A 45,928-nucleotide genomic window follows, 5' to 3' on the forward strand; every position below is an offset into this window, starting at 1 on the left:
CCCCCACAATACGCCCCGTTACCGCCCCCACCGCGGGGGGGGCCCCGCCGCCCCCCCCCCGGCGCCACTGTGTCACTGACGAGAAGCCTCCTTCTCGCGTGCTCTCATTTAGTTGCTCTCTTTGCGGCGAGTTGCGGCAATCACTGCACCTGCAGCAACCAAAACCACCGCCATGCCACCAAGGGCAGCAACCGACGAACCAGTGACGGGGAGTGCCTTCTTCGATGATGACGCCTTCGGATCCTGCTGAACCGCGCCAAGAACCGTTACCGGAACTTTCTTGACCACAGACGTACCGTTCGGGAAGGTGATCTTCACCTCGACGTCGTACTTGCCAGGTTTGACATCTTTACTCGGGGAAAGAGTCAGCGAACCATCTGGATTTACCTTGGCCCAGCCTGGAGTATTCGGGGTGCGATCGTACTTGGTGCCTTCAGGAAGGGACTTGCCGTCCTTCTCCTTCGGAGCCGGAACCGTGATGGTCTTGCCCTGCTCGACCTTGCTACCACCTGGGTATGTGACATTCGGGATCGGTGTCAGTGGCATTGCCGGGAAGACGTTCGGATCGGTCACCTTGTCGGTAGCCTTCGGATCAGAGATTGTCTTACCCGTCTTGGTATCGACGATGGTGTTGAGTTCCTCGCCATCCTTTTGACCGTCACCATCCGAGTCCGGATTACGCGGATCGGTGTTACCCGGTTCACCCTTCGGATCAGACTTGTTTTCCTTGAACGGGTTCTTCGCGCCGGAGACTTCATCACCGTCATTAACCCCATCCTTATCGGTATCAGGCGACTTCGGGTCGGTACCAAGCTTCTTTTCGGTCACGTCATCAAGACCATCACCATCGGAGTCAACCCAGTATCCAAAGTTGTTGGCGTCGGAGTGCTGACCTTCCTTAAGGGTGACAGCAATCTTTCCGTCTGCATTTTTGTCCGAGTCGTTGGTAACGACAGCGGCATTCGGTAGGCCGGAATCGACAGACACGGTGTACTCGCCAGCCTTGAGCTTGTCGAAAGTGTATGGCGAGTGGGTTGTTGTCCTTGCACCTGTCGGCGCGAGCTTCAGCGTCACTCCGGAGATGTCCTGCTCACCTTCATCAAGAACACCATTCTTATTCGAGTCATAGAAAACGTGACCCGAAATTTTCGCAGTGGTCTTGATACCTGGTGTGAGAGGTGTAGCCGGGATCGACTTGTCGTTCTTCGAATCTGAACCGGCCGCGTTCTCATCCTCATCGGTGTAGCCATCATTGTCATCATCTGTATCAGTGACGTCCGGTTCTCCATCACGATCAGTATCACGCTGAACAGTAATCACGAACGCCGTCTTCGACTTCGACCCATCAGAGTTAGAAGCAGTCACCGTCACAGTAAAGTCACGCGACTCCTCATCTTTCTCCCAGTCAGACACAACCGGAGTACCCGAAATCACGCCTTCTTTAAGCTCAACACCCTTGGGCTGACCAGAAATCGTAACCTTCGCGTCTTTGTCCGCAGCCTTCACAGCCACGTCCTTAATCGGCTTACCCTCTACAACGGTCTGATTATCGATAGCGCCAACACCCGGAATCGGGACAAGTTTCATCCAGGGCATGTCCGCAACCGTCACAGTAACGACCGCCTCATCAGAAGTACCATCCGGATAGGCGACCTTCACTTTCACGGGGAACTTACCGGACTTGCTGCCATCCGGCAACGTCTGACCAGCAACGATCTCCTTCTTCAGCTGCTTAGCCGCATCCTCTGGGAAGTGAGGAACGGTTACTGCATCTAGGACTTCCTTTTCCTCAGTCTTCTCACCAAATCGCTTGTTGATCGGAGTAGCCTTCGGCTCATACTTTGCGTTGTCCAGTGGCGTTACCTTGAACTTAGCAATCGAAGGCTTGTCCTGCTCGGTCACATGCGGAGCCTTCTTAGAGCCGTCAGCGTAGATAACGACGATGGGTACGTCAATTTCCCTAGCTTCCTTCTCGTCAACCGGAGCTGTAAGTGTCACAACACCCGAGGTCTTATCAACCTCAACCGTGTAGCCTTCGGAAACCTTCCAATCATCCTTGAGCTTGAACTCAGTCCCAATCGGAACTTTGTTTTTCTCGTGCTCAGAGGTCGCCGGATCATCGAAAGTTGGGGCTGAGGTTACCTTTTCACCACCCTTTAGCGATGTTTCGGGGTACTCTGCACGGTTCTTCTGAGAAACGGAGCAACCGTTTTCATCAACCGTTGCACCTTCTGGCGTATCAGCACACTTATCGGAAACGTTCGGTACACCGTCACCATCGGCATCGCTGAGAAACTCAACAAAGAAGTTCGGAGTGTTTCCAGTAATTTTTACTTTCGCACCATCACTGAGCTGGGAGTTCGCCTTGAGAACAAGCTTGTCCTTGTTAGCATCCTCTTCACCGTCCACAGTGACTGTGTAGGTACCGGGCTTGAAATCGGCAAGACCGAAGTTCATCACCACTGGGAAGCCCTTCGCTCCACGCCAGGTTGAACCACCATCAGTGGACTTGTACTGCGTACCATCCTGCGCTGTCAACGTGACAACGAGATCCTTGAGCGATGCCGGAAGATTCTTATCGAACGCGCCTACTCCGCCCGAAAGCACAGCCTTGTCATCAATTTTGACGCCAAAAGTCACACGCTGTGAAACACCAGTCGGCGCATTCGGGTTGTCCGCCACGCCATCATTGTTCTTATCCGGATCGTTACCAACGCCGTCGCCGTCATCATCCGAAAGAACCTTCACGGTAATGGTGGTCGTATCAGTTGATTTATCTGGATAGGTAACACTGACAGGCACATCCTTGTATTCGCCCGGTTGAGTATCAGCCGGAATCTTCACGAGAGCGCTCCCAGCTTCGTTGATTGTGAATTCGAATGCTGGAGCACCATGAGCCGGTGTTGCCTTGCCAGTTGAACCAGCCGGAATTTTAACATTAGCGAAATCTACCGGAACTTGACTGCCAGGAAAACCCTGTGCATTACCCTTGCCGAGATCGATCTGATCTGCAGTGTTCGAGGTCTTAGTGATCTTAGCTTCAATCACTTCGGAAGAACCATCTGGATACTTAACAGTAACCGGGATGGTAGTTTCTTCGTTGAGCTTCAGGCCATTCTTAGGCTCGATCGAAATCCTTCCATTCTCGTTCACCTTCACGCCTTCTGGAAGCTTGCTCCCATCCTGAGGGGAGAACTTCGTATTCGGCGGGAGGTTCTTTCCGGATTTATCGGCCGGCGCGTGGACTGTCACAGCCGTGCCGTTCGGGAAGCTAGCTGGAGTGTACTCAGGAGCGTACATGTCAGCTTCTTGAACCTTTGGCTTAACATTGACAACGACGTTGACCGTGTCGGTTGTCTTATCCGGATAGGTCACCGTAACAGGGTAGGTGTACTTACCCTCAGTCGCATCAGCAGGAACTGTAATCTTCCCGGTAGCGGTATTAATGGTCGCTTTGGCATCCGGCTTCTCAGGAAGAGCGAATGTTGTCTTTGAGAGTGGTCCACCTTCAGTCTCAGTGCTGATCTCTTCCTTATCGTCCGTTGTGACATCATCAAACGTGATCGGATCAGTGGTAACACTAGTGCCCACTGTCGTGGTAGCTTCCTTGACTGGATTCGGCTTGAAGCGCTGAGCATCAGTAGGCTGCGGGTCAATCTGCGCATTTGCAGTCGCGAGAACTTTCTGATTCTTGTCCTTTACGACCACTAGCACAGTAAAGGCATCAGAGTCATCTGCTTTTGCGCCAGCCTTAGGCTGGACAGTCAGCTCACCGGTCTCAGGATCCACAAAGATCGTTCCAGGCGCATTGACCTTTTCCTTCGATTCAACGAGTGTGTAACCTTCGGGAAGGTTGGCATTCTCCCCTGAGAACGTTGCCCCTTCAGGTTTCTCTCCGTTCCCGTCGAGCCTGCCGTTGTAATCAGCCTTTGGAAGAGTCGAAGTTGGCTTTCCCTCTGGAGCCTTCACCGGTTCATATTTAACGACAGTTGGAGTAGCAATAAAGGTGTCATAACCGAGATCGGTAGTTTTTCCACTCTTATCAACCATTTGCAGAATAGCCTGGTAGGAAGTCTTCGTATCAGGGTCTACCGTGATCGGCGCATCGCTAATCGAACCGTCATTGCCAATGGTAATCGGCATGATACCGCCGTTGCCAACTTCATCTGCAGGCACAGTATTACCGATGCTTCTACCAAAGTCATCGATCGGTGTCTTAACCCACTTCACTTGATACTTATAATCCGGACCGAGTGGAACAATTCCGTAGGTTTGCGTGTGAGCTACGTCCTTCGGAGCAGCAGGATTTGCACCACTGTCATACGGGGTCACATTGAAGAAAAGCTTTTGCGGAATCATGCCGAAGTTAAGATTTGCAATCTTCTGATTTGCAGAAAGCCACTGGTAGGTGCCGTCCGGAAGGGTTGACGCAGGTCCAAAGTTGTTGCCAACAAGGTCACGATCACCCGACCAGCGGTCACCCCAAAATGGATCCGTGTAACCAGCGCCCAAAGCCGGATCAACAACTGGCGCAGCATACATCCAGTTCCAGTTCACATGCTTGGGGAAGTTGTCACCCCGAGTAGTAATGTCCGACTTCCACGAACCAAGATCAGCCGATGGAGAAACAGTTCCGAATAGATCGTATGCCTTGACTTGCTTGCCGTTCGGCAACTTATACATCGTGCCGTTATCTCGCGAAAGGTTCGAGTAAACAGCAACACCATCGTCGTAGCCACGCTTATTGTAAGCGTTTCCGAATGTACCGTTGAACTTTACCGAGTACCATCCCTTTGAATCAGTTTCAGTCTCGATAGTCTCGGCAATCCACCTTGCTGGATCCGCCTTGACTCGCTCATTAATCCATTTTTGGAGCGTAGTCTCATTCTTCCAGGTCCAGCCTGAAGGACGCCATGACGCACTAGAAATATCCATTTTTGGCTTTGTCCGATTGTCAAACTTCGCTGGGTTTTCACCGAGATATTTAACAATCTCATTCAACGCATAGTCTGACAAGTATGAAACCTTGATCGGGGTCTTATACAAGGCTGGATCAGAAAAATCCTGCTTGTTGTAACTGAAAAGTTGATTTGCGTTCGCCGCGCGCTGGAAATTCCAGTAGCCATAGCCCGAAGCAGTGCCGTTACCTGTGCGAGAAGTGTCGACGGCTTGCTTCTGATACTTGTCAGCACCTGTAACAGCATCCTTGGCAACATCTTTTGGAAGGAATTTTACCTTCCAATCTTCTGCATCAGGCCGGTCTGCGATGAGGAAGTTAAGATCGGTGGCGCTGTTTGTTCCAGGGTTGAAACTCAATGTCTTCGATGACGGTGTGATACTATTCCCGCGCGCCGGAATCGGTGTTACCACTGGGTTCAAGATGGTCATCTTGCCCTCCGGGGTCTCAATCCAAGTTTGCAGTTTCTCACGAACTCCGTCAGCCGCAAGTGCCTCAGCTTGGCCGGTGAAGACTCGCTTCGTGCCATTGGCATCGATGTAAGGCTTAAGAATTAGGCCAAAACGTCCATCATTGAGAGTTTTGGTCTTGTACGTAGGTGAGACATAAGTAATGGTACCCTGTCGGTTCTGCTCAATCCAGCGAGCATACACCGTCACACCTTCAACGCCTACAGCCTGTCCGAAGTCAACAGGAGTAGTGCCATGAACGCCGCCGCCAAGATAATCATTTCGCACCAGTTTTTGAAGCTCTGAAACAGAACCCGTCACACCATGTTTTGTCTTATTCGGAGTGGGATCAGTAGTTGTGTCTTCAGCTTCGATAATGCTCGAAAGTGGCAAAGTTGCACCATTAATAGTGCCTCCACCCTTGACGATCTGGCTACCACGATTAACTGCTGGCTCACCCGCCGCATAAGCCACAGTCTGCGCACCCAACGCGCCAAAACTGGCGCCTGTTGCCAGCCCCGACGCTGCAATCGCCACTGCACCGAAGGCGGCGGCTGGCTTACGCCAAAAGCGCGAAGTATTGGTATTTTTCATTGATACGTGGTTCCTTTCTTGCAGGGAGAATATCCTCCTGCAGGTATGGATGACGGGTACACGAAACCCCGTCATTACCGTTCCTACACAACTGGTGAGGTCCAAAACTTGTGCACGAGATCTGGAAATTGCGTAGGTCATCTACAATTATTAAGGCCGTTCTAATACCCGGCAACTAAGTCAAAACAAAGCTTTTAACAAAACATGAGAACTACCTGAGTAAACACTGAAAACATCAAAGTCAATGTGACGATTATCTCAATTGCTAATTCTTCTTCATCCTCCGGGTTGTTCTCATATTCGAGTTTTGACCATCGCCCACACGAATCACCTCTTTCACTGTCCCCAGTGAGGGCAAACCGACATCAACCAAGCAGGAAGTCCTCGCAAGCGTGCATTTCATATATAAAGCACGATAAAATGAGTGGAGTGAACGTCGAAATCAATGCCCGCGAGCAATACCGGCAACATCTTCAGCGTCGACAGACCGTCGTTTTTGGATCCATCATCGCGACGATGATGGGTCTCTTTCTCATTGCTACCGTGTTCTGGACTGGCCTGATCCCATTCCCGTTCGACCCTGGATTCTCGACTTCGCCCAAGCCGGTGTCCATCCCCTGCCCGACCTCCAATAAGCCAGTTGAGCCGAAAACGATTACAGCACAGGTGTATAACTCCACGACACGTGCTGGTCTGGCAGGAAAAGTTGCCCAAGCACTGAAAGGCGCCGGGGTATCGGTCACCGATGCAGCCAATTGGTCCGGTTCGACACTTAAACCATCTGCCACAATATTTGCCGGAACAGACGGCATTGATGTCGCCTACACTCTACGCGCCTATTTCCCAGGCTCAACGGTATCCTTCGATTCCACCCAGGCAAATGACACGGTCTACATCGTCATGGGATCAACGCAAGAGGACATGGTGAAAAATCCGACCGCTGAACAATTTGCCGCTGCGATGCAACCCATTGAAGGTTGCCAAACAGTTCAGAGCAAGAGCACAGAGAAGTAACCTCCACAAACAAGCTCAAACTCGTCGCACAGTAAATGGTGGGGAACACTTTGAAGTGTTCCCCACCATTTACTGTGCTTGAGCCTTCTGTGCACACATCCCGCGATAAGCGTTACCGAACCGGTGTTATCGGGAGGGCAGAAGTACGTGGATGTTTCGGGTTAATGTGTGGCGCATCGCCTTCCAGTTCACTCCCTGCAGGCGCCGACGCGGGAGTAGCGCTTTCAATCGACGTACCGCGCCAGCGCGAAATCGCTCGCATCAGATGGTAGATAATAATCGCACCGAAGGATCCCATTGCAATACCTTCGAAGACCATTCCATTGACGACAAGCGTGTAATTAGCGATTGCCAAGACCATCGCCACGGCTGCCGTATTGAGGTTCACTGGGTCGGAGAAATCTACTCGATTTTGCACCCAGATACGAATACCGAGCATACCGATCATGCCATAGAGCACTGTCGCAGCACCGCCGAGAACACCCGGAGGAATCGTCGCAATAAGCACGCCGAACTTCGGGAGCATCGACAAAATGAGTGCGAAGAATGCAGCAACCACGTACGCCACTGTCGAATACACACGAGTTGCCGCCATCACACCGATATTCTCTGCGTACGTCGTCGTGCCCGAACCACCGCCAGCACCTGCAAGTGCTGTGGAAATACCGTCGGCGAAAAGCGCACGCCCAGTTACATCGTCGAGATTCTGACCAGTCATTGCAGCAACAGACTTCACATGACCAACGTTTTCCGCAATCAGAACAAGAACCACCGGAATAAACAGCCCGAGCAACGTGTAATCAAAAGCCGGCGCATGGAAGTGCGGAAGGCCAATCAGAGGCGCCTGTGAGATTGCGGAGAAATCGACTTCACCCTGGATCACCGCCACTACATAGCCAACTGCCACACCGATAAGGATTGACAGACGGCCAACAATTCCTTTGAACAACACGGTGACAAGGATGATCGCAGCGATAGTTACCGTAGCTGTAATCGGCGCCGCTTTGACGTTGTTCCACGCTGCAGGAGCGAGATTGAAGCCAATAAGCGAGACGATCGCTCCTGTCACAACCGGCGGCATGAGGCGATCAATCCAGCTGGCACCCGCAAAGTGAACGATCACACCGACCGTCGCCAGCGTCAGGCCGACGGCGATGATCCCTCCCGAAGCAAGCGCGGCTTTGTTCGGATCCAATGGAACTCCGCCATTAGCGACATAACCTGTCACTGCCCCAATTGGGGCAAGTAAAGCGAAGGACGACCCCAAATAACTTGGGAGCCGCCCTTGAGTAATACCGATAAAAAGTAATGTTCCAACACCTGTAAAGAAAAGCGTTGTTGCCGGGTCAAAACCAGTCAATAACGGAACGAGGAATGTTGCGCCAAACATTGCAACCACGTGTTGGGCACCGATGCCGATTGTGATCGGCCAACTCAGACGCTCGTTCGGCAACACCACCTCCCCGGGAGCAATAGACGTGTCATTTCCGTGAAGTTTCCAGCCGAAACTCATTGCGTCTCCTTCGTGAGAATATAAGGGGACACCAGATGGTGTTCGGGAGACCATCGTAAAACGTGGATCAACCTATAAACAAATCACCGGCCCATATGTCCACATTATGAGACCACAGGCCGGTGATGCGAGGTGTTTACCAAGAAATTCTTATTCAGATTTATAGGCTACGCTAAAGATCTCCGCGACGATTTCGTCCGACTCTGAGAAGTCGCGCCCAAGCATTGCTGCCACAGCGGTAAAGAAATCACGGTGAATTTCTTGCCACTGCGCAAGATCTGACTGGCCTTCAGCCTGCGCAATATCTTGTCCAACGTCACGGAAAGGAAGAACCTCAACACGTTCATTCGACAAAAGAGCCCGAGGAATTCCTGCGCCGTCAACCATGATGGTGAACTCACCGGTTCGAGGAAGCGGAACCTTTTCAGCTTCATATTCTGGCTTATAGCTCACTGTTGCACGCTTCTTCCCAGACAGAACAAGCACTGCTGCTTCATTCGCCTGCTCTGCTGTGCTTCCAAAAGCGAATGCAGGCGGCCTCAGAGCAGCGATGTCGTCCTGCCCTGTGACGCCAGCAACCGGTTCAAAGCGCAGATGCGCGACGGCATTCGTCCAAAAAGCGTCAAGAATCTCTTCAGTTGGTTCAATTATCTGGCTCATTGTTCCTTCTTCCATTCTTCAATACGGGAACTTTGACGATCCATCACGTTCATCATCCAATTAGTGGTTAGTACTCGCACCACACCAGAAGCCAGAAGTAATCCGCCTCCGATGAGTGATAATCCAGCGCGTTTTCCTTTTTGTTTTCTTCCCACCCCATGCATGAGTAATGCACCACCGAGAGCAGATTCCGCAGCAGCCATCACTCCCGGGACCCACGGACGTTCAACGGTAACCTTGCGCAGAGCATTCATCACAGGTGAGGCAATTGCCCCCTCTCCTAGGAGCTCCCACGCTACTGTTTCTTCAAAAGCCTCGCTACCCTTGGACGGCTCGAAGATGCGCGTTCCGAGAGCTTCCAGTGGCGCACCGTCAACGAGCACTTCAACATATTCATCCCCAAGCCCGAGAGCACGAATTAAGGCTTCCGCCCCGTTCTGCGGTTCTTCAAGTAATGCGGTACGCACATCAGCGAACGACGCCGACACCGCATCCGCCACAGCCATACGTGCCACAGCTCCTGCCCCAAGCTCATCGTGTGCAAAGACCGCAGCAGGCGATTGAGGTGCCGCCGCAATCCATTCAACGACAGGCAATTCACCTTCCCAGCGCCAACGGAGTCGTACGTTGTCACGCTTGACGAAAAGCTTTGGGTTCCCCTCAACCGGAACGGTCAAAGCCACCATGACGCTCGGCCGGGGAAGTGCCACACGCCCGAGATTAAAACGATTTCGCGCAACAAGAACCCGTAATTCATCAAGTTTTGCTACAGCAATTGGTTGAGCCTCTGCGGTTGCCAGCACCGGCAGTTCACTCATCGGTACGTCAGCGAGAACAAGACTCGGCCCGCTCTCCCCTGCCAGAGTCGCGAGAGTTGCAGCATCTGGGGTCGGTGGAGTAAGCGCCGAATCGGATGTCGCCATCGCATCGGCCGACGTCGGATCAGCAGGATTGACGAATTTTGCTTGGCCGATGCCTCGCTCTGTGCCCGATGATGAAATAGCCGTTTCTTGCTCAAGGACGCTCTGCGAATCTCCAATCTCAAACGCCTCTTCAAACAACGGATCGAGATCATCATCAGTCACAAAGACCGATCCTAAATCCATTTCTCCGTAGAGCACGGATCCGTCCAGCTCTACGGAAATCTTCCGAAGCACTCGCTGCATTTCTTCCGCAAGTTCATGGACACCGCGGCCACGGAATACCTCGCCATCTTCATCAACAGTTGCAACACGGCGCCGGCGTCCAGCAATCACAATCTCGAAATCATAGCCAAAGTCATCATCAGCGCGACCGCGAGCAACGATCCGCTCGTCAGCGAAGAACTTTTCAATGTCAGCAACTGACACCAGTTCCGGATCGAGCCTCTGAATGTGCCCGGTGACAGGCCTCCAAAATGCCATGATTCCTCCTCGAATCTTTCCTACTTTGAGCGTAGCTGATCGATCTGGTAAAGCGCGATGCCAGTGGCAACGGAAGCATTAAGAGATTCCATCTCAGACGCAATCGGAATTTGAGCGATCACGTCACATGTTTCGCGAACAAGACGAGAAATCCCTGCACCTTCAGAGCCAGTAACAAGCACCAGTGGAACATCAGCAAGCGACAGAGTAGGAATGCTCTCTTCACCTCCACCAGCAAGACCAACAACAAAATAACCTTGTGCTTTGAGCTCCTCCAATGCGCGAACAAGATTCGTTACTCGCGCAACGGGCACGCGTGCTGCAGCGCCTGCACTCACCTTCCATGCAGTGGCGTTAACACGCGCACTGCGGCGCTCAGTAATCACGACGCCGTCAGCGTGGAAAGCCGACGCAGACCTCAAGACTGCGCCAAGATTATGCGGGTCTGTAATCGAATCAAGCGCAACAATCAATCCTGGGCGAGCAAAATCAGCAGCACGATCAACCAGATCCTCAAGGTCAGCATATTCATGTTCAGGAACTTCAATCGCAATACCCTGATTTACTTGACCGTCAGTCATCTTGTCGAGTTCCGTTCGCGAAACATCAACAAGTGCGATTCCGCGTTCCATTGCTGCTTGGGCAACTTCTGTCACACGAGGATCGTTCGACATCGAAGAGACGATGAATACGCGCTCGAACGGCACACCGCTGGCGACTGCCTCCGCCACGGGGTTCCGCCCGCAAATCAACTCATAGCCTTCAGGTGTGTGAAGGAATCCACGAAGCTTCGGCCCAGCCGCGCGCTTCGCACGAGCTTCTGCTTCCTTCTTTCGTTTGTATGCTACATGGTATGTGCGATCCTCAGCCTTCGGCGTCGGCCCTTTACCTTCGAGCCCCCGACGGCGCTGCCCACCGGAACCAACTCCACGTGATCCCTTCTTTGCACCCTTACGAATAGCGCCTGGACGCCCTCTACCCTGACCAGCCATTTTTAATCTCCCAACTTCCAGGTGGCGCCTTCCGCCGAATCTGCAACCGAAATACCTGCGCCCGTAAGCAGATCACGCATCGCATCTGCTGTGGCCCAATCTTTATCTGCACGTGCCTGAGCACGCTTATCAAGGACATCCTTCACCAGTGCGTCCAGTGCTTTCATCGCCGCTGACCCTTCACTTGTTCCGCCTCGCCACTGCGGAGAAAGAGGATCAAGTCCGAGCACATCGAGCATCGAACGAACAAGTAACTGTTCCATGCGAACTCTTTCTTCCCGGCCTTCAGAAAGTGCTGAGTTACCTCGCTTCACGTGTTCATGGATGATCGCGAGGGCAGCCGATACATTCACGTCATCATCCATCGCACCGACGAATTCTTCCGGAAGATCCTTTGGACGAAGCATCAATTCGTCAGCGGGAATTTCACCCACTGCGTTCGCCGCACGTTCAACGAATCCTTTCAGGCGATCCCATACCGCTCCTGCTTCACGCAACGTCTTGTCTGAATACGCAACGGTGGAGCGGTAATGAACTGTGCCAAGAGCGAATCGAACCAAGACGGCTGGATGCTCTGTGAGGATGTTGGCCACAGTGAGCGAATTGCCTAACGACTTGCTCATTTTTTCGCCGTCGATGGTCACCCACGCGTTATGCATCCAATATTGGGCAAACCCATAACCCGCACCATGGCTCTGTGCCTGCTCATTTTCATGGTGAGGGAAACGGAGGTCAATTCCACCTGCATGGATATCGAAACTCTCGCCCAAATACTTGCCACTCATAGCCGAGCACTCTAAGTGCCATCCCGGACGGCCAGCACCCCATGGCGTTTCCCATTTCGCACTATCAGGTTCTGATTCTTTGGCGCGTTTCCACAGCGCAAAATCGTGGGGGTTACGTTTGTCTGGCTCGCTCTCTGATTCATCAATCGCCAGATCACCCACCCGTTGATTAGTGAGTGAACCATAGTCCGACTGTGAGCTGACGTCGAAGTACACATTTCCTGCGTCAGTTGCATAAGCATGGCCACGCTCAATCAATCGTTCGATCAGAGCAATCTGTTCAGGAATATGCGCAGTGGCATGCGGCTCATAGGTGGGACGGATGATGCCCAAGGCATCGTATGCAGCATTGAATTCTTGTTCAAATGTATAAGCCCACGCCCACCAGGGACACCCAGCCTCAGAACTTTTATTCAGGATTTTGTCATCAATATCAGTGACGTTACGAATAAGCGTCACCTCATACCCACGGCGCATCAGCCACCGTCGCAACACGTCAAACGCTACAGCGCTCCTCATATGGCCGATGTGTGGTGACCCCTGAACGGTGGCGCCACACAAATAGATCCCCACTTTCCCGTCAGTGAGGGGATGGAAATCTCGTAGAGCCCGGGCCGGCGAATCATAAATCTTTAGCGTCACACCAACAGTTTACCGTAAACACCACCTCGGCCTGCACGAAGATTATCGTAGTGGAGAAAGTCAGCACTCAGCGTAACTGTGGAAACCGCCTGCGACCACACCGCTCCGGCGTCGATAATCTGAACTGGACTCCAAACACATCACTCAGCCAAAACACGATAAATTGTCAACATGTCAAAAAAAGCCAAACCTACACCTGCCAACTCGTACTTCCTCCCAGGAGAACGAGCAGTAACCGAACCTGCAGGAGGCTCGACAGTCATCCACGCACGCCGCACGCCGGATTCAATCGGCCAAACCGAAAACGGTGAAGGCAGCGGCAAGCATTGGATCATGTTCCCTCACGTCATTTCGTGGGGGCTGTGGGATTGGGCCGGTGCGGCGTTTAACTCCGTGGTAACCACTTTTGTTTTCTCGGTGTATCTGGTCAAAGCCCCCGGATTTGGCTCACATGCCAATACCGCTCTGGGATATGTGCTCGCTGCCGCAGGCCTCATGATTGCCCTCTCGGCACCGACTCTGGGGCAATCAGTGGACCGATCAGGGCGCCGCGCCACCGTCTTGCGGATCACCACACTCACAGTGTCACTGGTTACCGCACTTATGTTCTTCGTTTCTCCTGGTCAGTGGCAGCTATGGCTCGGCTTGCTCCTCTTGGCAGTCGGTAACATCGCCTTTGAAATTGGTTCCGTGGTGTACAACTCGATCCTCACTGATATCGCACCCCGCAAAGATTTCGGCAAGATCTCTGGCTTCGGTTGGGGCATGGGTTACATCGGCGGCATCGTGCTCCTGCTGATCCTTTTCGTAGGCTTTATCCAGCCCGAGGTTGGCTGGTTTGGTGTCACGAGCGAAAATGGCCTCAATATTCGGTTCGCCGTGCTGATCGCAGCTATCTGGAGCTTCGTCTTTTCCTTACCTCTTATCGTCACGCTTCGCGATGTTTCCCCCACAACCGATGAAACACCCAGCGGGATCCGCGAGGCTTATCGTGAGGTCTGGTCTTCTCTGAGACGCATCTGGGATGAGGATCGCTCACTGGTCTGGTTCTTAATCTCCTCCGCAATTTACCGTGACGGACTTGCCGGAGTCTTTACTTTTGGTGCAATTCTAGCGGGCGCCGCTTTTGGATTTGGTGAGGGAGAAATCATTATCTTCGGTGTTGCTGCGAACATTATCGCGGGTATCGCCACTATTGCTTTTGGATACCTTGATGACATCCTAGGAGCTCGACGCGTCATCATTTTCTCCGTTGCGGCAATGAGCGTGATTGGAATTCTGATTTTTGTTTTCCATAAAGGGGTATTCGGCTATTCTCCCCACACGGTGTACTGGGCACTGGGTCTAGCACTATGTGTCTTTGTCGGTCCAACCCAGTCTGCTTCACGCACATATCTTGCACGTATCGCTCCACCAGGTGAAGAAGGCGAGATGTTCGGCTTGTATGCTACGACAGGTCGTGCGGTCTCCTTCCTCGCGCCTTTCCTGTATTCCACTGCGATCACTCTCGGAGCAGCACTTACCGGAATCGCCCTCAAGGATGCGGCTTACTTTGGAATCCTTGGAATCGTCTTCACACTGGCTCTGGGGCTGTTCACTTTTATCCCCGTTAAGCCCCAGGAACATAGTGAATAAACACATGCCTTGTATTTTGGCACCCCTCAAATCCATTGTTAGGCGATTATTCACCCAACGCGCGATTTTAGGGGTGCCAAAATACATCAAGCCTCTGTACCAGCACAACGACGCACTATTTATAGAGGTCTCAGGGCGCTGCACCGCCACCACCTCTGTATCGGCCTCTGTATCGGCCTCTGTATCGGCTCCTGTACCAGCACAACGACGCACTATCCTACAATCGCTTTCGGTTTATCCACCAGACATGAGTTACACATTCACTGCCTGTTCCCGTCAAAAGTTAGCTCACAAAGCCAGCTCCCTTCAGCGATATTAGAAGTACGTTTCCTTTTAAAGTGATGAGGGGCTGGTTGATCAACCAGCCCCTCATCACTGATGAAGTCTCACACGCTTGTGTTCTCGCAACGCTACATGATCGCATGCAAAATCGTAAATGTGATCATGGAGAATGCCGCCGATGCAGGTAGCGTCAAGAACCAACCACCCACAATGTTTCCTGCAACTCCCCAACGCACGGCACTACGACGCTTCGTAGCCCCCACGCCCATCACGGCTGAGGTCACAGTATGAGTAGTTGAGATAGGAGCATGCCACAAGAATGCGGTGGTGTAAAGAACTGACGCAGCAACAGATTCAGCCACGAAACCACGCGCCGGATCTACGGCTGTAATATTGCGACCGAGAGTCTTCATGATGCGCATACCACCGGTATACGTGCCAAGCGAAATCGCTGCAGCGGCACCAATCTTGACCCAGAGCGGAATTGACGTTCCTTCGTGATAGCCACCAGCGACAAGAGCAAGAACAACCACGCCCATGGTCTTCTGTGCGTCCTGCAATCCGTGGCCAAGCGCAATCGCCGCACTCGAAAAAAGCTGCAGCTTGCGGAAGCCACGCATTGTCTTCTTGTAGGTAGCACGCTCGAACGCCTTGAGCAAAATCTTCATTGCGATATAGGCAAGAACGAAGCCCACCATCGGCGACAAAAACATTGGTAGGACAACCTTCTCGCCGATCACTGCCCAGTGAACCGTCACCGATGCAGCCAGACCAGCCCCTGTCAGACCACCGATCAAAGCGTGCGAAGACGACGACGGCAGACCGAACCACCACGTAATCAGGTTCCAGATAATCGCACCGAGCAAGCCCGACGCCACCACAATCAAACCCGAGTTATCTTGTGGAGGCGAGACAATTCCCGAACCGATTGTTTCAGCAACACCCGTACCAATGAGAGCTCCGACGAAGTTCATCACCGCCGCCATCTCAAGCGCACGGTTTAGGCTCCACGCGCGAGTTGCCACAGCCGTTGCCACCGCATTGGCAGCATCATGGAAACCGTTCGTAAAATCGAAGATGAACGCCACAACAACGATCATCAAAACTAAAAACAGCGTCAGATCCACGCTTATGACTCCTTGATCGCGATTGTCTCAACCACAGCGGCGAGATTCTCAAAACGATCGATCGCACCCTCCAGACGATCCACCACAAACTTCATACGCATGACGGCCATCATGTTGGCATCGTCATCCGCAAAAAGATCAGAAATAAGCTTGCGATACACGGTGTCGCCGTGATTTTCTAGCTGGTTGATTTCGACCCAGTATGCGCGCATATGTTCGTCGATCTTCTCCAACTTGCCCAGCAAGGTCATCGTGATATCGGCACACTTTTGAAGAATATCAATGAGCTTTAGAGCATCCGGCGGCAATTCGTCAACCTTATACAGCACCATATTTCCGCCGGCTTCATCGATCATATCCACACAGTCGTCGATCAATGAGGTCAAATTAAAAAGATCCTCCCGATCAAAAGGAAGTACGAAACTTCTGTTGATCGTTTGGATCACTTTGTGACTTGCCGCATCAGCGTCGTTCTCAACTGCATGCAATTGCGTGTACAGCGATTCACGATCGGCACGATTCGCATGTGCCAATTCGGTGAGAACCTTTGTTGCTCTACCCAAATGCTTCGATTGGGCTCCAACAAGATCCAGAACCGAATCCTTATGAGACAACCGCATAACTACAGCGCTCCTTCATTATGAAAACATTTTTCCATGGCAAGAATAAGGCATGACGTGGCCAAAAATACACCCAGGAAGTCCTAATTCTGGTTTTTTCGCGTCATCGTGTTGCACTTTCGATAAAGACAACCGCGGTTCACTAGCATATTGGGGATGCCTTGTACACCAGAGCAGATGCGACCGCAGCAAGCCCCTCACCACGCCCGGGGAACCCGAGATGATCTGTTGTCGTCGCTGCTACTGTACAGGGCGCACCGAGCACCAATGTCATTGCCTCTTCCGCTTCTTTCTTACGTGGCGAAAAGCGCGGCTTCGGGCCAATGATCTGCACAGATGCATTAATAATGTCCCACCCAGCTGCTCGCACTAGTCGAGCAGCTTCACCAAGTAAGCGTGCCCCAGATGCCCCCACAAATTCCGGACGATCAACTCCAAACACGCTCCCAAGTTCTCCCACCCCTGAAGCAATTAATATCGCGTCAGCGACCGCGTGAGCTGCGACGTCAGCGTCGGAATGTCCTTCCAAACCCGTCACTCCTGGCCACTGCAGACACGCCAGCCACATCGGCCGATCCGCATCAGTGCTGAATTGATGGATATCGGTGGCAACTGCAGTTCTCAGATTTCGTGGATCATACATCATTATCCTTTTTCCGACGCTGACAGAGGAACTCAGCGACCGCTAGATCGAAGGGAGTGGTAATTTTGAGTGCTTCGGAAGAACCGGACACTGCCCACACTCGCTTCCCTAGAAGCTCAACAAGCGCAGCATCATCAGGGGCTGCGCTGAGCTCAGAGACGCTGAGCTTTTCCCCTTCGACATGAGCACGTTTGACCAGCTCAGTGACGAATCCTTGCGGTGTTTGTACAGCGCGCAACTCGGCGCGGTCCACAGTCTCCCCCAACGGTTGTGCGTACAGGGGCGTGTTGTCGTCCGCGACGACGACGGCGCGTTTGATTGTGTCAGTCACCGCCATCACGGGAACCACAGCCTCGGCTCCCGCCTGGACAGCCTCAACCACACGTGCAATGACCGACGGCGGAGTGAGGCAACGCGCAGCATCATGAATAAGAACCACCGGCGCATCGACCTCCGCGAGTCCGCGAGCCACAGATTCTTGGCGGGTACGGCCACCAACCACACATGTGACACGAACAGGATCAGTGCCAATTTCAGTGCCGTCTACCTTGCTATCATCGCTGCTACCGGGGGAGAACTGCGCAAGCGCTCGTGCGAAATCTTCTTCGTACCCTTCGGGGATTGTCACCACAATCTGCCTCACGCCTCCAGCTACCATGCCGCGTACGGCATGAACAATGAGGGGTTCACCGGCGAGTTCAACGAGGGCTTTGGGCACACTCGCGCCCAAACGAGTTCCTGATCCAGCGGCGGTCACCACTGCAACGACACTCATTCTTTCCTCCCAAATTCCACACCAGAAAATTTCGCAACAGAAAAGCTGAGGAGCCATGACCTCGGTACCGTGCACGATCCGAGTATCACAACTCCTCAGCTCTGTCGTAAACGATGGTCGATAACTGACACCGAAAAATTACTCAGCTTCGTCGGCAGAGTCTGCTGAAATTGGGCTGGGAACGTATTCACCAAGTACCTCGTTGAGTAATTCATCAGCGTCGGACTCATCAACGTCACGCGCCAAAGCGATTTCCGACGCCAAAATACCGCGAGCCTGAGTCAACATACGCTTCTCCCCCGCGCTCAAGCCACGGTCAGCATTGCGACGGGTGAGGTCACGGACAACTTCAGCCACTTTGTTGACATCTCCGGAGGTGAGCTTCTCACCATTTGCCTTGAAACGACGCGACCAGTTGCTGGGCTCTTCGACGTCCTCTTCCCGAAGAACTCCGAAAACGTGCTCTAGTTGCTCTTCGTTGGACACGTCACGCACGCCAACATCCTCAATCGAATCGGCAGGAACCTGGATCACCATGTCGTTTTGGAGCACGCGCAGAGTGAGGTACATCCGCTTCTCTCCACGCATGGTCTTTTCCGAAATGTCCTCAATTTCCGCAGCACCATGATGCGGATAGACAACCGTTTCGCCAACCTTGAACTCAACGCTCACAAAAACTCCTCTACTGCCTGCGCGCTTCGGGCTTTCCGTGGGCGCACACAGTCCAACTTGAAGAACATTCTACCAAACGGCTATTTCTCAAGGCGGTCGAAAAGTTTGTAGCCCAGTCCTCGCACCGTCACCAACCGGCGCGGATTCGCCGGATCTGCCTCAATTTTTGCACGGATACGCTTGACGTGAACATCGAGGGTTTTCGGATCTCCGATATAGTCAATCCCCCACAACGCATCAAAGATCTGAGTACGCGTCAGCACGCGGTTGGCATTTTCCATGAGAAGTTTTAAAAGTTCGAACTCACGCAAGGGCATAGCAACCGGTTCTCCGTCCACCCTCACTTCGTGAGCATCAGGGTCTAACTCAACTGTTCCTGCGCGAAGCACTTGTCGTGTCTGCTCAGATACTACTTCGGTGGCTTTCTCGATACGACGTAGTATCGCGCGGATACGCGCCAGTAGCTCCCGATACGAGTACGGTTTGGTGACATAATCGTCGGCACCGAGTTCAAGGCCAACGACACGATCAATCTCCGAATCCTTTGCAGTGAGCATGATGACCGGGACATCCGACTCGTTTCTGATCTTTCGAAACACGTCTTCCCCACTCATTTGCGGCAACATCAGATCGAGCACAATGAGATCCGGCTGAAAACTGCGAAATTCCACCACAGCCTGCGGCCCACTTGCTGCCGTCACCACCTCAAAACCGTCACGGCTGAGGTTAAATTCGAGAGTCTCGCGGTAGGTTGGCTCGTCATCAACCACCAAAATTTTCGTCATATCATTTACCTTTCTGCGCCGACGTCCGCCATGACAGTTTTCTGCGTGACTTCTTCCGGAATCACAAGAGTGAAAGTCGATCCACGGCCAACGTCACTCCACAAACGCACCTCTCCACCGTGTTCAGCCGCCACATGCTTGACAATCGCCAAGCCCACACCGCTTCCCCCGGTGTCGCGCGTGCGCGCCTCATCACCACGGAAGAAACGTTCAAAGATACGCGCGCGGATATCGGGGGCAATTCCGATTCCAGCGTCAACCACAGCAATTTCCACGTTCCCCTCATGCGACGCGACACCGACAGAGACCCGTGAATTTTCGCGCGAATATCGAATGGCGTTGTCAAGAAGATTACGGAGAGCACTGACAAGCATCTGATGGCTGCCGCAGATCGTCAGCCCGCGTTCGCCCCCGCCCACGAGCTCGATACCTCGAGCACTCGCACCGATACGCGCACGATCAAGCGCTTCGGTCACGACCTCATCGATCTCAACTCGTTCCCGCTCCATCGCCACACCCGATGTGACACGCGAGAGTTCCATAATTTGCGATACCAATGCGGACAGACGCTCAGTTTCACGTCCCAAACGACTCGCAAAATGTGCCACAGTGGCTGAATCCGATGCGTTATCCTCGATGGTTTCCGCGAGTAGTCGGATCGCCCCAACCGGAGTTTTGAGTTCGTGGCTGACGTTTGTCACAAAGTCTTCGCGTAGAGCCTGAGCTTGGTGTTCACCAGTGACATCGTGGAAAAGCACTAGTACCGCATCATCTTCTAAGAGCACTAAACGAACAGAAATCTGGCGGATACCGAGCTCTCCGCGCACGGTGAGAGTGCGAGAAAATGAGTCATCGATGACGCCGGAGCGTTTATCTGCCTGTGCGCGCCTGGTGCTTTTGCGCACGTGCGCGACGACGTCGGCTAATTCGCCCCGCAACCTTGAACCGTTCACCAAGCCGGAAGAAACAGCATCGGGAGAGGTATGCAGAACGTCGCCACGGCGGTCAACAATCACTGAGCCCTGGGGCAACGCACGGAGGATCTCGTCGACCCCAATTTTTTCTGCAGCTGCGCGACGCCGACGCTCGTGAATTTCGCGAGAATTTGCTGCACGCAACGCATAGAAAACCACTGCGCCACCAGCAACGACGCCGATCAGTACTCCGAGCATCAAGAAACCCAGATGGGTTATGCCTCCGTTCATGCATCCCAGCCTAACTGAGCGTGCACACAAAATGATGAGTGTTTTCCAACTGTTCACCTAAGGCGCGCACGCAATTTACCCCCACCTGATTTAATACGACTACAGGCGGATGCGGTGGCGCAAGGGGCACCTGTCACGGTGTACCCCGCGCTGCCATCTGAGGAACGAAGGAGAAAATATGCGCGAACAGTTTCGCAATGAAATGCACGAGCTGTACGACACACTGATCGCAGAGACGAAAGGTGCTGCACGCGCAATGCGACTCGCTGCTGAATCGTTTAAGGACGCGAATCTCGCGCTTGCGGAGCAGGTTATCGACGCCGATCAGAAAATCGACTTGCTAGAACGTAACGTTGACGAGATGGCGATTTCACTTCTTGTACGCCAGGCTCCGGTTGCAAAAGATCTGCGCACTGTGGCATCCGCTATGCGACTGAGCTCGACGATCGAGCGTATGGGAGATCTGGCTCGCCACGTCGCCTATGTTGCCCGCGGCCGCTATCCATCGACAGCTGTCCAAGGTCCAGTGTATGAGCTACTCACCGCAATGGCTGACCAAGCCGCGATGGTTGGTGAGAAAGTAGCAAAACTTGTTGAGACGAAGGATATCGGGCTTGCGCACGAAATCCTTGCTGACGACGATGTGCTTGACGACTTGCATCGTAAGTCTTTCGACTACGTGCTTGATCCAAGTCTTGAACTCACTCGCCAAGAAATCGTCGATATTATTCTTCTCGGCCGTTACCTCGAGCGCTACGGCGATCAGGCGGTCAATGTTGCCACGCGTATGCAGTTCCTGATTACTGGAATGGAACCGGAGGCTTAATCTGGCTACCGACCTGAGAGTGTGAAGGAGGCGCAGGGAACTTTCCCTGCGCCTCCTTCACACTGACGTCAGTACTCAGTGCACCGCGAGTCTTACTTGCCCTGGTTTGCCACAGCTTCAATCGCAGCCTTGGCAGCCTCAGGATCGAGGTAGGTGCCACCCTTCGTCACTGGCTCAAGGGTCTCTTCGTCCAGCTCGTAGTAGAGCGGAATACCTGTTGGCACGTTCAGACCAGAGATGGCCTCGTCCGAGATCTTGTCCAGGTGCTTGATGATTGCGCGCAAGGAATTTCCGTGAGCAGCAACCATGACAGTCTTGCCCGTCTTAAGATCCGGCACAATCTCGCCTTCCCAGTAAGGAAGCAGGCGCTCGAGAACATCCTTGAGGCACTCCGAACGTGGGATCGGCTCACCGGCATAGCGCGGATCGGTATCCTGAGAGAACTCCGAACCCAGCTCAATTTCCGGCGGCGGAACATCGTAGGAACGACGCCAGAGCATGAACTGCTCCTCGCCGTATTCGTCACGAATTTCCTTCTTGTTCTTGCCCTGAAGCGCGCCGTAGTGACGCTCGTTCAGACGCCAATCGCGCTTGACCGGAATCCAGTGACGATCAGCCGCATCAAGTGCGAGGTTGGCCGTCATGATCGCGCGGCGAAGGAGTGAAGTGTGAAGAATCTCTGGCAGGACGTCAGCGTCCTTGAGAAGCTTGCCGCCACGGCGAGCCTCTTCCACACCCTTCTCGGAGAGCGGCACATCCACCCAACCCGTGAAGAGATTCTTCGCGTTCCATTCACTTTCACCGTGACGGAGGAGCACAAGTTTATAAGTCATATCAGCTTCCCTATCAGTGGTTGCAGTAGCGGTTGCTACCTTCGCACACAATTGTAGCAACCACTATTGTGCGGATCGGGGCCGGACGGCCTACCTCGCCAGGCGCGAACATCCCGCGGTAATCTCCACCTCAGACGAAAACTTAGGCATCGCACCGTTCGGCGAAATCGGCAATGTCGACGCTCCTGCTGCTCGGGCATTCTCAACGCGACTGTCGCGTTCCTCAGCCCACGGTAGCGCGATCCTCTCCATTAAATCAGCGACGTCGGTAGCGCGAGGATCGCGAGCGCGCAAGTGATCGATTGTGTAGCGCAATGCTTCGGGAGAAAGATTTTGACTGAGTTTGGCTTTGCCGATGACTTCCTTGACCTCGAGTTCAACCCCCACATTTGCACGCAAAGAACGCCTCAGGAGCTGATCGTCAATCTGATCCAGATTCCAACTCGATTCAAAGTGGTCAACAATACGACGCATATGAGCTAACGTGAATTCTTCATTGTCGCGCACAATGAAACGCCCTTTGAGATGGACAGTGACGTAATTTAAGGTCGGCACCGTGGGCATCCGTGCGTCAGGAGATTGTTCAGGAAAGTCTAAAGCCGACACGTGGCATATGGGACCGTGAACAATCACCATCGCATCACCCGTATCTGCCCATTGACGATTGACACGGTTGAAGTGGGCCTGGGCGTAAAGCTTGCCGCCACGCTCTTCAAGCGAAAATGGCAAAATCGTGGCATTAAGCCCGGCGTCTCCAGAGGACACCCATTGGCCAATGGCGATATCTCGCGCAAAATTTAGTGCTGTTTCTCGATCAATCTCATGCTGACGTGCCACATACATGTCGCCAGCATACTCGTGAAAGAGCCAGTCCTAAAGAGGGCGAAACCGCCAATATATATACCGTCAATATATATACGTGGGCGGGGAGGAATTTTTCCTCCCCGCCCACTGCACGCCGACCGGATCAGCAGTGTGATCGGCGTACTGCCTGCGTGGCTTTCACCTTCGCACCCAGCCCATATCATCGATAGGTCAGGGACGAACTGTCAGCTCACGATGAGGTTTGAAACTTTTACTCGATCACTTCCAGCATTTGGGGGCGAGCGAGTAAACCGTCACTTGCCTGATTTCTTCGGCTTGTCTGCACTCTTATTCTTGCCAGCCAGAGCCTCATCCGATGCCTGAGCAGCCTTTTGGTTGACAGGATCAGCCTCTGAACCGGTCAGATCAGCTTGCTTACCTTTGGGCTGCGCGTCTGCCACTGCAGCGTCGGAGATGACCCCGCCACCTGCAGTGAATCCCACCACGCCTTCGTAAGCGTCGTAGATGAGGTCGCGGAGCTCGGAGACGAGCGGAGCCTTCGGGTTTGCCGGGGTGCACTGATCTTCGAGAGCAAGATCGGCCAAAACGTCGATCTTCTCTTCGAGCATCTCGCGAGTCACGCCGTTCTCCTTGAGGCTCATCTTGATACCCAAATCCTGCGCGAGCTTGGTGACTTCCTTGATGAGGTTGTCAACCGATTCTTCGGTAGTCGCGCCACCGAAGCCCATGAAGCGAGCGAACTCTGCGAGATCCTCGTCTGCACGGTAGTGCTCGTACTTGGGGAAGATCGCATGCTTATACGGCTTAGTAGCGTTGTACTTAATCACGTGAGGCAGGAAGATCGCGTTCGTGCGGCCGTGAGCGATATTGAATTCACCGCCAACCTTGTGCGAAAGCGAGTGGACAATTCCGAGGAAGGCGTTTGCGAATGCCATACCAGCCATTGCCGATGCGTTGTGCATCGTCTCCTTGGCGTCCTTATCTCCTTCGAGAACCGACTTGCGCAGGTTCGCAAAAATCATCTGCGCTGCACGCAACGACAGACCGCGAGTGTAATCCGAAGCCATAGTCGACACGTAGGACTCGATCGCGTGGGTCAGTGCGTCCATGCCGGAATCGGCTGCGGTACGCGGCGGCACTGAATCAACGTACTGTGCGTCCACGATTGCCACATCTGGAGTGATCGCATAATCAGCGAAGGGGTACTTCACGTGGTTCTCAGAGTCAGTAATGACCGCGAACGGCGTGCACTCAGAACCGGTACCCGACGTCGTCGGGATTGCCACGAACTGAGCCTTGCGCCCAAGCTTGGGGAAGCGGTAGGTGCGCTTACGGATATCCATGAACTTCTGCTTCATGCCGAAGTAGGAGCTCTCTGGGTGTTCGTAGAACAGCCACATTGCCTTCGCTGCGTCCATTGGCGAGCCGCCACCGAGGGCGATAATGCAGTCAGGCTTGAATTCGTTCATCAGCTGAGCACCGCGGAAGACGGTGTTCGAGGTCGGGTTTGGCTCGACATCCTGGAAGATGTTCCATGCGACGTCGTCACGGCGTTGCTTGAGGTGCGCAATGAGCACGTCCACGTAACCGTTCATGACCATGCCAGGATCGGTGACGATGAAGACGCGGGAAATACCCTGCATCTTCTGGAGATACTGGGTGGAGTAGCGCTCGAAGTAGGTCTTCGGCGGAACCTTGAACCACTGCATGTTGTTGCGCCTTTCCGCGATTCTCTTAACGTTGATGAGGTCTGTTGCCGAGACATTGTGCGACACCGAGTTACGCCCGTAGGAGCCACAGCCGAGCGTCAGCGATGGCACCAGGCCGTTGTAGACGTCACCGATACCGCCAAGAGCCGACGGCGAGTTGACGATGATACGGCACGCTTTCATACGCAGACCGTATGCCTGCTCGATCTCACGGTCTTGGGTGTGGACAACTGCGGTGTGTCCCAGGCCGCCCATCTTGAGCAGCTTCTCAGCGACGTCGAAGCCTTCGACATCGTCCTTGACGGTCGTGAAACCGAGGACTGGGCAGAGCTTCTCGTGTGCGAAAGGCTCGTTATCCGAAACTTCGTCGAGTTCAACGAGGAGAATCTTCGTACGCTCAGGTAAGTCGAGGCCAGCTTCCTTCGCGATACGGCCAGCGCTCATGCCGACGACGCCGGGGGCAATGGTGCCGTTGTCGCGAACCATGAATGCTGTGAGCTTCTTTTTCTCATCAGGAGTGACAATATGGCATCCCATTGCCACGAACTCGTCCATGAGAGCGTCCTTGATTTCCTCATCGATAACGAGGCACTGCTCGGAAGCACAGATCATACCGTTGTCGAACGTCTTGGAAATGATGAGATCGTTGACGGTGCGACGGATCTTGGCGGTCTTGTGTACGTAAACCGGAGCGTTACCCGGACCAACACCGAGAGCCGGTTTTCCGGTGGAGTATGCCGACTGAACCATTCCAGCACCGCCGGTTGCGAGAGTCAGTGCAATGGTCGGGTGGTTGAGGAGGCTCTTGGTGGCATCAAGAGATGGCTGCTCAATCCACTGAATGCAGTTCTCCGGCGCGCCAGCCTTGACGGCGGCATCGAGCATGACCTGCGCTGCCGCCGTCGAGCACTGCTGTGCTGAGGGGTGGAACGCGAAGATGATTGGGTTGCGAGTCATGATGGAGATGATGCACTTAAACATCGTCGTCGATGTCGGGTTGGTCACCGGAGTAACGCCCGCAATCACACCGATCGGCTCTGCAATCTCAGTGATGCCCTTCTGCTTATCTTCCTTGATGACACCAACTGTGCGGTTGTACTTAATCGAGTTCCAGATGTACTCGGTAGAGTAGAGGTTCTTTACGGCCTTGTCTTCGTAGAGACCACGGCCGGTCTCATCAATGGCCTTACGGGCAAGTTTCTGGTGCTGATCGGTTCCGGCGAGTGCCATCGCATGCACGATCTTATTGATTCGCTCCTGATCGTAGGAGTCGAACTCTTCAAGAGCCACGCGCGCCTTCTTGGCGAGCTCATCAATCATGGCGGTGATGTCGGACTGCTGATCCTTCACAGCTCCTGAGGTCGTCTTTGCCTTTTCCGTTGGAGTCATGATTCTCTTCCTTTTCTGAGCAACTGAGGTTTTCTCGGCAACTTGACGCCGCCCTCGTTGTCTTGCCCCTTAACTTTATCGGGGTGAGACAAACAAAAGCGAGAACGAAGAAGATGGCACAATAGAGCCGATTGCATTATTGCTGAAAACAATTTCAGCGAATTTATGCGATTATCTCCCCTACCTCCCAAAGTCCTACATGGGATGGATTTTCGCTTGAGATTTCAGGAGTTATTGGGGTTTTGGTCCCGGAAAAGGGACGGGAGGCCTAGATCAGTGTTGTTCGTGCGAGAAAAGACCTCTTCATTTTCCTGCTACAACACCGCCTCACAGCCCAAAAGCCTGAAAAATTCGACGAGGAGTGCGCGCGCGTTCTCTCGCACTTCACGCCCCTCCGACAATGCCGACACTGCAGCGCCGTCGACAATAGCGATGATAAGTTCGGCTGGAGCTTTAACACCCAAATGTGACAGAACTCGTTCTACTGCCATATTCAAGCGGGATCTGCCTGTGCGATAGGCTCGCGCGATCGGTGCAGAACTTCCCGCATCCATGAGCTGGGCGTAGTGTCCTGAGAGCGCATTTCCTTCAGGCAAAGTGGCTGCTAAAACATAGTTGGTGCGCTGTTCAGCATCGATTTTTCCACTGAGCGATTCCACCGTTTCGGCGATGCGCTCAGCACGCGTAGCCCACCGAGAAATATTGGTCTTGCCTGCTTGATATAAAAGATCTTCGAGTCCAGAAAAATAATACGTTGTTGCCGAAAGTGAGCATTTCGCACGAGCTGCTACACTTCTGTGGGTCACCGACGAGGGACCGTTCTCATAGATCAAATCGGCTGCGGCTTCAATAATTCGGAGCCTGCGCATCTGACCTCGAGAAGTCGATCCTTGCATTACCTCGCTTGTCGCGTGAGCCATCACGATTCTCCCCAGTATTCAAAATGTGCGACTTGATTTTAGCAACCCTGCCCATTGGATTTTGCCCAAACCACTATTTTGCAATGCTACGTTGATACAGGGAAGTGTCGATCATTCAATATCGGCCAACTCTTCACCAGCGTTATCCCTGGCAAAGAGCATCGCCACAAGCGCAGCCACTGCGATCACTGCGAGATAGATTGCAGGGGCAAGGCGCGTATGCGTTACCGATATTAGCCACGTTGCAACAAATGGCGCGGTTCCTCCAAGGAGGGCATTGGCAGCATTAAACGCCAGAGCAAAACCGGAATAACGCACCTCTGTCGGGAAAGATTCGGCGAGGAAGGTCGCCAGTGGACCGTCATTCAGTGTCAGACATATAGCAAAAATAAGCTCACAGAGAATGATCGCCCACAAACCTGCCTGTCCCATCCACCAGAACACCGGAACCGAGCCGATAATGAAAGCCACTGACGCGAAAATGAGCATCCGACGTCGTCCGATCATGTCGGAAAAATGGCCCATAATACCGATCGCGGCGATATAAACCGTGAGCGTCAGAGACGAAATTCCGGTTGCTGTCGCTTCTGGAACACCGAGGGCTTCGTGGAGATAAGTTGGCATGTAGCTAAGTAGCATGTAAAACGCCACAGCGTTCAAAGACGAAACCCCGAAAGCAACAACGAGGGGAAAACGGTGGTGCTTGAGAAGATCGCGCAACGGGTACTTGTTCTTTTTCATATTGGGGCTGGCCGCCATCTCCTGGAAGACAGGAGAATCCTCCAAGTGAACACGAATGAAACGGCCAACAAACCCCAATGGCAAAGCAAGCAAGAACGGAACACGCCACCCCCACGAATGCATCTGAGCAGGGTCGAGGACGTTGTGCAACACCGTCACCGACAGCGAGCCAGCAAGCAAGCCAGCCGCCGTCGACGCCGGGACAAGCGCCGTATACATGCCACGACGATCTCGCGGGGAAAATTCTGCTAAGAACGTCGCCGCTCCCGCATATTCGCCCGAAGCAGAGAATCCCTGGATCATGCGCAGAACCAGGAGCAAGAGCGGAGCAGCAATCCCGATTTTTTCGTATCCAGGTAAGAGACCAACCAAGAAGGTTGAGCCGGACATAATGAGGATAGACCACGACAGTGCCCATCGACGGCCAAATCTGTCTCCCCACGCACCCCATAGAACTGCACCAACAGGTCGCAAGATAAAAGACATCGCGAAGATCGCGAACGTTGACATGAGGCGTACGGGTTCGTTTGATTCAGGGAAGAACACGGCGCCAATGACAATGGCGAGGTACCCGTATGATGCGTAATCGAACCATTCGATGAAGTTGCCGATGAAACTTGCGCCAGCGGCCCGGTGCAGAGTCTTTTTGAACTCCGGTGAATCAACGGAATTTTCTCCCCGAATAATTGCGTGGGACATTTCCATCACTATCCTTTACAGGTACCTCGCCATTGCGACCAGTTCTTCACAGTGGCATATCACTGATCCACAAGTGCATTGTCAGTGCTGGGATCTTCGTTGAAGAAGACCGGGGCAAATCCTCCGATAATGATCAGCAAGCCACCCATACCACTAATCCAGCCGATCGACTCGTGGAAGATCAGGACACCGCAGACAATCGCAACGACGCACTCCCAGTAAGAAATCGTTGACATTTCCACTGCCGGCAAGTTCCGACCAGCGACAACCAGCCAACCGAGCGCAAACAAGCCACAGACGAGGAAAAGGCCGATTGCCCACCCCCAATTCGAGGCAGAGAAAGTAGACACGCCGTGCCATGGCTGAAGCACCAGCGACATTGCCAGCGCAGCAACTGCAGCCCAGACAAAATTCCATGTGCCGCGAACAACCGAATCCATATCCTTGCGGTAACCATAGAAGAAGAGGGCAAGCCCATAGAAAACCCCCGAGAGCAAACCCAAAAGGTCACCCAGTGGTTTCTTCGGGTATTCAGCACTAACCGCAGACAGATCGAGTCCGAAAGTCAACCCGTTATCCCACCCGATTACTCCGATCGTTAACAACATGCCAATGAAGACGAGGGAGAGAAAAAACCAGGCAAGAGCCGACACTCGCTCTTTACGGATCACGCGAGCCAAAATCGTACAAAAGAGTGGCCCAGTGTAGATCAAGAACACCGCGTTGGCGATAGATGTCAGCAAGGTGGACGAAATATAGCAACCGAGCGAAAGACCGATTGACACGCCGCCAAGAATCACGGCGGGGGTAATTTTGGCAGAAACAACATCGCGAATTTTGCGTGTTAAAAGCGCAATGATGACGAACCCGATCACTCCGAACGTCATTCGTCCGAATGCAAGGAAAGATCCGATAACTGCTTTGTCATCGGGATTGAGCCCGGCTGTTGCACCACGCGAAAAGGTCCCAACAAGACCCATACCAGTGGCAGACAACACCATTGCAGTCACGCCCAACGACTTATTCATTGCGTAATTTGTTGGATTAGAAGTGTTGTTGGACATCATTGCCCCTTTCCCTGAAAATAAATTTGGGAAAGGTGGGAGTTGCACGGTGTGTGCAACTCCCACCTTATATGCCCTAGACCAGGGTTGGATCTTCGACCTGGTTCGGGAAGTAATCCTCACAGCCACCCTCGCGGTAGACGTCAGCGGTTGCGCAGTGGAGCGCGCCGCCGAACGGATAAGCATCGCGGAACGGCACCGGAATGACGTTCATTCCGAGCTTGTCCATCTGCTCCATCTGGTGGACCTCGGAAGCCTCGCAGATCACGGTCTTGTGATCAAGAACCAGGCAGTTCATGGACAGCCACACGGAGGAGTAGCACAGCGGCGGCGGCGTGGTGTGCGCCGGCTGAGCTGCGTCGACGATCTCCCAATCATTTGCTTCGAAGATCTTGCGCTGCTCTTCAGGCAGACGACGCTGTGGGTTGTTGATGATCAAACCCGGGCGCAATGGCACGAACGTGGCATCGATGTGGATCGGGTAGGGATCACCCGGGAAGTTCACTGCGTGAACTCGCAAATCCGGGTAGTAGCGCTTGAACCACTCCATTGCTGTACGGTTCGTAGTCAAACCGTGCTGAATAAAGAGGTCCTTGCCTAGGCGGAGCACGTCAGCAGCATCCCACATTGGCTCAACTTCAGTGGTGACGAAGTCCTTGTTCGCGGTGCGCACCAGACGCTCCTCAAGCGAGATCTTCTCATCGTAGTAATTGTGCTTGTAGGAAGCATCGGTCAGACGCGGACGCGGAGCCTGAGTCCACTTGAATTCTGGATCTTCGTCAAAGTACTGCTTCATCAGCGGCCAGTATGCGAGGTATTCGAAGTAGCGGCAGCGGAACGAGTTCGCCGACGCCATGATCTCGTTACCGATGGTGAGAAGAATGTCGCGCGGCGGCATACATGTCATCATCGAATCATTCTGGAAATCCGGGGTCTTGATGTGCTGATTCCATTGGAGAGGAGTCGGACGGTCAACTTTGACTCCGTGCTCTTCGAGCGTTTTCGCGAGGAAGTCCAGTTGCGCTGCAGCCTTCTCGACGGTTTCGAGCGGACGCGGCCCCCACATTCCACGCATCTCGGAATCAACAGGCACCTTCTCAGATGTTGCAGGCTCCTCGGGCGGGATCATCGAATTTTCTGCACGGCCAACAATGACGTGCTTGAGCGGATCAAAATCATTCCACGAGTTCACAATTTTCGTCATCGTATTCACTCCTTTGTGATGTTTGTTTTTGTTGTTGTATTGGTACGCTGCTCTGTTGAGCAGGAAACGAGAGGTGGCCGATGGTCGCCTCAGGCGATGAGAAACCCTGGGTGAGGATTTCGTTGTGCGCGGTTATGCAACCACGCGAGTTCCAGCGTTGCCCAACAAGTTATCGATTGCGTCTTCCAGACGCCCGATCACTGCAGTTCCGCCGGTAGCTTCAACAAACTGGGATGCGGCATCAACCTTCGGTCCCATCGAGCCTGCGGGAAGACCCATCGTGCGTAAAAGTTCTGGCGTCGCTTCCCTCAAGGCGCGTGCCTGCGGTGTTCCGTAGTTTTCGTACACACCGTCGACGTCGGTGAGGATCATGAGCACATCGGCGCTGAGCGATTGTGCAAGGACAGCCGCCGTGCGATCCTTGTCGATCACAGCTTCCACACCACTGATGCGTCCGCCCTCGTCGACGACGGGGATTCCACCTCCGCCGGCACACACCACCACTGCGCCGTCGTTGACAAGCCGACGAATCGTGGCTGTCTCGACAACCTGCACCGGGAGTGGCGAGCCAACGACTCGACGGTAGTATTCGCCGTCGGGCTTGACTGTCCACCCACGTTCTTCTGCCAATGCCAGCGCTTCGTCCTTCGAGTACACCTCACCAATGAACTTCGTGGGGTTCGCGAAAGCCGGATCATCGGCGTCGACAAGTGTCTGGTTGATCAGCGCTGCCACCTCTCGACCTGGCAATTCGTTTTGTAACGCCTGCAAGAGCCAGTAACCGATCATGCCCTGGGTTTCCGCGCCTAAGGTATCGAAGGGATAGGGTTGCGATAGGCTTTCGTCCTTCGCGCTTTCAAGTGCGAGGACACCAACCTGAGGGCCGTTGCCGTGAGTGACGATAAGATCGTGTTCTTTAGCAAGATTGGCTAGTTGTTTGGCAGCGTGCCGAACATGCTCGATCTGGGTGGAGGCGTCGGGCGTATCACCACGCCTGAGCAGAGCATTTCCTCCAAGAGCGACAACAATTCGCATCCTCAGCTCCCTAACGTTGCGACCATGACGGCCTTGATCGTGTGCATACGATTCTCGGCCTGATCGAACACAATCGATGCTGGTGACTCAAAGACGTCGTTGGTCACTTCGAGACCATCGAGGCCAGTGCGCTGGAAGATGTCTTCGCCCACTGTGGTGTTGCGGTCATGGAAGGACGGCAAGCAGTGGAGGAACTTCGCCTGCGAACCTGCCTTCTCCATGAGCTCTGCATTGACTTGGTAATCGCGCAGAAGTGCGATGCGCTCATCCCAGACCTCCTTTGGTTCACCCATTGAGACCCAAATATCGGTGTAGATGAAGTCGACGCCCTTCACGCCTTCAGCGACGTCGTCGGTGATGAGGACCTTGCCACCTTCGGCTTGAGCAAGTTTCTGTGCCATTTCGACGATTTCAGGGGCATTCTGTAGCTCCTTCGGAGCCACCATGCGCACATCCATGCCCATCATTGCACAGGAAACCAGAAGTGAATTCCCCACGTTGTTTCGGGCGTCACCGACGTATGCCATCGAGATTTCGGAAATATCCTTGCCCGATGCTTCGATCATCGTCAGTTGATCAGCAAGCATCTGGGTTGGATGCCACTCGTCGGTCAAACCGTTCCAGACTGGAACTCCGGAAAGTTCAGCGAGCATCTCCACGTGTTCTTGCTTCTTGCCTCGGAACTCGATGCCGTCAAACATACGCCCCAGAACTCGAGCCGTATCAGCCACGGATTCCTTGTGTCCCATCTGCGATCCTGATGGGTCGAGATAAGTGACTTGAGCACCTTGATCGTATGCGGCGACTTCAAACGAGCAACGGGTACGAGTGGAGGTCTTTTCAAAGATCAGCGCGATGTTCTTGCCAACAAGGTGCTTCTCTTCTTTTCCAGCCTTCTTATCAGCTTTGAGCTTTGCGGAGAGTTCGAGCAATTTTCGCCATTCGGCGGGGGTGAAGTCAATTTCCTTGAGGAAGTGGCGTCCTGTAAATGTGTTATCCATCATCATGCCTTTCGTGTATTGAGGGGTAGAGGTTGATTCAGATGTCTTCGCGAACAATTGGGCAGCTCATGCAACGTGGGCCTCCTCGCCCACGTCCGAGTTCGTTACCCGCAATGGCCACAACTTCCAGGCCGTTTTCTACAAGGAAGTCATTTGTCGGAGTATTGCGTTCATAGGTGACGACCACGCCGGGAGCGATTGCCAGGACATTCGAGCCGTCATTCCACTGTTCACGCTCAGACGTGAGGGCATCGAACGGTGGCTCAAGGACACGAATCGACTCAAGTCCGAGAGCCTGGGCAATCACATCGTGCATCTGGGAGGGGTCGTGAACGGTGACGTCAAGTTCTTTCGGTGTTCTACCTGGGCGAATCACCTGCGACCGGAGCATTCCCAATCCGGGGTACTTCACGAATGTCTCTGGATCGGCCATGCTCATCACCGTATCGAGGTGCATCTGTGCTCGACTCTTGGGCATTTCGAGGGCAACCACTCGCTCAACTTGGCCCGAAGCGAAAAGCCGTGCAGCTAAACGTTCGACACCCTGTGGGCAGGTGCGTTCGCTCATTCCAATGAGAACCGACTTATTGCCAATGATGTGGACGTCTCCGCCTTCAACAGTGGCATCACCAGCTTCAAGACCATTGGAGTGAATGTAAGGTCCGTATTCGGTGAAGCGTGGGTGGTAACGGTAGATCACTTCAGCGTTGATGGTTTCCCGACGACGAGCCGACATCCGCATTGCGTTGATCGATACGCCATCGTAGATCCAACACGAAGTATCGCGAGTGAAGAGATGATTCGGCAGGGGCGCAAGGACGAAATCGTCGTCGTCGATCGCCTCCATCGATACCGATGTGGTCTTCGGAATGCGTTCAAAAAGCTCTCGCTTGGTTATTCCACCAATCAGAAGAGCAGCAAGATCATCTGATGGAAGTTGCTCACAGTAGTTAGCGACAGCGTCGACTGCTCCAAAACCGATCGATTCCTCCGTGAAAATTCGTTGGAGAGCTGAGGCTCGGGCTTCAGGGATATCGAGTGTCTGAGAGAGGAGCTCTTGAAAGTAGAGAACTTCGATGCCTCGATCAGTGAGTTCTTTGGCGAATACATCGTGTTCTTCGCGGGCTTTTTCAAGCCAGAGAATGTCGTCAAACAAGAGCTTGTCTTTATTTGACGGGGTGAGACGGAGCATCTCCGTTCCTGGCCGGTGAAGCATCACTTGCTTCAGCGGGGCGGTTTCAGAAGCTACATGAGGTTTCATGACTCCCCCTTGAGTAATAGTGGTCGCTCCTTTGAGATTCCCACACGTCTTTGCGTTGGTACAAACGTACCAAATAAAAAATATGCGGCATCCACAAATTCCGAATTCTCAGGAAAAATTCATGTAGAACAGATGTACCAACCTGCAAAATTTACAGTTGCTCAAACCGTAAGTTTACTGGAGTTTATATGTGATACACCTCATCCTTACTACACTGTGTCAGGAAAAATTTTTCTCACTAATGGGACTTTCTACCTAAAAGCGTGTGGCGCGGCTAGTTTCCCTAGCCGCGCCACACCTATCGCGCAAACGGATCTGGCTGCGTATTACCATCGCAGCCCACCGGTCAGATATCGGAAACTGACTTCTCCAATTTCTTTCCGCCATTAGCATCGCCCGCCTCAAGATCGTCAAGAATCTGAGCGATCGGCGTCAGATCTTCAGCGTCGTATTCCCGAAGGAAAGCAGCAACGTCATAGTTGCCGCGAGCAAAACGCTCGACAGGGAGAAGTCGGTCATTCGTGATCTTCACATCGATCACTACCGGCTCCTTCGTCCCCTTGACTTCGCTGATCACCTGTTCAAACTCGGCACCAGTGTGAACCGTATACCCCTTCACCCCGAAGCCTTCAGCAACTTTGGCGAAATCAATATCCGACAGGCCAACTCCCGAATGAGGCTGATTGGTGTCATCCTGCTCAGCCTCAATGAATCCCAGCGATTTGTTCGTGAAGACCACGTTAATCACAGGTGCATGTTCGTCGCGCTGAGCAACGAGATCTTGGCTCATCATTGCAAATGCGCCATCGCCCGAAAGAGTCCAAATCTCACGATCAGGGAACGCTTTCGCGGCAGCAAGACCAGCCGGAACACCGTAGCCCATCGTTGCGTACAACGGCGACGTCGTGAACGTCCGCTCCTTACCCATATTCAAGAAACGAGCCGTAGCGATATTGACATTGCCAACGTCGACACCAAAGACGGCATTATCAGCTGCGTGTTCATTGATAACCTTGTAGATCGGCTCAAATCGCGCCGGAGACTCATCCACACGTTCGGCATTCTTGGCAATCCAGGCATCCCATTGTGCACGGTTGCGAACCATTGCGTCATACCAGAGCTGATGGGCGCTCGTGAGATCCTCACCCTGTTCCTGACGTTTCTTTACCTCGGCAAGAAGCTGACGTAGGAACGTTGGCGCATCAGCAAGCACACCCAAATACGCGGGATGGCGATCTCCCAGCACTGACGGACGCAGGTTGACATCAATAAATGTCGCTTGCGGATTGAAGGCAGGGAACTCGAAGTTCGTGCCAATAAAGAGAACTTCTTCAGCAAAGCGTGCGCCTTCAACGCCAGGTTTGGTCGAGACGCGTCCAGTGGAAAGCATCCACGCCTTCTCATCCCCTTCAAGAATTGGCTTGGCCAAGTACGTCGAACCGAGCGGAACCTGAAGCAGATCGGAAAGCTCGCGCAACTCGTCGGCAGCGCCCTTCGCGCCTTGCCCAAAGTAGATGTACGGACGCTTGCCGTGAATCAGAAGATCAGCCGCCTTTCTCACGTCTTCTTCACGAGCGGAACGATCCCAGTGAGCATCCGAGAACACGCCAGCTGACGGAATATAGGTGTCTTCAATCTCCATCCATGCCAAATCCTTCGGGATGACGACGACGGCGACGCCCTTCTTCTCGTATGCTGTCGAAATCGCTTTATCGATCACCATCGGAAGTTGAGCGGCCGTCATAACCGTGCGGTTATAGACTGACACATCAGCAAACATCGGATTTTCAGGCATTTCTTGGAAGAAATCCTTGTTCATATTGAATGTCGGAACCTGACCAATAATCGCCAGGAGCGGGATATTGTCAATTTTGGCATCGTAAAGCCCATTGAGGAGATGCACAGCGCCGGGCCCAGCCGATCCAAGGGTGACACCGATTCGTCCAGTTAGTTTCGCTTCCGCCACTGCCGCGAGCGCACCAGCTTCTTCGTGACGAACCCCAACATAATGAATACGGTCACGGAAATTGTAGATAGCATTCATCGTGGAGTCGAGAGAGCCGCCCGGCAGGCCGTAAATATTCTTCACACCATAGGCTTCGAGTACTTTCATCATTGCATCGCCAGCAGCAATTGTCGTTGCCATGAGTCATCCTTCCCTTAAACCCGCGCAATTGCGGAGATCCATCCTCGAGCAGACTGTGCCACTCCCTTTATGGTTGAATAATAAACTATATAAATCTCAATTTCTACCCTGTATTCCAGCCCACCTCAACCAACCCTCCCCATCACACATCCGGCAGAATCATGCGAACCAACGTCCTTATCGGAAATATGAGTGAGCCGCATGTCATAGTGATTCGTGACATTTTCGCTTCACGAGGACTTACCTCTACCTTGACCCCCACCTAGGGTTAGGACTATGGAGATCGAAATCCGACGCACTGATATCACGACGATCCATGCAGACGCCATCGTGAACGCGGCAAACTCCACGCTCCTCGGGGGCGGCGGAGTCGACGGCGCAATTCATCGAGCCGGTGGCCCCGCAATCAGCGCCGCATGTCAGCAAGTCCGCGCAACCACCCTCCCCGGCGGTTTGCCCGCAGGCCAGGCAGTGGCGACCACTGCAGGAAAGCTCCCTGCAACGTGGGTAATCCACACCGTCGGGCCTGTCTATTCACGTCAGGAAGACCGCAGCGAAACACTTGCTTCATGCTATCGGGAGTCTCTGCGCATCGCTGAAAGCCTGGAGGCTCGCACCATTGCCTTTCCACTGATAAGTGCAGGCGTGTACGGCTGGCCCGTCAACGAAGCAGCCGACATCGCTATCGACACTGTGCGTAGATATCCAGGCGATTTCCACGTCATCTTCGCAGCCTTCTCCACCGACGTCGACACTGCACTCACTCGTGCGCTCGCGTCAGTTGCGGCGTAGGGCGGAAATCCACTCCACAGCCTTTCCCTTCAAACAGCCAACTTCCACTCCCCGACGGTGACACAGCCACGTGCATCGGGGCTAGACACCGTGCATCGGGGCTAGACACCGTGCCAGAATTCTCTGACAAGCGCATCACGATCAGGCTGCGATGTCTTTTTCAAAATATTATGAACGTGAACCTTCACCGTTGACGGGGAAATAAAAAGTTGCGAGGCAATGGCCGAATACGTTTTGGCTCGCACGATTTCAGTAAGGATCTCCGATTCACGTTCAGAAAGGGAGAAACGTTGAGCGAAAGCTCGAACACCTGACTCGAGGAATTTTTCACGAGCAGGAGTCGGCTGCTCTGGTGTGTGCTCATAAAACAATGCCAAACGCCGCACAGCAGCCCGCACAAACCAAAACCCGATTCCTAAAATCAGTGCATTTTCGACAAAATTCCTCTCCGGCATAAAGGCCGGAGCACCCGCATCTTTCAGCGCCGGACGAATATAGAGGAAGTAAATATTCCACACCAACGTCCCCAGACTGCCTGCCAACATGCCGAGTGCCAAGGGCAAATGCGTGAGAAGGCGTCTACGCTCCAGACGGTCAACTGTTCGGATAAACACCCATGCCCCAAACACTACGAGAGCGAGAATCATAAGTGAACGCATCGTAAAAAAGGCGAATTCCCGATCGCGCGGGTTGCTCATACCGAAATAGGTCACCGCTGACCCAACAACAAAAACACCGACAGCGATCTTTGCTGGGCGCATTGACACCTCAACGAATCGACATGCCATCGCCCACAGACAACCAAAAACTCCCGCACCCAAGAAAACAGATTCGAGCGGAGAGGTAATCGTGAACATCGTCTGCACAGAACAGTTCGGTTGAGCGTAGGCGGTGCGAAACACCAGCCCAACGTCAAAAAAGTAAAACATGAATGCTGCGGCAGCAAGCGCAAACATTTTCCGACGTGTCACAACAAATGCCGAAAACGATACAGCTGAAATAAACAGCGAGCAAACAAAGACAATCATCGTATAAAAGAACAGGAACAACGCTGATCCTCCTTGACCGCTGAGCATGTCACTACCAGAAATGAAGCGGGACACATTTTATCAGGGGCAATGCTTCTCCAGCCAGATCGAGATCTGTCGACACACGTCACGCCAACATCACGATGTTCCGATCGCTTTTCAGTATTTCTGCACGTCACAGAAATACACAGAGGGGATGGGGAAGCTCGCCGCTACCCCATCCCCTCTTTCATTCACTCATCAGCCAGAAACAATCACCGCTGTCACACACAGGATCCCACCGAATCCGAGGACGAAAGCAACCATCGGCCACACAAACTTCAACCAATGCGAATACTTCATATTCAGCATCTGCAGAGTTGCCATCACCAGCCCGGTCGGCGCCAAGAAGAGCATCGCGTACTGGCCGTACTGGTATGCCATGACAATAATCCAGCGAGGCATACCAACAGCGTCGGCAAGCGGAGCAAAAATCGGCATCGCGAGCACAGCCAAGCCTGACGACGACGGAACGACAAAGCCCAAGATGAAGAACACCAGCATAAGCATGATGATGAACAACGGGCCAGACATTCCACTGACCAGATTTGTCAGCGAGTTCAAGATCGTATCCGAAATCAATCCTTCGTTCATCACAAGGTTAATTCCGCGAGCAAGACCAATGATCAGCGACACTGCCACCAACGAAGATGCTCCTTCAGAGAAGGCATCAACCAATGCTGTCTCCGAAACTTTCTCCTTACCCCACGCCGCGATCAGCATCACGATAATGGCGATGACCAAGAAGGCAGCGGCCATTTGTGGGAACCACCAACCGGCAGCCATCACACCCCAGACCATAATCACGAACGCTGAGACAAACAGCGTCAGGATGATCTTCTTTTCCCAGTTGAAGTTCGTGACATCATCCATCGACGATGCCATGGACCACCGGCGAGTGAAGTCCTCGTGATCTTCCCAAGTATAGGAGCTCGACGGATCGGCCTTAATCTTCTTCGAGTACCAGTGGAGGTAGAACACCACCACAATCCCGCCAACGATCAAGCCGGCCAAACGCCACCAAATACCTTCAGTGAACTGGATACCTGCAGCATTTGACGCGATCACCGAGGAGAACGGGTTCACCGTGGAAAAAGTTGTCCCCATCGATCCTGCAAGGAAAATTGAACCCACACAGATGATGGAGTCATATCCCAAAGCCAAGAAAATTGGGACAAGGATGGGATAGAACGCCACCGCCTCTTCTTCCAAGCCACACAGAGAACCGCCCACCAGCATGAACACCGAAACGAAGAAAATCAACGCAAACTCGCGCCCCTTCGTCTTCTTCGTCAGCGCGACAAGGCCGGATTCAAAGGCACCCGTTTTACGCACCACTCCGATCAAACCACCAAGGACGAAGATGAACACCATCACGTCCACAGCCTCGATCGTGCCGCGAACCATCGCGCTAGGAACATCCGAGACACCTGCAGGATGCTGGTCAAGACGCTCGTAAGAACCTGGAACCGAAATTGGCTTATTCAACGCACCTGACGTGAACTGACCAATATCAAGATCGATTCCGAGATCTTTGAGTGACTGCTGCTCAGCCGGCAAGGTTTTCGCCTCACCCTGAGGAGATGTCAGCACAAGGCTTGACCCCTTGGCGTCGTAAGAAAGCTTCGCATACTGTCCAGCCGGGATCACCCACGTTGCGATTGCGGCAAGAATCGTCAAGACGAATAGCACCGTAAACGCACTTGGGACACGGAACTTCAGCTTCCGTTTTGGCTTAGACACCGGTGCCTGAGCATTAACGGTTTGTTGTCCCTCGCTCATCACACACCTCGGATAACCGTTCCAGTGAAGCCCTTGAGCCCATCCGCCGCTTTCTCAAGCGACGTGATGATGGCACGCTTACCCGGGTTCTGCTCAACAAACTCGATACACGCTTCAACCTTAGGTAGCATCGAGCCGGGAGCGAATTCGCCTGCAGCAATGCGCTCGCGAGCCTCTGTCACTGTCATCTCAGAGATAGCCTGTGCTTGCGGGGTATTGAATCCGACATACACCTGCTCAACCGCAGTGAGGATCAAAAGGGTATCCGCACTGAGCTGGCCTGCCAGGAGAGCTGCTGTGCGATCCTTGTCGATCACCGACGCAACTCCCTCGTAGTGCTCACCCTTATCAACCACAGGGATTCCGCCGCCACCAGCAGCCACAACCACCGCGCCACTGTCGACGAGCGAGGAGATCACGGGTGCTTCAACAATCGAAACCGGGATTGGCGAAGCGACAACCCAACGCCAGCCACGGCCAGCGTCTTCGACATAGGTGTTGCCGGTTTCCTCGTGAAGTGCGGCTGCTTCCTCTTCGGTGTAGAAAGCACCCACTGGCTTTGTCGGCTTTTCAAAAGCCGGATCATCGGCGTCGACGACAACCTGCGTGACGACGGAGGCGCATGGCTGGCTCATGCCACGCGCACGAAGCTGGTCGCCAATTGCCTGTTGGAGATGGTAGCCAATATAGCCCTGCGACATCGCACCGCACTCGGCGAATGGGATCGACGGAGTGACCGAGGCTTTTGCCGAGGTGTCCGTCGCAACCTTGATCATGCCAACCTGCGGTCCGTTGCCATGAGTGACGGTGACTTGGTTACCTAATTCCACCAGGTCGACGATGGGTGACGCAGTGGCGGCAATGAGCTCAAGTTGTTCTTTAGGTGTCTTCCCCAGTGCGTTACCGCCAAGCGCAACAACAATTTTTTCCGACATTATGACTCCCTTAGGACAGTGTTGCGTACATGACAGCCTTGATCGTGTGCATACGATTCTCGGCCTCTTCGAATACGCGCGAGCGGGTGGACTCGAACACTTCGTCGGACACTTCCATCTCGGTGACACCGAACTGCTTGGCAATATCTGCACCGATTGTGGTGTTGATATCGTGGAAGGACGGCAGGCAGTGCATGAAGATCGCATCCTTACGTGCCTTGTTCATGAGTTCGGTGGTCACGCGGTAGCGCTCAAGGAGCTTGATACGCTTCTCCCAGAGCTCAGCCGGCTCACCCATCGACACCCAAATATCGGTGTAGATGACATGGGCATCCTTAACTGCCTCTTCCGGATCCTCGGTCAGAGTGATTTCGGCACCGGTTTCCTTCGCGATCTCGCGGCAGGTGACAACGAGGTCATCGGCCGGCATTTGCTCCTTCGGGCCGCAAGCGACGAAGTGAAGGCCGAGTTTGGCACAGACCACCATGAGAGAGTTTGCGACGTTGTTCTGCGCGTCGCCCATGAAGACAAGCTTCTTGCCGACGAGGCCATCTGGGAAATTCTCTTCCACAGTGAGCATATCGGCGAGCATCTGAGTGGGGTGAAATTCTGTGGTTAGACCGTTCCACACAGGAACGCCTGCCTTGGCACCGATTTCTTCAACGATCTCTTGAGCAAAGCCGCGGTACTCGATGCCATCGTACATACGTCCGAGCACGCGAGCGGTGTCTTCGATCGACTCTTTCTTGCCCATCTGCGACGAGCCTGGATCGAGGTAGGTGACTCCCATTCCAAGGTCGTTGCCGGCGACTTCAAATGCGCAACGAGTACGGGTGGAGGTCTTCTCGAAAAGAAGCACGATGTTCTTGCCTGTGAGGTATTTGTGGGGAACACCGGCCATCTTCATGTCCTTAAACTCCTTCGACAGACGCAGGAGATAACGGATCTGGTCTGGGGTGAAATCGAGGAGCTTGAGGAAATTCTGTCCGGAAATTGACATTGGCATGATGATTCCTTTCGGTGAATATTCGCATCGGCTTTCGCATCGTTGCTCTGCCGATACCCCGCTGACCACATCGTCGTGGTGGGGACGAAATCCACTGTGCAACGTGGACAATTCTCATGCGAGAAAATCTCGGGTGAGTGAGGGTTTAAATCACTAACCTGATAATTTATCGAGCATTAAACCCCGATGAACCCGCGAAATTTCGCGGGTTCATCGGGGGGGGATGTAAAAGCTAAATTTCTTCGTTGATCCGTGACCCTACTCGAATTTCACTACATATTTGCCGTGGAGTTCTTTCTTAGCGAGCCCATTCCAGGTCTGCGCAAACTGATCGAGAGTGATGCTCGTGTATGGCAACGTCACACCAGCTGAATACAGTCCGCAAGCCTGTGCATAGTAATTGCGCCCATCCGTATCGGACAACAGAAAATTCGTATACCCGAGCATAGAGATTCCTTTAGTGCGGAAGATCGAAGTGGGGAACTCAGCATGAGTTCCTGCAGCCGAACCAATCTGAATCCAGCGCGCACGATTGTTAATCAATGACATCATCGGGCCAACATACGGGCCCGATAGTTGATCGATCACCACATCAATCCCGCCAGGCGCACATTCTGCAAGGACCTCTGCAATTTCGGGAGCAGACGGGTCTTGAGTAATAAAACCTGTCATTCCAGATGCTTGGATCGTTTCCAGGGCTTGAGCCGAACGAACCATCGCCACAACATTGGCTCCACAATTGAGCGCAGCTCGCCCTGCGAGGAGACCCAGGTGACCGTTAGCGCCTGTGATCAGAACGGTGTCCAGTGCGCTCACTCGGGCACACTCAATTGCTCCCACTGCCGCAATACCCGGAACACCGAGCACGGCGGCCGTCGATGAGTCGAGATTGTCGGGAATTGGTGCGGTGAAAGCATCAGAGAGATCCACATATTCTGCAAAAGATCCGGCAGGCGGATGAGGAAGTTGAAAATAAACTCGCTCGCCGTCAGGTATCTGCGCAACGCCCGAATATCCGAGGGTGTCACCATCACGAAACCCGCGCTTGAAAAATTTTCCCGAACCGATCGCAAAATCAATTGGATTGATCGCAGCAGCTAAGACACGAGCCGCTCCCTCTAGCGTCGAGGTTTCTTCGATGACGACGTGTGATTCACGAATCGTTACGTGTTGCATTGGCTTCCTCACCTTACTTTGAGCACGCGACCGATGTTCTCTCATATCGCGGCGCGACACAGGGAGTATACCGTGTTAATCGCCGACGTCGGAGCAAATCGTAACGTCGCGCCGTTGGGTACAGGAGTTATCCCGATCCGTGTGGGCTCTTACTCGCTCAAACAACCGAAAGGAAAGCGTGATGGACAACAACCAGCCGCTCGACCAGGGCGCATCCTTGGATGAAGGCGCAATCATTTTCCGCCGATACACCGATGACATCTGGGGCGATGATGGAGTCGATCTCGTCGCAGACGGGCGCGTGATCTTCCATAAGCTCGATGACGGTACGTGGGGCACAAGGGCTCGACCTTGCCGAAGGAGATACGGTCACTGTGACCACGAAGGACGGGAAAGAGCACGACGTCGTTGTTGGAGAAATCATCAACGACGAGGACGGACTGCAAATGGCAACATTCTCATGGCCAGAACACGACAACTAAACTCCACACTGAAAGCCAAGGCGGCGTAGCTCCACTTTTGTGGATACTACGCCGCCTTGAGCGGTTCATGTACGAACAGTGACAGTCTACGCAACAACCTTTCCCCACTTCATGAAGTGCAGCCACACGGACTTGGCTCTCTCGTATCTAGTGCATTGACAACCCCCACCCCAGACGCAGTACCTTGTACTAGCAGGGGGGTGGAAAATATGGCTTTTTCAATCAGACTGAGCGAGCAAGAGCGCAAACTAGCTACGAGCTATTCACGCTTACATGGTATTTCTTTGGGTGAAGCTTTTAAGCAGGCACTCTTTGAGCGTATCGAAGACGAATATGATTTACAGATCGCCCAAGAAGCGTTAGATGATTGGGCGAGAGATGGCTACAAATCAACGCCTATAGCTGATTTCTGGAAAGAACTTGACGATGAGCAGTTATGAGGTTGAACTTTCTACACGGTTTAAGAAAGAGTTCCGCAAGCTTGACTATTACACACAGAAAATAATTCGTGGCTGGATGAATAAAAACCTTGTAGAAGCAGAAAATCCACGCATACACGGCAAAGCCTTAACAGAAAATTTCGCTGACTTATGGCGGTATCGAATTGGCGATTACCGCCTTATTGCTGAAATCAAAGACGATAAATTCATCGTCTTGGCTCTCTCCATTGGACACAGACGCAACGTATACCGTTAAGTGAAAATGGGATGAGGGAATTTCATCACCTCATTTTCACTACCCGGCGCAAGTATGCGTGTCGTCAGTTTACGATCCAGCCGATCATCCCGAGCGTGAAGATAACCAGGACAATTTTCAACAGCGTCCACGCAATCAGAAGATAAGCCACCGTGCCCGTACGCGCAAAGACACTCCATCGCGGAACTCGCACGCATGTTCAACGTCTCAAGCACACCGCCTTTACCCGAGCCAGGTTGACCCCCAACCGAAGCAAAAACCGGAGCGAGTGAGGATTGTGGCTGTTGCTCGTTGATGTATCGTGGAACAACGTCTTCTTCGAAAATCTCCCGTAATTGCACAGGCGTGAGGTGAGTATTCATACGACAAGCTGTGGACGATCAGCGGGAAGGTTATTCCAAATCGTGCGTAGTTTTTCTTTCACATTCCTGATCTCTTGGGGGTTACCAGAATCAACCGAGCGTGCGAGAGCCATAATGTGAGCGTGCTGACTCCACCAGTATTCTTCTTCTGGTGTCCCCTTTACTTCACGAGCCCAGGCGACGTATTCGCCCTCGATGCGGGTGGCGAGTTCGAGGAGAATGTCGTATTCCATCGGGTCGATATGTTCATTGTCGAGGTTCATGGTGTTCCCCTTTTCTGTGGTGCTCTCATTCTACTGTCTGCGCTTGTGTGGCGCGATGATCAATAACACATTGTGGCGATATCTCCATCTGTGTGGCATTGTGGGGGTATGAGGAATAATTCAAAGCCGGGGGCGCGCGGCGCAACCAAGGATGTACACTTTAATTGTCCAGCCGATCTTCTTAAACAGATGCGCGTTTATGCAGCTCTTAATGACACGAATGTAACCGCGCTGATTATTAATTCGGTAACTGATTATCTTGACCGCCAGGCACCGAGTTTGCGTGAGGATCTACAGTTTTCGCACACGGCCTGACAATAACTCTTGATGCGCTGACCTGTAAGAAGCACATCAAGCGATGGAGAAGAACGGGGCGCATTCCACTGGTTTATCATTCAGCGGTGGATGCGCCCCGTTCGGCCGCTATTTTCTCCATCTCTTGATGTGTCGGCCAGGAAAGGCCTGCAACAATGTTGACAATCTATATGCGCCCGGGCAACGCCCAGGGTATCGCGGCGGTTGAATTTTCCCGCCGCATTTTTTCATCTCCAGTCACTGATTTTCATGACCCGAAAGCAATGTGGAGTGTGGGGACGACGTTCTCGTTGGAGCAGATTTTGAACGCTGATCATCATTCGATTATGAGGCTGGAGAATATGGTTGCTTCTCTTGGCACGCGTCGAGATACGCAGAATTCGCGGCGTGAATATATCGAAAGTGAGATGAAAGAATTGCAATCCGAGATGGACAAGCCGTCACCATATCATGAGGAATTGGCGGATAAGCGTGAGGAGTTGACGGTCGTCACGCGTGAGATTACTCGTGCACGCAAGAGCGGGAACGCGCCCGAACATCAGGCGCATTTAAGCCTCTAAACTCTCGCAATTAAGAAGCGGGGGGGCCCCGGTTTTTTTTTGGTGGGGCCGCGTGGGTTTGCGTGGCCGGGGGGGGTTTAGCCCCG

The 45,928-nt window shown here is 53.2% G+C and carries 41 protein-coding genes; 10 read left to right on the forward strand and 31 right to left on the reverse strand.

The window, feature by feature from the left end; all coding sequences use genetic code 11:
- Positions 1 to 108 precede the first annotated feature (108 nt).
- A complete protein-coding gene (locus tag ACTOVJ_RS06970) occupies positions 109 to 6,000 on the reverse strand; it encodes a Rib/alpha-like domain-containing protein (RefSeq protein ID WP_449504662.1) in 5,892 nt (1,963 codons plus the stop codon).
- A gap of 429 nt (positions 6,001 to 6,429) precedes the next feature.
- Between ACTOVJ_RS06970 and ACTOVJ_RS06975 the strand changes: the two genes are divergently transcribed.
- A complete protein-coding gene (locus ACTOVJ_RS06975; protein WP_449501965.1) occupies positions 6,430 to 7,014 on the forward strand; it encodes a LytR C-terminal domain-containing protein in 585 nt (194 codons plus the stop codon).
- A 112-nt stretch (positions 7,015 to 7,126) separates the two neighbouring features.
- On the opposite strand, the gene ACTOVJ_RS06980 is transcribed toward ACTOVJ_RS06975, so the two are convergent.
- The 5 genes from ACTOVJ_RS06980 to cysS all read right to left on the reverse strand — a co-directional run bounded on the left by ACTOVJ_RS06980 (position 7,127) and on the right by cysS (position 13,009).
- Positions 7,127 to 8,527 (reverse strand): uracil-xanthine permease family protein, encoded by a 1,401-nt coding sequence (locus tag ACTOVJ_RS06980; RefSeq protein ID WP_449504663.1) that lies wholly within the window; start codon positions 8,525 to 8,527, stop codon positions 7,127 to 7,129.
- 150 nt (positions 8,528 to 8,677) lie between these two features.
- Positions 8,678 to 9,187 (reverse strand): ASCH domain-containing protein, encoded by a 510-nt coding sequence (locus tag ACTOVJ_RS06985; protein WP_449501967.1) that lies wholly within the window; start codon positions 9,185 to 9,187, stop codon positions 8,678 to 8,680.
- Entirely contained in the window at positions 9,184 to 10,590 is a 1,407-nt protein-coding gene (locus tag ACTOVJ_RS06990) for a hypothetical protein (RefSeq protein WP_449504377.1), read from the reverse strand. The genes ACTOVJ_RS06985 and ACTOVJ_RS06990 overlap by 4 nt, the downstream gene beginning before the upstream one ends.
- 20 nt (positions 10,591 to 10,610) lie before the next feature.
- The gene (rlmB, locus tag ACTOVJ_RS06995) at positions 10,611 to 11,582 is read right to left on the reverse strand and encodes a 23S rRNA (guanosine(2251)-2'-O)-methyltransferase RlmB (protein WP_449501969.1); all 972 of its coding nucleotides are present in this window, start codon (positions 11,580 to 11,582) and stop codon (positions 10,611 to 10,613) included.
- 2 nt (positions 11,583 to 11,584) lie between these two features.
- Complete coding sequence (gene cysS, locus ACTOVJ_RS07000) at positions 11,585 to 13,009, reverse strand: cysteine--tRNA ligase (RefSeq protein ID WP_449504376.1); 1,425 nt, start codon at positions 13,007 to 13,009, stop codon at positions 11,585 to 11,587.
- Between the two features lie 171 nt (positions 13,010 to 13,180).
- Here cysS and ACTOVJ_RS07005 point away from each other — a divergent pair, with 171 nt between their 5' ends.
- A complete protein-coding gene (locus tag ACTOVJ_RS07005; protein WP_449503400.1) occupies positions 13,181 to 14,644 on the forward strand; it encodes an MFS transporter in 1,464 nt (487 codons plus the stop codon).
- Positions 14,645 to 15,054: 410 nt separating this feature from the next.
- Here the strand turns inward: ACTOVJ_RS07005 and ACTOVJ_RS07010 are convergent, their stop codons facing one another.
- The 7 genes from ACTOVJ_RS07010 to ACTOVJ_RS07040 all read right to left on the reverse strand — a co-directional run bounded on the left by ACTOVJ_RS07010 (position 15,055) and on the right by ACTOVJ_RS07040 (position 20,753).
- Positions 15,055 to 16,053, reverse strand: coding sequence for an inorganic phosphate transporter (locus tag ACTOVJ_RS07010; RefSeq protein WP_449501972.1), 999 nt, complete (start codon positions 16,051 to 16,053; stop codon positions 15,055 to 15,057).
- Between the two features lie 2 nt (positions 16,054 to 16,055).
- Positions 16,056 to 16,673 (reverse strand): DUF47 domain-containing protein, encoded by a 618-nt coding sequence (locus ACTOVJ_RS07015; protein WP_449504375.1) that lies wholly within the window; start codon positions 16,671 to 16,673, stop codon positions 16,056 to 16,058.
- Between the two features lie 142 nt (positions 16,674 to 16,815).
- Complete coding sequence (locus ACTOVJ_RS07020) at positions 16,816 to 17,319, reverse strand: 2-C-methyl-D-erythritol 2,4-cyclodiphosphate synthase (protein WP_449504374.1); 504 nt, start codon at positions 17,317 to 17,319, stop codon at positions 16,816 to 16,818.
- Positions 17,309 to 18,091 (reverse strand): 2-C-methyl-D-erythritol 4-phosphate cytidylyltransferase, encoded by a 783-nt coding sequence (gene ispD, locus ACTOVJ_RS07025; protein ID WP_449501975.1) that lies wholly within the window; start codon positions 18,089 to 18,091, stop codon positions 17,309 to 17,311. Before ispD ends, ACTOVJ_RS07020 begins: the two co-directional genes overlap by 11 nt.
- Before the next feature lie 138 nt (positions 18,092 to 18,229).
- Entirely contained in the window at positions 18,230 to 18,763 is a 534-nt protein-coding gene (locus tag ACTOVJ_RS07030; RefSeq protein WP_449501976.1) for a CarD family transcriptional regulator, read from the reverse strand.
- Positions 18,764 to 18,843: 80 nt separating this feature from the next.
- Positions 18,844 to 19,548 (reverse strand): response regulator, encoded by a 705-nt coding sequence (locus ACTOVJ_RS07035; RefSeq protein WP_449504373.1) that lies wholly within the window; start codon positions 19,546 to 19,548, stop codon positions 18,844 to 18,846.
- Positions 19,549 to 19,553: 5 nt separating this feature from the next.
- Positions 19,554 to 20,753, reverse strand: a complete 1,200-nt coding sequence (locus tag ACTOVJ_RS07040) for a sensor histidine kinase (protein WP_449504372.1) — start codon at positions 20,751 to 20,753, stop codon at positions 19,554 to 19,556.
- 178 nt (positions 20,754 to 20,931) lie between these two features.
- Here ACTOVJ_RS07040 and phoU point away from each other — a divergent pair, with 178 nt between their 5' ends.
- The gene (gene phoU, locus ACTOVJ_RS07045) at positions 20,932 to 21,579 is read left to right on the forward strand and encodes a phosphate signaling complex protein PhoU (RefSeq protein ID WP_449501979.1); all 648 of its coding nucleotides are present in this window, start codon (positions 20,932 to 20,934) and stop codon (positions 21,577 to 21,579) included.
- A gap of 92 nt (positions 21,580 to 21,671) precedes the next feature.
- On the opposite strand, the gene ACTOVJ_RS07050 is transcribed toward phoU, so the two are convergent.
- The 11 genes from ACTOVJ_RS07050 to spxB form a co-directional block, all read right to left on the reverse strand.
- Positions 21,672 to 22,412, reverse strand: a complete 741-nt coding sequence (locus tag ACTOVJ_RS07050; protein WP_449501980.1) for a phosphoglyceromutase — start codon at positions 22,410 to 22,412, stop codon at positions 21,672 to 21,674.
- Between the two features lie 90 nt (positions 22,413 to 22,502).
- Complete coding sequence (locus tag ACTOVJ_RS07055; protein WP_449504371.1) at positions 22,503 to 23,255, reverse strand: FMN-binding negative transcriptional regulator; 753 nt, start codon at positions 23,253 to 23,255, stop codon at positions 22,503 to 22,505.
- A 275-nt stretch (positions 23,256 to 23,530) separates the two neighbouring features.
- Entirely contained in the window at positions 23,531 to 26,335 is a 2,805-nt protein-coding gene (gene adhE, locus ACTOVJ_RS07060; protein WP_449503393.1) for a bifunctional acetaldehyde-CoA/alcohol dehydrogenase, read from the reverse strand.
- 314 nt (positions 26,336 to 26,649) lie between these two features.
- Positions 26,650 to 27,255 carry a TetR/AcrR family transcriptional regulator gene (locus ACTOVJ_RS07065; protein WP_449501983.1) on the reverse strand — a complete coding sequence of 202 codons (606 nt, stop codon included), beginning with the start codon at positions 27,253 to 27,255 and terminating at the stop codon, positions 26,650 to 26,652.
- A 111-nt stretch (positions 27,256 to 27,366) separates the two neighbouring features.
- On the reverse strand, positions 27,367 to 28,701 hold the full coding sequence (locus ACTOVJ_RS07070; RefSeq protein WP_449501984.1) for an MFS transporter: 1,335 nt from the start codon (positions 28,699 to 28,701) through the stop codon (positions 27,367 to 27,369).
- Positions 28,702 to 28,754: 53 nt separating this feature from the next.
- Complete coding sequence (locus tag ACTOVJ_RS07075; protein ID WP_449501985.1) at positions 28,755 to 29,759, reverse strand: DMT family transporter; 1,005 nt, start codon at positions 29,757 to 29,759, stop codon at positions 28,755 to 28,757.
- Between the two features lie 76 nt (positions 29,760 to 29,835).
- A complete protein-coding gene (locus tag ACTOVJ_RS07080) occupies positions 29,836 to 30,963 on the reverse strand; it encodes a serine/threonine protein kinase (RefSeq protein WP_449501986.1) in 1,128 nt (375 codons plus the stop codon).
- A gap of 132 nt (positions 30,964 to 31,095) precedes the next feature.
- Positions 31,096 to 31,998, reverse strand: a complete 903-nt coding sequence (arcC, locus tag ACTOVJ_RS07085; RefSeq protein WP_449504370.1) for a carbamate kinase — start codon at positions 31,996 to 31,998, stop codon at positions 31,096 to 31,098.
- Between the two features lie 2 nt (positions 31,999 to 32,000).
- Positions 32,001 to 32,999 (reverse strand): ornithine carbamoyltransferase, encoded by a 999-nt coding sequence (gene argF / locus ACTOVJ_RS07090; protein WP_449503391.1) that lies wholly within the window; start codon positions 32,997 to 32,999, stop codon positions 32,001 to 32,003.
- A 37-nt stretch (positions 33,000 to 33,036) separates the two neighbouring features.
- The gene (locus ACTOVJ_RS07095) at positions 33,037 to 34,260 is read right to left on the reverse strand and encodes an arginine deiminase (RefSeq protein WP_449501989.1); all 1,224 of its coding nucleotides are present in this window, start codon (positions 34,258 to 34,260) and stop codon (positions 33,037 to 33,039) included.
- A gap of 346 nt (positions 34,261 to 34,606) precedes the next feature.
- On the reverse strand, positions 34,607 to 36,406 hold the full coding sequence (gene spxB, locus ACTOVJ_RS07100) for a pyruvate oxidase (RefSeq protein ID WP_449501990.1): 1,800 nt from the start codon (positions 36,404 to 36,406) through the stop codon (positions 34,607 to 34,609).
- A gap of 276 nt (positions 36,407 to 36,682) precedes the next feature.
- Between spxB and ACTOVJ_RS07105 the strand changes: the two genes are divergently transcribed.
- Complete coding sequence (locus tag ACTOVJ_RS07105) at positions 36,683 to 37,198, forward strand: O-acetyl-ADP-ribose deacetylase (protein ID WP_449504369.1); 516 nt, start codon at positions 36,683 to 36,685, stop codon at positions 37,196 to 37,198.
- A gap of 101 nt (positions 37,199 to 37,299) precedes the next feature.
- Here ACTOVJ_RS07105 and ACTOVJ_RS07110 read toward each other — a convergent pair whose 3' ends face one another.
- The 5 genes from ACTOVJ_RS07110 to ACTOVJ_RS07130 form a co-directional block, all read right to left on the reverse strand.
- Positions 37,300 to 38,226: a helix-turn-helix transcriptional regulator gene (locus ACTOVJ_RS07110; protein WP_449504664.1), complete on the reverse strand. Its 927-nt coding sequence runs from the start codon at positions 38,224 to 38,226 to the stop codon at positions 37,300 to 37,302.
- 240 nt (positions 38,227 to 38,466) lie between these two features.
- Positions 38,467 to 40,047 (reverse strand): YfcC family protein, encoded by a 1,581-nt coding sequence (locus ACTOVJ_RS07115; protein ID WP_449501993.1) that lies wholly within the window; start codon positions 40,045 to 40,047, stop codon positions 38,467 to 38,469.
- Complete coding sequence (arcC, locus tag ACTOVJ_RS07120) at positions 40,047 to 40,982, reverse strand: carbamate kinase (protein ID WP_449504368.1); 936 nt, start codon at positions 40,980 to 40,982, stop codon at positions 40,047 to 40,049. The genes ACTOVJ_RS07115 and arcC (ACTOVJ_RS07120) overlap by 1 nt, the downstream gene beginning before the upstream one ends.
- 10 nt (positions 40,983 to 40,992) lie before the next feature.
- Positions 40,993 to 41,988, reverse strand: coding sequence for an ornithine carbamoyltransferase (gene argF, locus ACTOVJ_RS07125; protein ID WP_449504367.1), 996 nt, complete (start codon positions 41,986 to 41,988; stop codon positions 40,993 to 40,995).
- A 258-nt stretch (positions 41,989 to 42,246) separates the two neighbouring features.
- A complete protein-coding gene (locus ACTOVJ_RS07130; RefSeq protein ID WP_449504366.1) occupies positions 42,247 to 43,164 on the reverse strand; it encodes a zinc-binding dehydrogenase in 918 nt (305 codons plus the stop codon).
- A 72-nt stretch (positions 43,165 to 43,236) separates the two neighbouring features.
- Here ACTOVJ_RS07130 and ACTOVJ_RS07135 point away from each other — a divergent pair, with 72 nt between their 5' ends.
- The 4 genes from ACTOVJ_RS07135 to ACTOVJ_RS07150 all read left to right on the forward strand — a co-directional run bounded on the left by ACTOVJ_RS07135 (position 43,237) and on the right by ACTOVJ_RS07150 (position 44,342).
- Complete coding sequence (locus tag ACTOVJ_RS07135; RefSeq protein WP_449504365.1) at positions 43,237 to 43,389, forward strand: hypothetical protein; 153 nt, start codon at positions 43,237 to 43,239, stop codon at positions 43,387 to 43,389.
- 95 nt (positions 43,390 to 43,484) lie between these two features.
- Positions 43,485 to 43,646 (forward strand): hypothetical protein, encoded by a 162-nt coding sequence (locus ACTOVJ_RS07140; RefSeq protein WP_449501998.1) that lies wholly within the window; start codon positions 43,485 to 43,487, stop codon positions 43,644 to 43,646.
- 209 nt (positions 43,647 to 43,855) lie between these two features.
- A complete protein-coding gene (gene relB, locus ACTOVJ_RS07145; RefSeq protein ID WP_449501999.1) occupies positions 43,856 to 44,086 on the forward strand; it encodes a type II toxin-antitoxin system RelB family antitoxin in 231 nt (76 codons plus the stop codon).
- Positions 44,073 to 44,342, forward strand: coding sequence for a type II toxin-antitoxin system RelE family toxin (locus tag ACTOVJ_RS07150; RefSeq protein WP_449504364.1), 270 nt, complete (start codon positions 44,073 to 44,075; stop codon positions 44,340 to 44,342). The genes relB and ACTOVJ_RS07150 overlap by 14 nt, the downstream gene beginning before the upstream one ends.
- Here ACTOVJ_RS07150 and ACTOVJ_RS07155 read toward each other — a convergent pair.
- Positions 44,339 to 44,704, reverse strand: coding sequence for a hypothetical protein (locus ACTOVJ_RS07155; RefSeq protein ID WP_449504363.1), 366 nt, complete (start codon positions 44,702 to 44,704; stop codon positions 44,339 to 44,341). The two genes, ACTOVJ_RS07150 and ACTOVJ_RS07155, sit on opposite strands and share 4 nt — an antisense overlap.
- Entirely contained in the window at positions 44,701 to 44,967 is a 267-nt protein-coding gene (locus tag ACTOVJ_RS07160; protein WP_449504362.1) for a hypothetical protein, read from the reverse strand. Before ACTOVJ_RS07160 ends, ACTOVJ_RS07155 begins: the two co-directional genes overlap by 4 nt.
- Positions 44,968 to 45,075: 108 nt before the next feature.
- Here ACTOVJ_RS07160 and ACTOVJ_RS07165 point away from each other — a divergent pair, with 108 nt between their 5' ends.
- Positions 45,076 to 45,282, forward strand: a complete 207-nt coding sequence (locus ACTOVJ_RS07165) for a hypothetical protein (protein WP_449504665.1) — start codon at positions 45,076 to 45,078, stop codon at positions 45,280 to 45,282.
- A gap of 155 nt (positions 45,283 to 45,437) precedes the next feature.
- Positions 45,438 to 45,842 carry a hypothetical protein gene (locus tag ACTOVJ_RS07170; RefSeq protein WP_449504361.1) on the forward strand — a complete coding sequence of 135 codons (405 nt, stop codon included), beginning with the start codon at positions 45,438 to 45,440 and terminating at the stop codon, positions 45,840 to 45,842.
- Positions 45,843 to 45,928 lie beyond the last annotated feature (86 nt).

The organism is Arcanobacterium sp. (ex Cirak et al. 2026), assembly GCF_053585065.1.

Bases quoted from the DNA above. Each gene is read 5' to 3' on its own strand.
- arcC (WP_449504368.1), bottom strand. From the start codon at position 40,982: ATGTCGGAAAAAATTGTTGTTGCGCTTGGCGGTAACGCACTGGGGAAG.
- ACTOVJ_RS07015 (WP_449504375.1), bottom strand. From the start codon at position 16,673: ATGCGGTTGTCTCATAAGGATTCGGTTCTGGATCTTGTTGGAGCCCAA.
- ACTOVJ_RS07155 (WP_449504363.1), bottom strand. From the start codon at position 44,704: ATGAATACTCACCTCACGCCTGTGCAATTACGGGAGATTTTCGAAGAA.
- relB (WP_449501999.1), top strand. From the start codon at position 43,856: ATGGCTTTTTCAATCAGACTGAGCGAGCAAGAGCGCAAACTAGCTACG.
- ACTOVJ_RS07170 (WP_449504361.1), top strand. From the start codon at position 45,438: ATGTTGACAATCTATATGCGCCCGGGCAACGCCCAGGGTATCGCGGCG.
- ACTOVJ_RS07050 (WP_449501980.1), bottom strand. From the start codon at position 22,412: ATGACTTATAAACTTGTGCTCCTCCGTCACGGTGAAAGTGAATGGAAC.
- ACTOVJ_RS07105 (WP_449504369.1), top strand. From the start codon at position 36,683: ATGGAGATCGAAATCCGACGCACTGATATCACGACGATCCATGCAGAC.
- ACTOVJ_RS07005 (WP_449503400.1), top strand. From the start codon at position 13,181: ATGTCAAAAAAAGCCAAACCTACACCTGCCAACTCGTACTTCCTCCCA.
- ACTOVJ_RS07115 (WP_449501993.1), bottom strand. From the start codon at position 40,047: ATGAGCGAGGGACAACAAACCGTTAATGCTCAGGCACCGGTGTCTAAG.
- ACTOVJ_RS07130 (WP_449504366.1), bottom strand. From the start codon at position 43,164: ATGCAACACGTAACGATTCGTGAATCACACGTCGTCATCGAAGAAACC.
- ACTOVJ_RS07075 (WP_449501985.1), bottom strand. From the start codon at position 29,759: ATGTCCAACAACACTTCTAATCCAACAAATTACGCAATGAATAAGTCG.
- adhE (WP_449503393.1), bottom strand. From the start codon at position 26,335: ATGACTCCAACGGAAAAGGCAAAGACGACCTCAGGAGCTGTGAAGGAT.
- ACTOVJ_RS06970 (WP_449504662.1), bottom strand. From the start codon at position 6,000: ATGAAAAATACCAATACTTCGCGCTTTTGGCGTAAGCCAGCCGCCGCC.
- ACTOVJ_RS07140 (WP_449501998.1), top strand. From the start codon at position 43,485: ATGACGGTACGTGGGGCACAAGGGCTCGACCTTGCCGAAGGAGATACG.
- ACTOVJ_RS07080 (WP_449501986.1), bottom strand. From the start codon at position 30,963: ATGACGAAAATTGTGAACTCGTGGAATGATTTTGATCCGCTCAAGCAC.
- arcC (WP_449504370.1), bottom strand. From the start codon at position 31,998: ATGCGAATTGTTGTCGCTCTTGGAGGAAATGCTCTGCTCAGGCGTGGT.
- ACTOVJ_RS07035 (WP_449504373.1), bottom strand. From the start codon at position 19,548: ATGACGAAAATTTTGGTGGTTGATGACGAGCCAACCTACCGCGAGACT.
- ispD (WP_449501975.1), bottom strand. From the start codon at position 18,091: ATGAGTGTCGTTGCAGTGGTGACCGCCGCTGGATCAGGAACTCGTTTG.
- ACTOVJ_RS07055 (WP_449504371.1), bottom strand. From the start codon at position 23,255: ATGTATGTGGCACGTCAGCATGAGATTGATCGAGAAACAGCACTAAAT.
- ACTOVJ_RS07150 (WP_449504364.1), top strand. From the start codon at position 44,073: ATGAGCAGTTATGAGGTTGAACTTTCTACACGGTTTAAGAAAGAGTTC.
- ACTOVJ_RS07110 (WP_449504664.1), bottom strand. From the start codon at position 38,226: ATGATTGTCTTTGTTTGCTCGCTGTTTATTTCAGCTGTATCGTTTTCG.
- argF (WP_449503391.1), bottom strand. From the start codon at position 32,999: ATGGATAACACATTTACAGGACGCCACTTCCTCAAGGAAATTGACTTC.
- ACTOVJ_RS07095 (WP_449501989.1), bottom strand. From the start codon at position 34,260: ATGAAACCTCATGTAGCTTCTGAAACCGCCCCGCTGAAGCAAGTGATG.
- ACTOVJ_RS06990 (WP_449504377.1), bottom strand. From the start codon at position 10,590: ATGGCATTTTGGAGGCCTGTCACCGGGCACATTCAGAGGCTCGATCCG.
- phoU (WP_449501979.1), top strand. From the start codon at position 20,932: ATGCGCGAACAGTTTCGCAATGAAATGCACGAGCTGTACGACACACTG.
- ACTOVJ_RS06980 (WP_449504663.1), bottom strand. From the start codon at position 8,527: ATGAGTTTCGGCTGGAAACTTCACGGAAATGACACGTCTATTGCTCCC.
- rlmB (WP_449501969.1), bottom strand. From the start codon at position 11,582: ATGGCTGGTCAGGGTAGAGGGCGTCCAGGCGCTATTCGTAAGGGTGCA.
- ACTOVJ_RS07065 (WP_449501983.1), bottom strand. From the start codon at position 27,255: ATGGCTCACGCGACAAGCGAGGTAATGCAAGGATCGACTTCTCGAGGT.
- ACTOVJ_RS07040 (WP_449504372.1), bottom strand. From the start codon at position 20,753: ATGAACGGAGGCATAACCCATCTGGGTTTCTTGATGCTCGGAGTACTG.
- ACTOVJ_RS07070 (WP_449501984.1), bottom strand. From the start codon at position 28,701: ATGGAAATGTCCCACGCAATTATTCGGGGAGAAAATTCCGTTGATTCA.
- ACTOVJ_RS06985 (WP_449501967.1), bottom strand. From the start codon at position 9,187: ATGAGCCAGATAATTGAACCAACTGAAGAGATTCTTGACGCTTTTTGG.
- ACTOVJ_RS07165 (WP_449504665.1), top strand. From the start codon at position 45,076: ATGAGGAATAATTCAAAGCCGGGGGCGCGCGGCGCAACCAAGGATGTA.
- ACTOVJ_RS07020 (WP_449504374.1), bottom strand. From the start codon at position 17,319: ATGATGTATGATCCACGAAATCTGAGAACTGCAGTTGCCACCGATATC.
- argF (WP_449504367.1), bottom strand. From the start codon at position 41,988: ATGCCAATGTCAATTTCCGGACAGAATTTCCTCAAGCTCCTCGATTTC.
- ACTOVJ_RS07160 (WP_449504362.1), bottom strand. From the start codon at position 44,967: ATGAACCTCGACAATGAACATATCGACCCGATGGAATACGACATTCTC.
- spxB (WP_449501990.1), bottom strand. From the start codon at position 36,406: ATGGCAACGACAATTGCTGCTGGCGATGCAATGATGAAAGTACTCGAA.